This window comes from Providencia sp. AGC89 (assembly GCF_053543535.1).
The window spans coordinates 1-54,214 of sequence record NZ_JBIXLP010000091.1; the positions used below are offsets into that span (position 1 = coordinate 1).

General features: G+C 41.4%; 71 protein-coding genes (1 of these 71 cut by a window edge). 14 read left to right on the forward strand and 57 right to left on the reverse strand.

The window, feature by feature from the left end; translation table 11 throughout:
• Positions 1 to 99 precede the first annotated feature (99 nt).
• From ihfB to seqA, 7 genes are all read right to left on the reverse strand, one after another.
• Positions 100 to 387, reverse strand: coding sequence for an integration host factor subunit beta (gene ihfB / locus ACIPUA_RS19685; protein WP_042846474.1), 288 nt, complete (start codon positions 385 to 387; stop codon positions 100 to 102).
• Between the two features lie 56 nt (positions 388 to 443).
• On the reverse strand, positions 444 to 2,117 hold the full coding sequence (gene rpsA / locus ACIPUA_RS19690) for a 30S ribosomal protein S1 (RefSeq protein WP_004909559.1): 1,674 nt from the start codon (positions 2,115 to 2,117) through the stop codon (positions 444 to 446).
• A gap of 174 nt (positions 2,118 to 2,291) precedes the next feature.
• Positions 2,292 to 2,975 carry a (d)CMP kinase gene (gene cmk, locus ACIPUA_RS19695; RefSeq protein ID WP_042846475.1) on the reverse strand — a complete coding sequence of 228 codons (684 nt, stop codon included), beginning with the start codon at positions 2,973 to 2,975 and terminating at the stop codon, positions 2,292 to 2,294.
• A gap of 185 nt (positions 2,976 to 3,160) precedes the next feature.
• A complete protein-coding gene (aroA, locus tag ACIPUA_RS19700; protein ID WP_042846477.1) occupies positions 3,161 to 4,435 on the reverse strand; it encodes a 3-phosphoshikimate 1-carboxyvinyltransferase in 1,275 nt (424 codons plus the stop codon).
• A gap of 247 nt (positions 4,436 to 4,682) precedes the next feature.
• Complete coding sequence (gene serC / locus ACIPUA_RS19705) at positions 4,683 to 5,771, reverse strand: 3-phosphoserine/phosphohydroxythreonine transaminase (protein ID WP_042846478.1); 1,089 nt, start codon at positions 5,769 to 5,771, stop codon at positions 4,683 to 4,685.
• 290 nt (positions 5,772 to 6,061) lie between these two features.
• The gene (pgm, locus tag ACIPUA_RS19710; protein ID WP_042846479.1) at positions 6,062 to 7,696 is read right to left on the reverse strand and encodes a phosphoglucomutase (alpha-D-glucose-1,6-bisphosphate-dependent); all 1,635 of its coding nucleotides are present in this window, start codon (positions 7,694 to 7,696) and stop codon (positions 6,062 to 6,064) included.
• Positions 7,697 to 7,751: 55 nt separating this feature from the next.
• On the reverse strand, positions 7,752 to 8,297 hold the full coding sequence (gene seqA / locus ACIPUA_RS19715) for a replication initiation negative regulator SeqA (RefSeq protein ID WP_042846480.1): 546 nt from the start codon (positions 8,295 to 8,297) through the stop codon (positions 7,752 to 7,754).
• Positions 8,298 to 8,623: 326 nt separating this feature from the next.
• Between seqA and ybfF the strand changes: the two genes are divergently transcribed.
• The 7 genes from ybfF to ACIPUA_RS19750 all read left to right on the forward strand — a co-directional run bounded on the left by ybfF (position 8,624) and on the right by ACIPUA_RS19750 (position 15,910).
• Positions 8,624 to 9,400 (forward strand): esterase, encoded by a 777-nt coding sequence (ybfF, locus tag ACIPUA_RS19720; protein WP_042846481.1) that lies wholly within the window; start codon positions 8,624 to 8,626, stop codon positions 9,398 to 9,400.
• A gap of 243 nt (positions 9,401 to 9,643) precedes the next feature.
• Positions 9,644 to 11,749 carry a peptidase domain-containing ABC transporter gene (locus ACIPUA_RS19725; RefSeq protein WP_071547887.1) on the forward strand — a complete coding sequence of 702 codons (2,106 nt, stop codon included), beginning with the start codon at positions 9,644 to 9,646 and terminating at the stop codon, positions 11,747 to 11,749.
• A complete protein-coding gene (locus ACIPUA_RS19730; RefSeq protein ID WP_048606591.1) occupies positions 11,746 to 13,074 on the forward strand; it encodes an HlyD family type I secretion periplasmic adaptor subunit in 1,329 nt (442 codons plus the stop codon). Before ACIPUA_RS19725 ends, ACIPUA_RS19730 begins: the two co-directional genes overlap by 4 nt.
• 3 nt (positions 13,075 to 13,077) lie before the next feature.
• On the forward strand, positions 13,078 to 15,009 hold the full coding sequence (locus tag ACIPUA_RS19735; protein ID WP_279861782.1) for a type I secretion system permease/ATPase: 1,932 nt from the start codon (positions 13,078 to 13,080) through the stop codon (positions 15,007 to 15,009).
• A gap of 197 nt (positions 15,010 to 15,206) precedes the next feature.
• Positions 15,207 to 15,464: a hypothetical protein gene (locus ACIPUA_RS19740; protein WP_272669010.1), complete on the forward strand. Its 258-nt coding sequence runs from the start codon at positions 15,207 to 15,209 to the stop codon at positions 15,462 to 15,464.
• Positions 15,454 to 15,666 carry a helix-turn-helix domain-containing protein gene (locus ACIPUA_RS19745; RefSeq protein ID WP_272669011.1) on the forward strand — a complete coding sequence of 71 codons (213 nt, stop codon included), beginning with the start codon at positions 15,454 to 15,456 and terminating at the stop codon, positions 15,664 to 15,666. Before ACIPUA_RS19740 ends, ACIPUA_RS19745 begins: the two co-directional genes overlap by 11 nt.
• 70 nt (positions 15,667 to 15,736) lie before the next feature.
• Positions 15,737 to 15,910, forward strand: a complete 174-nt coding sequence (locus tag ACIPUA_RS19750) for a DNA polymerase III subunit theta (RefSeq protein WP_449060106.1) — start codon at positions 15,737 to 15,739, stop codon at positions 15,908 to 15,910.
• 10 nt (positions 15,911 to 15,920) lie between these two features.
• Here the strand turns inward: ACIPUA_RS19750 and ACIPUA_RS19755 are convergent, their stop codons facing one another.
• From ACIPUA_RS19755 to ACIPUA_RS19810, 12 genes are all read right to left on the reverse strand, one after another.
• Positions 15,921 to 18,302, reverse strand: coding sequence for a tail fiber/spike domain-containing protein (locus ACIPUA_RS19755; RefSeq protein WP_449060043.1), 2,382 nt, complete (start codon positions 18,300 to 18,302; stop codon positions 15,921 to 15,923).
• A gap of 60 nt (positions 18,303 to 18,362) precedes the next feature.
• Positions 18,363 to 20,837: a host specificity factor TipJ family phage tail protein gene (locus ACIPUA_RS19760; RefSeq protein WP_449060044.1), complete on the reverse strand. Its 2,475-nt coding sequence runs from the start codon at positions 20,835 to 20,837 to the stop codon at positions 18,363 to 18,365.
• Entirely contained in the window at positions 20,824 to 21,216 is a 393-nt protein-coding gene (locus tag ACIPUA_RS19765) for an NlpC/P60 family protein (protein ID WP_449060045.1), read from the reverse strand. The genes ACIPUA_RS19760 and ACIPUA_RS19765 overlap by 14 nt, the downstream gene beginning before the upstream one ends.
• Positions 21,216 to 21,683 carry a DUF1833 family protein gene (locus ACIPUA_RS19770; protein WP_449060107.1) on the reverse strand — a complete coding sequence of 156 codons (468 nt, stop codon included), beginning with the start codon at positions 21,681 to 21,683 and terminating at the stop codon, positions 21,216 to 21,218. The genes ACIPUA_RS19765 and ACIPUA_RS19770 overlap by 1 nt, the downstream gene beginning before the upstream one ends.
• Positions 21,680 to 22,162 carry a hypothetical protein gene (locus ACIPUA_RS19775; protein ID WP_006661951.1) on the reverse strand — a complete coding sequence of 161 codons (483 nt, stop codon included), beginning with the start codon at positions 22,160 to 22,162 and terminating at the stop codon, positions 21,680 to 21,682. The genes ACIPUA_RS19770 and ACIPUA_RS19775 overlap by 4 nt, the downstream gene beginning before the upstream one ends.
• Before the next feature lie 53 nt (positions 22,163 to 22,215).
• Positions 22,216 to 22,656 (reverse strand): hypothetical protein, encoded by a 441-nt coding sequence (locus ACIPUA_RS19780; RefSeq protein ID WP_449060046.1) that lies wholly within the window; start codon positions 22,654 to 22,656, stop codon positions 22,216 to 22,218.
• 83 nt (positions 22,657 to 22,739) lie between these two features.
• Positions 22,740 to 25,874 carry a hypothetical protein gene (locus ACIPUA_RS19785; RefSeq protein WP_369106213.1) on the reverse strand — a complete coding sequence of 1,045 codons (3,135 nt, stop codon included), beginning with the start codon at positions 25,872 to 25,874 and terminating at the stop codon, positions 22,740 to 22,742.
• Between the two features lie 76 nt (positions 25,875 to 25,950).
• Positions 25,951 to 26,343 carry a hypothetical protein gene (locus ACIPUA_RS19790; RefSeq protein ID WP_210849406.1) on the reverse strand — a complete coding sequence of 131 codons (393 nt, stop codon included), beginning with the start codon at positions 26,341 to 26,343 and terminating at the stop codon, positions 25,951 to 25,953.
• 10 nt (positions 26,344 to 26,353) lie between these two features.
• Entirely contained in the window at positions 26,354 to 26,944 is a 591-nt protein-coding gene (locus ACIPUA_RS19795; RefSeq protein WP_210849405.1) for a hypothetical protein, read from the reverse strand.
• A 62-nt stretch (positions 26,945 to 27,006) separates the two neighbouring features.
• Positions 27,007 to 27,471 carry a hypothetical protein gene (locus ACIPUA_RS19800; protein ID WP_449060047.1) on the reverse strand — a complete coding sequence of 155 codons (465 nt, stop codon included), beginning with the start codon at positions 27,469 to 27,471 and terminating at the stop codon, positions 27,007 to 27,009.
• Positions 27,464 to 27,838 (reverse strand): hypothetical protein, encoded by a 375-nt coding sequence (locus ACIPUA_RS19805; RefSeq protein ID WP_272672263.1) that lies wholly within the window; start codon positions 27,836 to 27,838, stop codon positions 27,464 to 27,466. Before ACIPUA_RS19805 ends, ACIPUA_RS19800 begins: the two co-directional genes overlap by 8 nt.
• A complete protein-coding gene (locus ACIPUA_RS19810) occupies positions 27,835 to 28,080 on the reverse strand; it encodes an Arc family DNA-binding protein (RefSeq protein WP_047256773.1) in 246 nt (81 codons plus the stop codon). Before ACIPUA_RS19810 ends, ACIPUA_RS19805 begins: the two co-directional genes overlap by 4 nt.
• 119 nt (positions 28,081 to 28,199) lie before the next feature.
• On the opposite strand from ACIPUA_RS19810, the gene ACIPUA_RS19815 reads away from it, so the two are divergent.
• Positions 28,200 to 28,352: an Arc family DNA-binding protein gene (locus ACIPUA_RS19815; RefSeq protein WP_449060108.1), complete on the forward strand. Its 153-nt coding sequence runs from the start codon at positions 28,200 to 28,202 to the stop codon at positions 28,350 to 28,352.
• 68 nt (positions 28,353 to 28,420) lie between these two features.
• Positions 28,421 to 29,422 carry a phage antirepressor N-terminal domain-containing protein gene (locus ACIPUA_RS19820; protein WP_449060048.1) on the forward strand — a complete coding sequence of 334 codons (1,002 nt, stop codon included), beginning with the start codon at positions 28,421 to 28,423 and terminating at the stop codon, positions 29,420 to 29,422.
• A gap of 44 nt (positions 29,423 to 29,466) precedes the next feature.
• Here ACIPUA_RS19820 and ACIPUA_RS19825 read toward each other — a convergent pair whose 3' ends face one another.
• The 37 genes from ACIPUA_RS19825 to ACIPUA_RS20005 form a co-directional block, all read right to left on the reverse strand.
• A complete protein-coding gene (locus ACIPUA_RS19825; RefSeq protein WP_449060049.1) occupies positions 29,467 to 29,727 on the reverse strand; it encodes a hypothetical protein in 261 nt (86 codons plus the stop codon).
• A 2-nt stretch (positions 29,728 to 29,729) separates the two neighbouring features.
• The gene (locus ACIPUA_RS19830; RefSeq protein WP_449060050.1) at positions 29,730 to 30,416 is read right to left on the reverse strand and encodes a DUF6246 family protein; all 687 of its coding nucleotides are present in this window, start codon (positions 30,414 to 30,416) and stop codon (positions 29,730 to 29,732) included.
• A 49-nt stretch (positions 30,417 to 30,465) separates the two neighbouring features.
• Entirely contained in the window at positions 30,466 to 31,206 is a 741-nt protein-coding gene (locus ACIPUA_RS19835; protein WP_105881119.1) for an Ig-like domain-containing protein, read from the reverse strand.
• A gap of 61 nt (positions 31,207 to 31,267) precedes the next feature.
• Positions 31,268 to 31,636 (reverse strand): phage tail termination protein, encoded by a 369-nt coding sequence (locus ACIPUA_RS19840; RefSeq protein WP_442960077.1) that lies wholly within the window; start codon positions 31,634 to 31,636, stop codon positions 31,268 to 31,270.
• Entirely contained in the window at positions 31,633 to 32,058 is a 426-nt protein-coding gene (locus ACIPUA_RS19845) for an HK97 gp10 family phage protein (RefSeq protein WP_210845361.1), read from the reverse strand. The genes ACIPUA_RS19840 and ACIPUA_RS19845 overlap by 4 nt, the downstream gene beginning before the upstream one ends.
• A gap of 1 nt (position 32,059) precedes the next feature.
• Entirely contained in the window at positions 32,060 to 32,428 is a 369-nt protein-coding gene (locus tag ACIPUA_RS19850; RefSeq protein WP_449060051.1) for a hypothetical protein, read from the reverse strand.
• Positions 32,425 to 32,796, reverse strand: coding sequence for a DUF7370 family protein (locus tag ACIPUA_RS19855; protein ID WP_449060052.1), 372 nt, complete (start codon positions 32,794 to 32,796; stop codon positions 32,425 to 32,427). The genes ACIPUA_RS19850 and ACIPUA_RS19855 overlap by 4 nt, the downstream gene beginning before the upstream one ends.
• Positions 32,780 to 32,989: a hypothetical protein gene (locus ACIPUA_RS19860; RefSeq protein ID WP_195698443.1), complete on the reverse strand. Its 210-nt coding sequence runs from the start codon at positions 32,987 to 32,989 to the stop codon at positions 32,780 to 32,782. The genes ACIPUA_RS19855 and ACIPUA_RS19860 overlap by 17 nt, the downstream gene beginning before the upstream one ends.
• 9 nt (positions 32,990 to 32,998) lie before the next feature.
• Entirely contained in the window at positions 32,999 to 34,075 is a 1,077-nt protein-coding gene (locus ACIPUA_RS19865) for a major capsid protein (protein ID WP_449060053.1), read from the reverse strand.
• 10 nt (positions 34,076 to 34,085) lie between these two features.
• The gene (locus tag ACIPUA_RS19870) at positions 34,086 to 34,526 is read right to left on the reverse strand and encodes a hypothetical protein (RefSeq protein ID WP_449060054.1); all 441 of its coding nucleotides are present in this window, start codon (positions 34,524 to 34,526) and stop codon (positions 34,086 to 34,088) included.
• Between the two features lie 3 nt (positions 34,527 to 34,529).
• The gene (locus ACIPUA_RS19875; protein ID WP_449060055.1) at positions 34,530 to 35,921 is read right to left on the reverse strand and encodes a DUF2213 domain-containing protein; all 1,392 of its coding nucleotides are present in this window, start codon (positions 35,919 to 35,921) and stop codon (positions 34,530 to 34,532) included.
• Positions 35,922 to 35,933: 12 nt separating this feature from the next.
• Positions 35,934 to 36,944, reverse strand: a complete 1,011-nt coding sequence (locus ACIPUA_RS19880) for a phage minor head protein (RefSeq protein WP_449060056.1) — start codon at positions 36,942 to 36,944, stop codon at positions 35,934 to 35,936.
• The gene (locus ACIPUA_RS19885) at positions 36,898 to 38,340 is read right to left on the reverse strand and encodes an anti-CBASS protein Acb1 family protein (protein ID WP_449060057.1); all 1,443 of its coding nucleotides are present in this window, start codon (positions 38,338 to 38,340) and stop codon (positions 36,898 to 36,900) included. Before ACIPUA_RS19885 ends, ACIPUA_RS19880 begins: the two co-directional genes overlap by 47 nt.
• A gap of 11 nt (positions 38,341 to 38,351) precedes the next feature.
• Positions 38,352 to 39,584, reverse strand: a complete 1,233-nt coding sequence (locus ACIPUA_RS19890) for a PBSX family phage terminase large subunit (protein WP_136135535.1) — start codon at positions 39,582 to 39,584, stop codon at positions 38,352 to 38,354.
• Complete coding sequence (locus ACIPUA_RS19895) at positions 39,565 to 40,011, reverse strand: terminase small subunit-like protein (protein ID WP_272678468.1); 447 nt, start codon at positions 40,009 to 40,011, stop codon at positions 39,565 to 39,567. Before ACIPUA_RS19895 ends, ACIPUA_RS19890 begins: the two co-directional genes overlap by 20 nt.
• 54 nt (positions 40,012 to 40,065) lie before the next feature.
• Positions 40,066 to 40,326: a DUF2560 family protein gene (locus ACIPUA_RS19900; protein ID WP_196733022.1), complete on the reverse strand. Its 261-nt coding sequence runs from the start codon at positions 40,324 to 40,326 to the stop codon at positions 40,066 to 40,068.
• A 662-nt stretch (positions 40,327 to 40,988) separates the two neighbouring features.
• Positions 40,989 to 41,213, reverse strand: coding sequence for a hypothetical protein (locus ACIPUA_RS19905; RefSeq protein WP_281111288.1), 225 nt, complete (start codon positions 41,211 to 41,213; stop codon positions 40,989 to 40,991).
• Positions 41,214 to 41,228: 15 nt separating this feature from the next.
• A complete protein-coding gene (gene lysC, locus ACIPUA_RS19910; RefSeq protein WP_449060058.1) occupies positions 41,229 to 41,492 on the reverse strand; it encodes an Rz1-like lysis system protein LysC in 264 nt (87 codons plus the stop codon).
• Positions 41,380 to 41,757: a hypothetical protein gene (locus ACIPUA_RS19915; RefSeq protein WP_449060059.1), complete on the reverse strand. Its 378-nt coding sequence runs from the start codon at positions 41,755 to 41,757 to the stop codon at positions 41,380 to 41,382. The genes lysC and ACIPUA_RS19915 overlap by 113 nt, the downstream gene beginning before the upstream one ends.
• Before the next feature lies 1 nt (position 41,758).
• Complete coding sequence (locus ACIPUA_RS19920) at positions 41,759 to 42,241, reverse strand: TIGR02594 family protein (RefSeq protein WP_449060060.1); 483 nt, start codon at positions 42,239 to 42,241, stop codon at positions 41,759 to 41,761.
• Entirely contained in the window at positions 42,234 to 42,551 is a 318-nt protein-coding gene (locus ACIPUA_RS19925; RefSeq protein ID WP_198861227.1) for a phage holin, lambda family, read from the reverse strand. The genes ACIPUA_RS19920 and ACIPUA_RS19925 overlap by 8 nt, the downstream gene beginning before the upstream one ends.
• 169 nt (positions 42,552 to 42,720) lie before the next feature.
• Entirely contained in the window at positions 42,721 to 42,957 is a 237-nt protein-coding gene (locus ACIPUA_RS19930; RefSeq protein ID WP_449060061.1) for a hypothetical protein, read from the reverse strand.
• A 342-nt stretch (positions 42,958 to 43,299) separates the two neighbouring features.
• Positions 43,300 to 43,917: a hypothetical protein gene (locus tag ACIPUA_RS19935; protein WP_449060062.1), complete on the reverse strand. Its 618-nt coding sequence runs from the start codon at positions 43,915 to 43,917 to the stop codon at positions 43,300 to 43,302.
• Positions 43,914 to 44,105, reverse strand: a complete 192-nt coding sequence (locus tag ACIPUA_RS19940; RefSeq protein ID WP_449060063.1) for a protein ninH — start codon at positions 44,103 to 44,105, stop codon at positions 43,914 to 43,916. The genes ACIPUA_RS19935 and ACIPUA_RS19940 overlap by 4 nt, the downstream gene beginning before the upstream one ends.
• Entirely contained in the window at positions 44,102 to 44,263 is a 162-nt protein-coding gene (locus tag ACIPUA_RS19945; protein WP_449060064.1) for a hypothetical protein, read from the reverse strand. The genes ACIPUA_RS19940 and ACIPUA_RS19945 overlap by 4 nt, the downstream gene beginning before the upstream one ends.
• A gap of 298 nt (positions 44,264 to 44,561) precedes the next feature.
• Positions 44,562 to 44,708, reverse strand: coding sequence for a hypothetical protein (locus tag ACIPUA_RS19950; protein ID WP_449060065.1), 147 nt, complete (start codon positions 44,706 to 44,708; stop codon positions 44,562 to 44,564).
• Positions 44,709 to 44,898: 190 nt separating this feature from the next.
• Complete coding sequence (locus ACIPUA_RS19955) at positions 44,899 to 45,372, reverse strand: recombination protein NinB (RefSeq protein WP_449060066.1); 474 nt, start codon at positions 45,370 to 45,372, stop codon at positions 44,899 to 44,901.
• Entirely contained in the window at positions 45,373 to 45,522 is a 150-nt protein-coding gene (locus ACIPUA_RS19960) for a hypothetical protein (RefSeq protein WP_449060067.1), read from the reverse strand.
• Positions 45,515 to 45,688: a Lar family restriction alleviation protein gene (locus tag ACIPUA_RS19965; protein WP_449060068.1), complete on the reverse strand. Its 174-nt coding sequence runs from the start codon at positions 45,686 to 45,688 to the stop codon at positions 45,515 to 45,517. Before ACIPUA_RS19965 ends, ACIPUA_RS19960 begins: the two co-directional genes overlap by 8 nt.
• 1 nt (position 45,689) lies before the next feature.
• Positions 45,690 to 45,914 carry a DUF551 domain-containing protein gene (locus ACIPUA_RS19970; RefSeq protein ID WP_449060069.1) on the reverse strand — a complete coding sequence of 75 codons (225 nt, stop codon included), beginning with the start codon at positions 45,912 to 45,914 and terminating at the stop codon, positions 45,690 to 45,692.
• The gene (locus ACIPUA_RS19975; RefSeq protein ID WP_449060070.1) at positions 45,914 to 46,210 is read right to left on the reverse strand and encodes a hypothetical protein; all 297 of its coding nucleotides are present in this window, start codon (positions 46,208 to 46,210) and stop codon (positions 45,914 to 45,916) included. The genes ACIPUA_RS19970 and ACIPUA_RS19975 overlap by 1 nt, the downstream gene beginning before the upstream one ends.
• A gap of 208 nt (positions 46,211 to 46,418) precedes the next feature.
• Positions 46,419 to 47,375 carry a primase-helicase zinc-binding domain-containing protein gene (locus tag ACIPUA_RS19980; RefSeq protein WP_272537496.1) on the reverse strand — a complete coding sequence of 319 codons (957 nt, stop codon included), beginning with the start codon at positions 47,373 to 47,375 and terminating at the stop codon, positions 46,419 to 46,421.
• Positions 47,338 to 48,975 (reverse strand): DEAD/DEAH box helicase, encoded by a 1,638-nt coding sequence (locus ACIPUA_RS19985; RefSeq protein ID WP_070929122.1) that lies wholly within the window; start codon positions 48,973 to 48,975, stop codon positions 47,338 to 47,340. The genes ACIPUA_RS19980 and ACIPUA_RS19985 overlap by 38 nt, the downstream gene beginning before the upstream one ends.
• Positions 48,976 to 48,977: 2 nt before the next feature.
• Complete coding sequence (locus ACIPUA_RS19990; protein WP_254679948.1) at positions 48,978 to 49,364, reverse strand: replication/maintenance protein RepL; 387 nt, start codon at positions 49,362 to 49,364, stop codon at positions 48,978 to 48,980.
• A 308-nt stretch (positions 49,365 to 49,672) separates the two neighbouring features.
• Positions 49,673 to 49,999 carry a hypothetical protein gene (locus ACIPUA_RS19995; RefSeq protein WP_272574748.1) on the reverse strand — a complete coding sequence of 109 codons (327 nt, stop codon included), beginning with the start codon at positions 49,997 to 49,999 and terminating at the stop codon, positions 49,673 to 49,675.
• Between the two features lie 119 nt (positions 50,000 to 50,118).
• Positions 50,119 to 50,439 (reverse strand): CII family transcriptional regulator, encoded by a 321-nt coding sequence (locus ACIPUA_RS20000; protein ID WP_449060071.1) that lies wholly within the window; start codon positions 50,437 to 50,439, stop codon positions 50,119 to 50,121.
• A 109-nt stretch (positions 50,440 to 50,548) separates the two neighbouring features.
• Positions 50,549 to 50,794, reverse strand: a complete 246-nt coding sequence (locus ACIPUA_RS20005) for a helix-turn-helix transcriptional regulator (RefSeq protein WP_395350302.1) — start codon at positions 50,792 to 50,794, stop codon at positions 50,549 to 50,551.
• An 83-nt stretch (positions 50,795 to 50,877) separates the two neighbouring features.
• Here ACIPUA_RS20005 and ACIPUA_RS20010 point away from each other — a divergent pair, with 83 nt between their 5' ends.
• The 4 genes from ACIPUA_RS20010 (at position 50,878) to ACIPUA_RS20025 (ending at position 53,460) form a co-directional block, all read left to right on the forward strand.
• Positions 50,878 to 51,525: a LexA family protein gene (locus ACIPUA_RS20010; RefSeq protein ID WP_070929118.1), complete on the forward strand. Its 648-nt coding sequence runs from the start codon at positions 50,878 to 50,880 to the stop codon at positions 51,523 to 51,525.
• A 274-nt stretch (positions 51,526 to 51,799) separates the two neighbouring features.
• The gene (locus ACIPUA_RS20015) at positions 51,800 to 51,934 is read left to right on the forward strand and encodes a hypothetical protein (protein ID WP_449060072.1); all 135 of its coding nucleotides are present in this window, start codon (positions 51,800 to 51,802) and stop codon (positions 51,932 to 51,934) included.
• 94 nt (positions 51,935 to 52,028) lie between these two features.
• Entirely contained in the window at positions 52,029 to 52,358 is a 330-nt protein-coding gene (locus ACIPUA_RS20020) for a type II toxin-antitoxin system RelE/ParE family toxin (protein ID WP_283026864.1), read from the forward strand.
• Positions 52,351 to 53,460, forward strand: coding sequence for a helix-turn-helix domain-containing protein (locus ACIPUA_RS20025; protein ID WP_283026863.1), 1,110 nt, complete (start codon positions 52,351 to 52,353; stop codon positions 53,458 to 53,460). The genes ACIPUA_RS20020 and ACIPUA_RS20025 overlap by 8 nt, the downstream gene beginning before the upstream one ends.
• A 46-nt stretch (positions 53,461 to 53,506) precedes the next feature.
• Here ACIPUA_RS20025 and ACIPUA_RS20030 read toward each other — a convergent pair whose 3' ends face one another.
• A complete protein-coding gene (locus tag ACIPUA_RS20030; RefSeq protein ID WP_136134472.1) occupies positions 53,507 to 53,713 on the reverse strand; it encodes a hypothetical protein in 207 nt (68 codons plus the stop codon).
• A gap of 381 nt (positions 53,714 to 54,094) precedes the next feature.
• On the opposite strand from ACIPUA_RS20030, the gene ACIPUA_RS20035 reads away from it, so the two are divergent.
• On the forward strand, positions 54,095 to 54,214 hold the 5' end (the start) of the coding sequence (locus ACIPUA_RS20035) for a hypothetical protein (protein WP_449060073.1). 156 nt of this gene lie beyond the right edge of the window; 120 of the gene's 276 nt are visible here — the first part of the coding sequence; its start codon is at positions 54,095 to 54,097; its stop codon lies beyond the right edge, outside the window.

Here is a 54,214-nt window from a genome sequence, read left to right on the forward strand (position 1 = left end):
GGGTGTTGGGTGTTGGGTGTTGGCCAGATTATAAAAAAACAGCGCTATACAATAATATGCAAGCGCTATTTTGATGTAATAATTAAGATTTATAGCCCTTTATTGGCCATAAATATTTACACGATCACGTAATTCTTTACCTGGTTTAAAATGAGGAACATATTTACCTTCTAGCTCCACTTTATCACCAGTTTTTGGGTTACGGCCAACGCGTGGTGCACGGTAGTGAAGAGAAAAACTGCCGAAACCACGAACCTCAATACGCTCACCACCGGCTAACGTATCAGCCATATGCTCAAGAATTTCCTTTACAGCTTCCTCAACGGTTTTTGCTGAAAGATGAGACTGCTGGCTAGCCAGTCTTTCAATTAATTCAGACTTGGTCATAGTACCTCCCTAAACTACCGTTACAAAGGGGCAATTCTATTACTGCCCCCACTTAATTATTCGCCTTTAGCTGCTTTGAAAGCTTCAGCCATTGCATTGTTGCCGAATGCAGTATCTTCTTGTTTGTTCACAGCTGCGACAGCGTCTTTCTCATCCGCTTCATCTTTAGCACGAACAGACAGGTTGATTACACGGTTTTTACGATCAACACCAGTGTATTTAGCTTCAACATCATCACCAACGTTCAGAACCAGAGTTGCATCTTCAACACGGTCACGTGAAGCTTCTGAAGCACGCAGGTAACCTTCAACGCCCAGAGTCAGCTCAACAGTTGCACCTTTAGCGTCAACTGCGATTACTTTACCAGTAACGATAGCGCCTTTCTTAGTAGCTGCTAAGTAGTTATTGAATGGATCTTCAGCTAACTGTTTAACACCTAAAGAGATACGCTCACGCTCTGCGTCAACTTGCAGAACAACAGCTGCGATTTCATCGCCTTTTTTGTATTCACGAACTGCTTCTTCGCCTGCAACGTTCCAGGAGATGTCAGATAAGTGAACCAGGCCATCGATGCCGCCGTCCAGACCGATGAAGATACCGAAGTCAGTGATAGACTTGATTTTACCTTCAACGCGGTCGCCTTTGTTGTGAGTTTCTGCAAATTGCTGCCATGGGTTAGATTTGCATTGTTTTAGGCCTAAAGAGATACGACGACGTTCTTCATCGATATCCAGAACCATAACTTCAACAACATCACCAACGTTAACAACTTTAGATGGGTGGATGTTTTTGTTAGTCCAATCCATTTCTGAAACGTGAACCAGACCTTCAACGCCTTCTTCGATTTCTACGAAGCAACCATAGTCAGTCAGGTTAGTAACGCGACCAGTCAGCTTAGTGCCTTCTGGGTAACGTTTAGCGATTGCGACCCAAGGATCTTCGCCCAGTTGTTTCAGACCCAGAGAAACACGAGTGCGCTCACGGTCGAATTTCAGAACTTTAACATTGATTTCATCACCAACGTTGACGATTTCGCTTGGGTGTTTAACACGTTTCCAAGCCATGTCAGTGATGTGCAGCAAGCCGTCAACACCGCCAAGATCAACGAATGCACCGTAGTCAGTAAGGTTCTTAACGATACCTTTAACTTCCATGCCTTCCTGCAGGTTTTCCAGCAGTTGATCGCGCTCAGCGCTGCTTTCAGATTCAATTACAGCACGACGAGAAACAACAACGTTGTTGCGTTTCTGATCCAGCTTGATTACTTTGAACTCAAGCTCTTTGCCTTCCAAGTGAGTAGTATCACGAACTGGGCGTACATCTACCAGTGAACCTGGTAAGAACGCACGGATGCCGTTAAGTTCAACAGTGAAACCGCCTTTAACTTTACCGTTGATAACACCAGTTACAGTTTCAGCTTCTTCGTAAGCTTTTTCCAGCATCAGCCATGCTTCATGACGTTTAGCTTTCTCACGAGACAGGATAGTTTCACCGAAACCATCTTCTACTGCATCCAGAGCTACATCGATTTCGTCGCCAACTTGGATTTCTAGCTCACCCTGAGCATTTTTGAACTGTTCTACTGGGATAGCAGATTCTGATTTAAGACCTGCGTCTACCAGTACTACGTCTTTATCGATGGCAACGACAGTACCACGAACGATAGAACCAGGACGAGTTTCAATATTCTGCAGGGATTCTTCAAAGAGTTGAGCAAAAGATTCAGTCATATTAATGATCTTCAAGAGTTTTTAATTAACGTCCACTTAGCTTCCCGCCAAATGGGGTTGTTTCACATACCCCACAACATTCCATGTCGCAAGGTTGATGCTATGCTAATAAAATAATCAACATAGCGGTAAGTGCGTATATTATCTAATTATAAGCTAAAATAAAGCCTATTATCACGATAATTGTAGAATTTTTTTTGCATAGGTGCGTGCTTTTTCAATAACTTCCTCAATTGACATACTTGTGGAATCCAGCACTAATGCATCTTTCGCAGCAATAAGGGGCGCAACTGAGCGATTGCGATCACGGTAATCGCGCTCTTCAATTTCGCTTAAAAGACGTTCAAAATTAACATCAAAGCCTTTCTCTTGCAACTGCTTCATGCGACGATGCGCTCTTTCTTGCGCAGAAGCATCAAGGAAAATTTTCACTGGGGCATCAGGGAATACAACAGTTCCCATATCTCGACCATCGGCAATTAACCCAGGGAATGTTCTAAATGCACGCTGGCGTCGTAATAGAGCTTCACGAACACGGGGAAAAGTTGCTGTTTGCGAAGCCGTATTTCCAACGGTTTCTGTTCTAATCTGATTTGAGACATCCTCACCTTCAAGGATCACTTTTAAGATATTCCCTTCAGGAACAAAGCGTACATCTAAATTAGCCGCTAAAGGAACTAGCCCATCCTCAGATTGAATATCAACATGATGATGTAATGCAGCTAACGCGAGTACACGATAAATTGCACCGGAGTCTAGAAGTTGCCATCCAAATTCATTTGCTAATGCTTGGCAAAGTGTACCTTTGCCTGCTCCGCTAGGTCCATCAACGGTGATTACAGGGGCTATCGCCACCATAAAAAGTCTCCTTTTCTGCACATAGCATCCGCTACCTGCAATTAAAATCAGTAGAGGTATTATACCAATTCATCAACTTTGTGAAATAAGCAGGTTCTGATGATTGTCAGAAAATAAGAGAATATTGATTAAATTAAGTTATTGTTGGGCTGGTACTGAACAAACATATCAGCCCAACAAAAGTATTAACTTAGGCGAGCAAGCTGCTCGAAGTAATCTGGAAACGTTTTGGCAGTGCAACCTGGGTCTAAAATAGTGACAGGGGTATCTGATAACGCCACTAATGAAAAACACATAGCAATACGATGGTCATTGTAAGTTTCAATTTCTGCGTGTTGTAATTTTTTGGGTGGAACAACACGGATATAATCATGCCCCTCTTCTACTTCAGCGCCAACTTTTCGTAGCTCAGTGGCCATCGCGTATAACCTGTCAGTTTCTTTTACACGCCAGTTATAAATATTACGAATAACTGTTTCGCCTTCAGCGAATAACGCGACAGTCCCTATTGTCATTGCTGCATCAGGGATTTCATTCATATCCATGTCAATACCGCTCAAAGTACCACGTTGACACTCAACGTAGTCATCACCCCAGCGAATCGTCGCGCCCATTTTCTCCAACACGTTGGCAAACTTAGTATCACCTTGCAAACTATTACGGCCAATACCAGTGACACGTACAATACCACCTTTAATAGCAGCAGCGGCTAAAAAGTAAGAAGCCGAAGAAGCGTCACCTTCCACTAAATATTCACCAGGTGATTGATATTGTTGCTGGCCTTTAATTACAAATTGTTGATATTGATGATTTTCAACAATAACACCAAAAGTTTTCATTAATGCTAGCGTTATATCAATATAAGGTTTAGAGACTAACTCACCAATAATGGTAATAGTCGTATCTTGCTCTGCACGAGGAGCCGCCATTAATAATGCCGTTAAAAATTGGCTAGAAACCGAACCATCGACTGAAATTTTGCCACCGACAAAACCGCCTTTTAAACGAATCGGCGGATAATTTTCTTGTTCTAAATAATCAATAACTGCCCCGCCTTCCCTCAAAGCATCCACTAAGTGCCCAATGGGACGCTCTTTCATACGGGGTTCTCCGGTCAGAATAATATTATTGTGGCTCAATGATAATGCCGCTGCCAGCGGGCGCATTGCTGTCCCTGCATTACCTAAAAATATTTCTAGTTCATCCGAATGGGATAAGTTACCGCCTAGACCTTCCACGCAACACCGTGTTTTATCATCCGATAATTGGTAACTAACCCCTAATTGGCTTAATGCATTCAGCATATGGCGAATATCATCACTGTCTAATAAATTAGTCAGTACGGTCGTCCCTTTAGCCATCGCAGCAAGTAACAGTGCACGGTTTGAGACACTTTTAGACCCTGGCAAATTAATTGTGCCATTAATTGAAGAAATTGGTTGTAATGTCAGGGATTGCATAAAAGGTGTTTTCTCCAGTGAAATTGCAAGTAAAATCAACCGAGCCCTATTTTCTTTTTAGTTAGCTACAAGAGGGCTCGATTATTAGCTGAACATCCTATCAGCCAGTTTATACTCATCATTTTTCAGGTTGCATGCGTGTTGGCCATTTTCAACGAACCGAGCTACATCGTGTACCAATGCCCCTCATCTATTTTCGTTTATCACCGACATGCAACCCAAATTATGTAGAGCTTAATAAAGAGTGTTATGCGTTATGGCGTTCAAAATCTGCCATAAAATCAACCAAAGCCTGTACACCAGCTAATGGCATAGCATTATAAATGGAGGCTCGCATTCCGCCTGCCACTTTATGACCTTTCAGTGAAAGCAGGCCTTGTTCTTTCGCTTCTTCGATAAATTTGGCATCCAATGCAGGGTTTTGCATTTGGAATGGCACATTCATCCAAGAGCGGTTTTCTACTGCCACACGGTTTATATAAAACTGGCTATCATCAATAGCATTGTAGAGTAATTGTGATTTTTCATAATTACGCTTCGCCATTTCTTGTAAGCCACCTTGTTCTTTCAACCACTTAAAGACCATACCTGATAGGTACCATGCAAATGTTGGCGGTGTGTTGAACATGGAATCATGTTTTGCTAGTAATGTATAATCAAACACTGATGGCGTCTGTGGAGAGGCTTTGCCCAGTAGGTCTTCACGAATAATGACAATTGTTAACCCAGCAGGCCCGATATTTTTTTGTGCACCCGCATAGATTATGCCAAAACGGCTGACATCAATCGGTTTTGATAAAATAGAAGATGAGTAATCAGCAACAATAATTTTGTCTTTCGGGAAATCAGGTTCTTCGTGGAGGGCTAAACCGCCAATCGTTTCATTAGGGCAATAATGGACATAAGCAGCATCGTCACTTAAAGGCCATTCACTCATTGGTTTTAGGCTCACAACGCCATCTTTTTCTTCAGCAATTTGAATGACGTTAGGTTTGCAGTATTTCGCTGCTTCTTTCGCAGCAGATTCTGACCAATAACCACTGACAATGTAATCAGCCGTCGTTTTGCCACCTAATAAGTTCATCGGGATAGTAGCAAAGTGGGCACGGGCACCGCCATGACAAAATAGAATTTTATAATTACTTGGCACATTTAATAAATCACGTAAATTTTGCTCAGCTTCTTTTGCAACTTCAACAAATTCTTTTCCGCGATGACTCACTTCCATCACTGAAACACCTAGACCTTGCCAATTACAAAATTCTTGTTCAGCACGACGCATGACTTCGACAGGCAGCATCGCTGGACCTGCACTGAAATTATAAACCTGACTCATTGACCTCACCCTATCTTCAATAATTATGATTAATAAAACTCACTCAGATGCTTCAAGTTGTACCACTCCACGCCTTTAGCTGCAACGCTTATTGTGAACTGATAGTAAAAAGTAATAGGGGAATTTTGGGTAAAATAAACAAAAGAATTTTGTTAATCTCGTCACATTATCGACAACCATAATTTTATGAAGAGATTAACAATAAATAAGGAATAATATCCCGAATCATCTTGTCGATTTTGTCTTCGGGATATTTATTGAAATGAATTTTTTATTTATAAAAAGCGGAATTAACTAATTACTTTACTAACGATCTCGATAGCTTCTTTTTCAATAAGGCGTAGATGTTCTTCGCCACGGAAACTTTCACAATAAATTTTGTATGCTTCTTCTGTCCCTGATGGCCTTGCTGCAAACCAACCGTAATCGGTCATAATTTTTAAGCCACCTATCGAGGCGCCATTACCAGGTGCTGCGGTTAAGCGCTGTGTAATTTTATCACCCGCTAGCGTATCTGCGGCTACCATTTCTGGAGATAATTTACTTAACTTAGCTTTTTCTTCGTGAGTCGCTTTCGCTTGGATACGGTTGTAAATCGGTGCACCAAATTTTTTCGCGAGGTTATTATAGCGTTGCTGAGGGTTTTCACCGGTAACTGCTGTAATTTCTGCGGCTAATAAACAAAGAATGATACCATCTTTATCCGTTGACCAAGGTGTACCATCAAATTTCAGGAACGATGCCCCAGCACTTTCTTCCCCACCAAAACCGAGTTGACCACTAAATAAACCATCAACAAACCATTTAAAACCAACCGGTACTTCTACCAATTCACGACCAATATCACTGACAACTCGGTCAATCATCGCACTAGAAACCAGCGTTTTACCGACAGCAACATCTTTCCCCCACAGAGGCCGATGCTGGAATAAATAGTCAATCGCAACAGCAAGGTAGTGATTTGGGTTCATTAACCCATCAGGGGTGACAATACCATGGCGGTCGTAATCAGGATCATTTGCAAACGCCAAATCAAACCGTTTTTTCATCCCTAATAACCCTGCCATAGCCCAACTTGATGAGCAATCCATACGGATAACACCATCATGGTCAAGTGGCATAAAACGGAAAGTTTGGTCTAGTTGATCATTTACGATTTCAATATTTAATTGATAATGCTCAGCAATTTTTTTCCAATATTCGATACCTGAGCCACCTAGTGGGTCAACACCGATTTTTAGCCCTGATTTGGCGATAGCCTCCATATCAACAACTTCGCCCAGTGCTAATACGTATGGCATAATTAAATCTTGCTGAATAACATATTCACTTGCGATCGCAGCATCAAAACTTAGGCGCTTAACCCCCTCGAGGTTATTTACCAGTATTTGATTAGCATTTTTCTCAATAACCGAAGTTAAATCTGTATCCGCAGGCCCGCCATTTGCTGGATTATATTTAATACCACCATCTTCAGGTGGATTATGGGAAGGCGTGATCACAATGCCATCAGCAATATTTTGGTGTGACTGGTTGTAACTTAAGATTGCATGGGAGATGGCTGGAGTTGGTGTGAAACCATTGTTCTCCTGAACAATTACATGAACTTGATTGGCTGCTAGCACCTCAACCACAGTAATAAATGCCGCTTCAGATAAAGCATGTGTATCTTTACCCACAAAGCAAGGGCCTGTTACCCCTTGTGTTTTGCGCAAATCAGCAATAGCTTGTGCAATTGCCAATATGTGATTTTCATTAAAATTTTTACGTAATGAGCTACCACGATGCCCAGACGTACCAAATTTAACCGCCTGAGAAGCGTCCCCTGCTTGCGGCTGCTGAGTATAATATTGAGCGGTTAATTGAGCGACATTGATCAAGTCACTTTGAAACGGAAGCTGCCCTGCACGTTCATGTATTGTCACTGGTTTTCTCCCAAAGCACTGATGCTTTGCTTTTCACATCAGTGATATTTCAGTTTTAAATGGTATTACTCACTTTTTCAATCACATTCGCAGGGAACTGCATTTCCTGCATGATGGCATCAACCATACTACGTTTGCGATTAGTATTTGTGTTCGTGATCACCCAATAAGGGGTCCCCGGAATATGACGAGGCTTAGACTGTTTACCCGCAGCAAGCAACGTTTGCTCATCGCCGGCAAAATAAATACGAGTTCGACCATGCATTAATTCTGTAGCGCTCGCAAAGCGCTTAGCATCTAAACTGTATAATGTGGACAGAATTAACATAAACCGGTCAATTGCTTTGCTTTTTTCTGCATAAGCATCGGATAACAATAATTCCCTAACAACCCTAACTGGGTTTTGTGCAACAGCAGGTGTACTCATCGCCAGTTCAGTTTTAGTTACTGGTTGTGCCTGACCGACTTCTTTTACTTGTACTGGCTGCCCGGACTTGAAATTTAACATACGGCGCAAGATATCCGATGCACTTTCACCGATATGCTGTGTATGGCTCGCAATATAGCGGTAAAGCTCTTCATCAACTTCTATCGTTTTCATTTTTTCCCAGTACTTTATTTTAACTAAAATTTGCGGTGTGATTATAAGACAGATTTAAAAAAAACAAAACAATTAAAATTTCAATAACTTAAAGTAAACACTCCTTTAAGTTTAAAGATAATTCAGTATGTTATCATACCATTACTTTACTCATTTCATCACAGTGACCAAGTTCAATTTTCTTAAATTCTTTGCATAAAAGCATTCTATTAACCCAATTATTGAATTGTTCACCCTCCGAAGAAGATTATTTGACTATTTGGATTTTATCCCTAGCCATGCCATGATAAAGCTACTTGTATCACTGATAAATTGATAAAACAAATATGACTGTGTTACTCAACCATACTATTCATAAACCTGAAAATCCAATCTCTAATAACCCTGTTGTATTAATTCATGGGCTATTCGGTGACCTGCATAACTTAGGCGTGTTAGGCCGTGATTTACAACAATATTTTGATACTATTCAAATTGATGTTCGCAATCATGGTGATTCATTTCGTGACGACCAGATGAGTTATCAACAAATGGCACAAGATGTGATTAACCTTATAAAGTCATTAGGTTATAAAAATGCCATTTTAATTGGTCACTCCATGGGGGGGAAAATAGCAATGGCAGCAACGGCTTTAGCCCCTGATTTTATCACTCAGGTAGTTGCTATTGATATCGCCCCTGTCGCTTATCAAGTTCGCCGCCATGATAAAATCTTTGCAGCTCTGGATGCAGTTACTGCGGAGCAAGCTAAAACTCGTCAAGAAGCGACAACCATTATGCGTCACCATATCAATGAAGATGGCGTTATCCAATTTCTCCTAAAATCTTTTAAGCAAGGTGAATGGAAGTTCAATTTGCCCGCACTAAAAACGAATTATGAGAAAATTATTGGTTGGGAAACCGTCCCTGCATGGAATAAGCCTGTATTATTAATTCCTGGAGGAAATTCACCTTATGTACAAGCCGAATATTCCGATGAAATCGCTCAACAATTTCCTAAGGCCAAAGCTTGGGTTGTTGCGGATACTGGTCATTGGGTACATGCCGAAAAACCGGATCATGTGTTAAGAGCAATCCACCGTTTTTTGGCTATTCCAAAATAATAAATCATCATGAACGAGATATTGAAGATGAACTTTCATTCTCAATATCTCTAATAAGATTTATTTTTTAATTATTTTTTTTCAAACTAAACAATAAGACTAACTTCAATACACAGATAATTGTAATCACTGTATTATCCAAATTTAAAAGCCCCTTCTTCATCGCCAATGTTAAATTGATTTTTTCAATATACATTTATGTTTATGCATGTAATAAAACCAAGGGAATGATTAATACAGAAAATGGAAACCGCCAAATCACAATCAACATTATATTTTATTAGTGTTATCGCCAAGTTGTCAGGGCAAATAAACCCTAAAGAACTTGAGGAAACGCTAAAGCAGTCTATTAATTATAATGAAAAACTCAAAATCATTAAAAAAAAGTATCATATTAACTGCAAGAATAAGCATCAAAAAAATAAAGATATCGCCAAAATAGTCTGTCCGGCTATTTTATATAACACCCAGGGTGAAGCCTTCTTGTTAGCTAATCGCAATCAAGAACAAGTCTTAGTACAACAAATGGGTAACCTCCCCCCTGAGATTTGGAGCATTGAAGAGCTACAACAACGATGGAGTGGTGATTGGTTGCATGTAAACCTGAAGCAAGGGCAATTTGATATATCTTGGTTTCAAGCAGAGTTTATGAAATATAAATCTATTATTTTATGGGTTTTGTTTTTTTCATTTATCTTACAAATATTAGCTTTGGTTTCTCCTATTGTTATGCAAGTTATTATGGATAAAGTATTAATTCATAATAGTTTAGTGACATTAGATGTGCTAATTTTCGGTTTAATTGTTGCTGCATTTATTGAAGTTATACTAAAAGGGTTACGTGAATATGTTTATCATCATACGGTTAATCGAATAGACATGACATTGGGTTTAAAATTAGTTAATCATTTACTACGGTTACCTATTCCCTTTTTCAAAAACCGTCAAATAGGTGCAATTGTTACCCGTGTAAAAGAATTAGAAACTATTCGCGAATTTTTAACGAGCAGCTTCTTTACATTATGTGTTGATGTATTATTTTTATTTGTATTTATTTTCGTGATGAATTTAATATCAACCACTCTAACATTAATCTTTCTATGCTCTATTCCTTTTTACCTTTTATTAGCTTGGTGGTTAACACCTAAAATTGAAGCCGCCGCTCAACAGCAATTTACTAACATCGCAATTAATACCTCTTTTCTTACCGAAAGCATCAATGGTATTGAAACAGCCAAAAGCTTATCGGTAGAACCTAATTTTACTCGCCGATGGGATGGTCAAACATCCGATATGAGCCATACTAATTTTGTATCAGGGCAAATAAGCTCACGCTCTGAACACTTAGTCATGGCTATTGAAAAAATCACCAGTGCTATCGTTTTATGGGTTGGGGCATCTGAGGTATTAGCTTTACAAATGACTATTGGCCAATTTATCGCGTTTCATATGATGGTCAGTCATGCCAATCAACCTTTAGTCAAACTCGTAAAATTATGGGGGGACTATATTCGTACAGGTGTTGCTATTGAAAAGCTATCGCAAATTATTAATCTCCCCGTTGAACAATCCAGGCAAGAAAACAAGCAGTCAATTCAAGGGAATCTATTTATAAAAGATGTCTCATTCCGCTATCAACCCAATATGCCTTATATCCTTAAAAACTTTAACTTAAATATTAAAGCAGGGGAAACCATTGGCGTTGTCGGTACTTCAGGCTCAGGGAAAAGTACTCTAGCTCGGTTACTGTTACGGCTTTATACCCCTGAAAGCGGCGCCATTTATGTTGATAACATGCCTTTGTCGGCAATTAATCTACATTCACTAAGGCAACAAATAGGTATTGTATTACAAGAAAACTTTTTATTTAGCCAATCTGTTTTTCACAATATTGCCCAAACGGCCCCCAATGCTTCGATGGATGACGTCGTTCATGCAGCGAAGATGGCCGGTGCTCATGACTTTATTTTAAAATTACCTATGGGATATGACACCGTACTGGCTGAAGGGGGGACGTCTCTTTCCGGCGGTCAACGACAGCGTATTGCCATTGCACGTACCTTACTTGCTAACCCTAAAGTCATTATTTTTGATGAAGCCACCAGCGCTTTAGATGATGAATCCCAAGCTGTTATTCAAGAGAACATGCATGTTATTGCAAAAGGAAGGACAGTTATTACCATCGCCCATCGCTTATCAACCATTCGCCACCATCAGCGAATTATTGTCATGCAACGTGGAGAAATTATAGAACAAGGCAGCCACCAGCAGCTTATTGAACAAGGTAATTTCTATAAACATTTATGGACCCTGCAACAATCCTTAAAACCGGACATGGACGTAAAATGAAACATCGATTAAAACAAAACCGCTATAACAGTTTTTTGCCTTCCCATTTGGCAATTTTAAAAACCCCCCCTTCCTATTTGGCCTTGTGGGTGGCAATATCAATTAGTTTTGGTATTTTCATTGCCGTTGCTTGGTCATTTTTTGGTAAACTAGATATTCAGGCAACTACCCAAGGTAAATTGATTGTTTCTGGGCGTACACAATTAATTCAAGCGTTTGAATTAAGTCGCTTAGAACACATTCATGTTGCAGATGGGCAAACCGTCAAACAAGGTGATCCATTACTTACGGTTAATGTGCTAGGCGTCGACCAAGATATTCTTAGCTTAAATTATCAACATAATTTCCAAATTGCCGAAACTCTCATTCATCAAGCTCTGTTATTGCAACAACCGATTGATCAATTACCTCAATTTCATCAATTAACTGAAGCTGAGCAAAAAAGTGCCCTCTCTAGTTACCAAACTCAACAAATAGAGTTTGACTCTCTCATTAATGAAATTAGTAATGAAATTCAATTAAATATTGTCAATCAGCAAGCTAGGAAAAATGAGTTAAACACGATTAACGCGCTAATCAATAATATAAAGCAACGACTTGATGCTCATCATTCATTAACGCAGAAACAGTTAATCAGCCAGAAAGAATTTTTAGAACAAGAACGAGAGCTACTTATCGCTAAAAAAGAGAAAGTTACCAAGCTCTCTGAATTATCCATTCTTGTCAGTCAGCACCATGCCTTAACTGAAAAACAAAGTAGGATAAAGGCACAGAAAAACCAAGAATGGGATGAAAAATATAAGCAAGCGGCTTTTAAACAAGCCTCCTTAGAACAAGAACTATTAAAAAATCATGAAAGAAATCAATTAGAAATCATCCGAGCTCCTGTTGATGGTACTGTTCAACAATTAGCCACTCATACTTTAGGGGGAGTACTACAACCCGCTCAGCAATTAATGGTTATAGTGCCTAATAACCATGTTCAATTAGCTGAAATTAAAATTTTAAATAAAGATATTGGCTTCATTCATGAAGGTTTAAAAGCCGAAGTCAAAGTCGATGCCTTTCCTTACACCCGTTATGGCACCATTGACGGTGAGGTTCTCTCTATTTCACGGGATAGCACGCAAGATGAAAACCTTGGCTTAGTGTTCTTAGGTCAAATAGGCCTTAATAAAAAACAACTGTTAGTTGATGGTGAACAGATTGAGCTCACTCCTGGGTTATCTATCGTGGCCGAAATAAAAACCGATAAGCGCCGAATTATTGATTACCTACTTAGCCCTATCAATGAATATACCTCGAATGCAATGAGAGAAAAATAATCGATGGAACAGATAAACAACCATGGCTTGGATGCCTTAGTTTGGGTGGCTAATTATTACCAAAAGAATGTTTCGACAGACCAACTCAGGCATTCAATTGGTATGCAAACTCTTTCGCCTACAGAGTGGGAGATCAGAGAATGTGCCAATACACTAGGCTACGAAACAGAACTCATTGCTATACCATATACACAGTTAGCAACCATCCCCCTTCCCGCGTTAATCTATACGCAAGGGTCATGGCAAATCTTGCAACAAGAAAAAGACCTCGTACTCATCAACCCTGTAAACAACGAAATCAAGTTAATTCAGGCTGATGATTTTAATAATGAAGCTGAAATCGATATTTTATTGCTTAAAGAGCAACAAGAGCCAGAGCAAAAAAGAGCTTTTGGGTTTAGCTGGTTTGTTCCTTCTATTTTGCGTCAACATGTTAAATTACGAAATATCTTTATTCTATCAGCCATTATTCAGCTTTTCGCCTTAGTTAGCCCTCTACTATTTCAAAACCTTGTAGACAAAGTTTTAGTGGGGCGAAGTTTATCCAACTTACATGTTATTGCATTGGCAATCTTCGCTATTGCCGTTGCTGAGCCAATATACGGTTTTATTCGCAATAAAATTTTTAGTCATACCAGTAGCCAAATCAGCGCCGAATTATCAGGGAAAATCTATCGGCATTTAATGGCGCTCCCCTTAAATTATTTCAAATTAAGGCCAACAGGGAAAATCATCGCAAGGATACGTGAGCTAGCGCATATACGGCAATTTCTGACTGGCTCAACTTTGATGCTATTTATTGACTTCATTTTTGTGATCCTCTTCATTGCGGTTCTATTTTCCTATAGCAGCCTAATGTCATGGATTTTACTCGGTTCGATGGGGGTTTTCTTCATTTTATGGATGATACTTGGGCCAATTATTCGTCAGCAAACTGAAAAGTCTTATCAAGCAGATGAAAATGGGCTCACGTTTCTTACCGAAACCATTACAGGAATTGAAACGGTAAAAACTACAGCAACTGAAAAATATTTTAATCAACGATGGAAAAAAATATTCAGTAAACAACTAAGACAAAGCTTTAAAGTCTCAATGCGCAGTGAAGTAGCCTCTCAGTTAATGACATTAGTGAGTAAAATTACAACTGCAATTATCTTGTGGGTTGGGGTCAAAGAAGTTTTAAACGGTGGAATATCGCCTGGGGAACTCGTCGCCTTTAATATGCTAAGTGCCCATGTTACTCAGCCCGTGCTAAGGTTTGCGCAAGTTTGGCAAGATTTTCAACACACTATAATTTCACTTCGCCGTGTTGGGGATATACTCGATAAACCAGTTGAAAATGAACGTAAAGGCATTGCGAGCACTGCCAGCATTCAAGGGAAAATTGAGTTTCAAAATATTCGTTTTCGTTATCAACCTGATATGCCAGAGGTTCTCAATAACCTGTCGCTATCCGTTAAAGCAGGGGAATTTATTGGGATAACAGGCCCTTCCGGGTCAGGGAAAAGTACTCTGACAAAATTATTGCAGCGTCTTTATGTACCACAACATGGTCAAGTTATTGTCGATGGCATGGATTTAGCTGTAGCAGATACGGTTTCATTACGCCGCCGTATGAGTGTTGTTCTGCAAGAAAGTATGCTATTCGTCGGCTCTATTGCAGATAATATTCGCTTAAGTGCCCCGCAAGCTTCGGATGAAAAAGTTATTCATGCTGCAAAATTAGCAGGCGCTTATGATTTCATAATGGAGCTGCCTGACACGTTTAATTCCCCCTTATCAGAAAAAGGCCTTAACCTATCAGGTGGGCAACGTCAAAGAATAGCTCTGGCACGTGCTTTACTAACAGAACCAGATATTTTGATATTAGATGAAGCAACTTCGGCATTGGATTACGAGTCACTGGATGTGCAAATATTGATTAACGATTTTTAGCTAGCAAAGCCGCACTACAAGCCAGCCAGCATTTTTGCGATTTGCTTATTTTTGTCTATTTTTATCCATTCATATCATTTTTGTGACACATTTTTGTCACAATAACCCCTTTATTTGTTTTCAATATAAAACCGACTAATATTGATATCCCTACACCAAATGCTCACATATCATACGACCTCATAATCGGAGGTTACATGAACAACAATCAGCTACTTTTACTTTCAATAAACTGTATCAACGAAAATAGAGAGCCATCTCACACGGAGCAGTCAAAGATTTACGTTTTCTATAGAACTAATGTAGATTACAAAGGCATTTCAATTGAAGAATTCATGCTTAATCAGAATTGGCAACTCGTTGATGAGAAAAAGATTCAAAAAGTGATGAGCTTTATTGAAACGCATCTTCATCTGTCATCGGAAAAGGCTAAAGATAGAAAACATGTCGAATAAAGCTATTGGTGAATATATTAAGCACTTGCGTATCTCACAAAATATATCAACTTCAGAAATAGCAAAGAATCTCACGATTTCCGAAGCTGAATATATAAAGTGTGAAAATGGTGAGTCATCTATCTACGTAGATGATTTGAAGAGCATTGCTGATGTGTTGTCAGTTAAAGAATCAACCTTGATAGAAAAATACATTGATTAGGCCAAATTGCTTGGCCTTTTGCTTCCCCTCTCATTTTTGTGTCACAATTTCGGCACAGCTCGTCACAGTGATTTTCCCTCCATGCTATACTCGTTTCATCATACCCGCGCAGAAAACAATCGATGTTGAAGTCGAACGACAACAACCCGAACACCTGCGCGAGTATTTCAGAGAACGTTTAGTTTATTACAGAGAATTGAGTAAGAGACTACCGAAGGGATATGAGTATAATCAAGAAAGCTAGTGATATACTGCTAGTTGTTAAAGCTCATACTAACATCAAGCCAGTAGTCTGATACATTAGACCCTGTTTTATTCTCGATATACATCAATCCACCTTTTCGATTAAATGCCGTCGATTGCTTAGCATTTATCTGTAAGTACATTGTATTCCCGGAAAAGCGGATGTTAAATCTCGCTATTGTACCAATATCCAGCCCAGTCAATGATGTAACAACTGTATCGCTAGCATCTTTAACTGTTAAAGTTGTTGCGCTTGTTAACTCAACGTAGTAACCGTTGGCTGCGGAAATGTCCGGCTTTCTGACAATCCAAATTCTCATGCCCTGAACAAACTTGGCTTTAATGCTGATGTAGCCCTCATAGGGTTCAGATACACGGTCAGGGATTCGGCTTCCGATAGTGTAATTATAAGCATCGCGATGGAAACTATCAGCACTATTCGCTATCGTAATTGGGATCATTGAATCATTTCGAATGTCAGCATTGAATGTACTGAGGCTTGATGTTTTTGACGTTTTTGTTACAGATAAAAATGGAGCATAACCTTGTATACCGCCTGAACCGCTATAATAAACACGTACAATATTAGGGCCATAATCAAGCTGAGGAACTCTCATCACATAATAGCCATCAAGCTCAGAGCCAAAGCCTGAGATATCTTTTTCATACTTCCCAGCTCCATTCAATAAAATCAGCTTCGCTGGCTTACTTTGTGGTGATGGCTTTGGAATAATGATATTCAAAGAACCGCCAATCACTTTGTTTTCAATTAGAAAGTCAAAACATGGGTTAGCAGGAGCCGTGCATCTACTTACACCCGCCACATCTTTTAAGTATTGTTGGTCGTCCAAGTTTAATGTGATTGTGTTATATTCAGTGCGGCTAGTCGCATCATAGCTGATATGACGAGCGGTTCTTATGGCGCCAATCACACCGCTGTTATCAAATGTTGTCACGCGACTATCAAATAACTTATTCAGAAATTGATGGGCCATAAATCTATGACCGGACTGGTTGGGGTGTGTAAAATCATAATCCTGTTGATTGGGTCCCGTATAATAAACATCAGCTAGCGTAGAATTTCCGTTGAATGCATAATCAATGAGTGGGGTTGCTAAATCTATCCACTCAATACCATATTTCCGCATAACTGCGTCTTTAAATGCTTCAGTGTGGTCATTGCGAGTGGCACACATTGAAGTTGTGAGCAGTGCAACATATGAACCATACCCTTTGCATTTTTGAATAAATTTATCAAACTCTGCAAGATACTGCTGAACAAGCTCTTCGCTAGTAATTCCATCATTGTGACCCATTGCTAAAAAAACAACATCTGGAACCTTATTTTTGTACGCTTTATTTTGAAAGAAACCATAATCAATATTGCGATAAGCCCAGCCGTCTATCAATTTTTTACCGCTCGATGATGCATTAAACGTCTCGACAGAGCGATTCGGATTTAGCCCTGTAGCGTGTTTAGATATATCTCTAAAAATAGCAAAATAGCCATTCTTACCCCCGTTTGCATCATGATCATAATCAGTTGATTTCAAATTACCCGCTGAGTCCGTCGGGTTTGGAACCCAGCTAGTGGCAGCCCTTCCGTCAGTGATTGAATCACCGACAACCCCAATTCTAGGATTTAAATTTTTAAGTAAAATCGAATTAACTTTAGACTTTACTGACTGGATTTGGGTTAATTTGTTAGCGAGAGCCACATCAAATACGTGCTCATTACCCCAAGGATCACGAGTCAGTATTGTCCCCTCCCCTTTAAAAATAGTAATGTCATCATCTGGAAGTAGATTGCATCGAATTGTGACCCCGTGAGGGATATAGACATTATCATTGAATGCATAAATTGCATCTCTATTATCTGTTAATCCGTTCACTTCAACATTTGGTACGTAGTAAATAGAAGTATAGCTAGAGCTAAACATACCCTTCAATAAATCCCCCCTTAAGCTCGCATCCCCCACACTAACCCATGCACCTTTACCAATACCACCTGTCGATTGAGGCGTTGAGCCTGCTGGAACTTGTTTAGGTAAGTCGCCATCCCAACGGTAATACTCCCCTGTAGTTTCATCGCGAAGAATATGATTGCGTTGAGTTAGTTCATTATTTGGTAAATCAGCACCTTGTTGAAAGCTATCAATCGTAATATAGCCAGCTGCGACAATGGCGATATTCATATCGACTTTGAATGTCTCGACTAATTCTTTGAATAACCACTCCATTCCCGCGGCTGTTAAATGGCAATTTCCAAAACGGTCAATATATTTATGTTCTAGTGATGTGGCCCAAATATCTAGCAGTCCTGAGTTAAAGAAAAGGTTTTTGATATCACTACTTGGAACTGGCTCTTGTGTTGGCTTTACATTTTGTCTCATGCTTATTTTTTCCAATAAAAAAGCCAGCTCTGTGGCTGGCTTGTTGGTTAATGATTGCTGTTATGCGTTGTAGTCTGGTTTCGCGTCGAAATATTCGGTTGCGGTTATGGTGTAGCGTTCGCCACCTAATGGGCGTTTGTCCGTGATGACCCACTTAGTCATTTCTAACTCATCTGAAGTGGCAATGATGTAACGTGATGCAACTTGTTTGTTATACCCATCGTAGAAATTGAGTTCGATATCTTCTGGCACACCTGCAATAAAACCGAACTCAGTATCTTCGCGAGGCTCCGCTTTAAACTTCTGCGTTGTGTAACCCATGCTATCAGTGAGATACACCCACATTTCCTCATCGAACTTAATCTTCTCACTGGTTTTGAATACCTCCCCGTTTCGCTCCGTGATATAACCTGCTTGCTGATTTGAGTCGTAAGCATCAGCAATAAGTACCATATCGCTAGGGTACACATTCCCACCATCTGCAAGCGTTGTCAGACTGATGCTTGTTCGTTGGTGAATAAGCCTGTTAGCTTCTAATAACGCCCTGTCCATCGCTTGATAGCGATTCCTACAGCCTTGTAAAACTATCTTGTTTGGCGTTCGCGATAGCCCTTCCGTGATACCGTTTTCATCAACTCGAAAGCGGATATAGTCTTTCTTGTTGCGAACTGGTTCGACGTACTCCAATTCAATTCCGTCATACCCACTCGGCATCGACATGTCATACGATATCTTCATGTCGTTACCTGTGATGTTTGAGCGGTTGAACGTGGCCATTGGAAATTCACTGGATTGCTCACGCGAGAATGTCAGCACAGCATTGTCGTAGTAAGCCGTCACTCGCGCGGAGTTACAGATAGTTTCGATGCGTTGACCAAGTGAGACATCCTCGTCGTCAAAGGTGTAATCGAAATAGCCCAATCGCTCGTCTGGCAAGCTATCGTAAATTCGATACAGGCCGTCAATGTCGATATTCTTCTCGCTTTCACCGGCAGTGATTATCCATGTGTGCAGCACCGCATCAGCAAAACTCCGTGATGGCCTGAGCGTATAGTCAACTTTCTTTGATACTCGGTCATACGAAATAACCATGCGCGTGGCCAATAAGTTATATTTGCGCTCTCTCGCTCCTGTTGGCGCTTCCGTTGCCCTCACTGACACATTAACTATCGTGTCATTCTCAAAAACAACATTCTCACGAACTCGGACAATGTGAGCGTTTTCGATCTTCATGATGCTTTGGTCACTACTGTTGTTGCGTCGAGTGAGTTGTACAGCGTAACGGCCACGACCTGAATTAAGCGTTACCTTGTCTGTTTTGTAATAAACTCGCGCACCGTTGTTGGCGCTTAGTGCAGTATTGAAGCTTTGACGTGTCCCCGCTATCTCCTCGTTATCAGTGTTTATCTTCCAGACTTCTACGGTTGCATTGCAGTTATCACCGCCGCCAAGTTGCGCTTGCAAGTGAATCCACATTTGGTCACCATCTACTGGAGAGAAGAACGGACCAACTGTTAAAAACTGATTGTCATACAGAATAAATTTCGTTGTGTTCACTACTGCGTTTGGTGGAAGTTGAGCTAAATCTGTCCCGCTTAGATTCGTAAAAAAGAACTCGTAATAATATATTTTGCCAATCAGCGCCCCATCATCACTCTCTTTTGCATCAATGAGTTGCGCGTCGATTTTTACATCTTTAGTGACAGAACCCTGTGGCGTGTCGTAACTAACATTCACTGTCATTGAGATAGAACGCGGCTTTGTGAGCTCATAGAAGTACTCAAACTCATCTTGCTTAACGATTTTTATCGCTGCTTCACCGCCCTTTATCTCACCAGACACAACCTCGTTTGCTGTTGCTGTTTGCTGCGGGATATCTTTACTTTCATTGGGGCCCGGCAATTCTTGTCCGTCGATGTCGGGGAATTCAAACCCTTCGTTAATCAGTGGGATAACTTCCTTGGGCTTGTATATCTTGTAACTTGCCCCCGCCATTGCCGTGAAATCAGATTCGGCAAATCGGATACTTTCCGTTTTATATTCGCCTATGCCGATGTTTAGCCACTCGGTAACGGTTTTTAGGTTGTTGTTGTACTCAAACATTGACTGCTGAATGAGGTCAGGGAACGCCCTTACTTGCCCGTGTATTTCTGGTCTTGCCTGATATGCTCGGGCAACGTTTGTTTGTCCTGTGAGTCGGTTATTCGGGCTGTCTTTGACATTCGACTCAGCAGCGGAAAATGACGGTGTTTTTGGTGCAAGAAACGAGAATACTTTCGTGACAAGGTTAAACACTGGATTCAGGATATCGCCTATAACACCCTTTGGTTGGTCAAGCACTTGAATAAAGTGAGTTGGTGTAATTTCGAAATCTAATTCGTCATCTTCTTGCAACTCACGACCGTTAACGATAATCACCACATCGGTATGCAACTGCTGATGCACTAGAAAATCGCTATAAAAAAAAGAGCCGACTGTTAAATCGACTCTTTCTTTCGGTGTTCCAGCCACTCGCTGAATTTCAACTATCGGCATATTTCATAAACTCCAATTTTGTGAATTTCTTCTCAAGCACAATGAGCCTATCCATTCTTACAGCCCCGTTTTCGCCTCGGCTATGAAATGCATTACCATCGATAATCAAGCCGATGTGTGCTGGCTGAGAGCCGCGATAGCCAATGAATATCCCATCATCTACTGGATGCTCGGTACGTTGCCAGAATTCGACTTCATTCTCATAGCAGGTTACAAAATCATGGTCCGATTCGTAGCCAGCGTCATGATGTATTTCGATGTTGAGAACATGGCGGTAATACAGAACGACAAGCGCCCAACAATCACACGCCTCAAACGTACACGCCCGATTCTTCCACGGCTTGCCAATCATCAGATTAATAAACTCTAATTTCGTCATTAGACCGTCTCCAAGCCTGTGAATTCTTCCATCGTGTAAATGCGCCCAACGTTCTTATTCAGCGGGTTATTCATCGACAGCGTGACAGTTACCGATTCCGCATCGAGTGAGCAGTCTTTCACGTACAGCGACCATTCACTTATCGGATAATCTTTGTCGGCTGAATCAAATAGCCTGAATGTAGCGATAATTGGCTTCATTCGAGTATTCGACCGCCATAGCTTGAGTTGCTGCTTAAAGTCCTGCGCGACTCGGCTAAACTTAACCGAAGCATCAATAATCGGCGTTTTGCTCTGCTGGCTTTCCGCTAGCTCAAAGTTGCACGGCTGATATTCAACGCCACCCAAGACTTTAGGCTCTATCTGCAAGCTGACTAAATGAATGTTTCCGAATGAGGGATGATAGAATTGAATTGTTTCGTAGAATGTGCGCATCGGTCGTTGCGCTCGGTACTCTCTTAACTTCATTCTCCCCCCTTGCATCGTGGTAAGCGCTCGGTGACGACTATATCGAGTAGGCCCCAATCTCTCGGTGGTATCTCTACAATTAAGTCACCAAACTCGTCATCTTCATTAAACAGCTTGCGGCAGATTACAGAGCCTGTCCAAGTTACTACGCTGCCATTAATCGACGTTTGCACTGGATAACTAACAAAGTGAAGCTCCTGTGGTTGCAGCCCAGAACCACCAAGATTAATCGGCATCCTGAACCACTTAGTGCAGTTATCCAGATAATTAGGGCTTCTCAACCATTGCTGAAAAGCCCTTTCTTCACCTAGCTGGAATATCCACTTAACATTCCAAACTGTTTTAATGTCATCCGTTAGCTTCTGGAATATCGGCGCTCCAACTTGAGGTTGATCCGTTCGAAACCCAGTGTCAAACGTCATGTTCTTATCCGCTTTTTGTGGTAACGGGAACCATTCAGGGTAGTCGATTATTTCCATGTGATATCCAATAAAAAACCCGCCTTAGCGGGTTGTTGTAAGTCATTTCTTTTTTATCTCAGATATCCAAGCGATACACCTTCAACCTCACATGCCTTAAATCTCCATAATTTATTTATGGTGCGTTCATTTGGCAGGGTTGTTTTTACTAACATATGTAGGTACGCAGGGAATTTGTCTTTATCTTCAATTTTTTTTGCTGCTTCTTCCGTGTAAAGCTGCTCTTTAATTTTTGTGAAATATTCCCTCACCCCCTGAGCGACCTCTTCACTTACAGCTGCTGCCTCCATTTGCTTTATACTTAAGTCACACCAAGCAGCGCCGCCGATAATGAAACCTGAGTATATTGTTCCATTTACCGATATAGTTGCAGGCGTAAAGCCTTCTTCGTTAGCGTCAAAGTTTTGGTTGGCTGTTGCAATTAAATCAGCTAAAAAATAATCAACAAACTCGTTGCTTCCGTCGTAGTTTTTGACTTCGTTCTCTTCTGACATATTAACTCCTTTTATGAATTTGAATAAATATTATACCAAACCGCATAGCTGTTGGCATATTCAAATCATATTAAATTACTGCATCACAAAGACCCTGTTGCCTTTCTTGGTGCATTGTGATGGGTTGATACAGCTCCGCTTATTTCACGTCCTTCCATAATGTTGCGAACGACTATATTAATAACATCTTGAGCATTGAGTCCTTTCTCTGTACTCACATCAACTGTTGCACCAGAGGCTTGTTGATAAACATTGATAATCGGAGGAAGGCTACCGCCTCCTTGTAAGTCTTTATTAGGAATTACTTTCCCACCTTCACCAGGCAAGAGATAGTTTTTCCCAGAACTTGTCTGTAAAATCTCTGGCTTACCGCCCTCACCAAAACGATAGTAACTATTTGGGTTTACTGATCCGCCATTGTAACGACCTCCACCATAGCTTCTAAAATCAGTAGGCATACCCATACCACCAATATTAGACAATGATGTAACGCTACTTGCTACGCTGGCTATATTAGGAATAGCACCCAGTCCGCCCATAAAAGTACCTAGTATTGTTCTGGTAATTAATGCCTGAACTGCCATTTGCATTAATTGCTGTATCATCGCGTTCAAGGCTGTGTTAGCCAAGTTACGCATAGCGTCACCAGCCGATTGCGTTCCAGATAACATAGCCGAAACCGCCGTTGCTGTTCCGCTGCTCAATGAATCTATCGCGGTTCCCATGAGGTTATTTAAATCATTCTGCCCCTTCCAGAGCCCCCACATTGCATCAAATCTAGACTGCTCATATTCTCTATTAGCAGCATTCATTAATGCCAATCCTTGCTCTTCAGTAAGAACTTTTTGATTAACATACTCTTGGATTAAAGCGAGTTTTTGAGCGTTCTCATTGGCTAATTGCTGAACAGGGTCTAGCTGACCTGCCATTTCTTGCGTAGGTGTTATGACTGATTTGGCGTTTTCCTCTGCAATCTTCTTAGAGTATTCCGCATTTATTTCAGCTCGACGTTTCTGATATTGTTCCTCTGTGACTAGGTTGGCTTTAAGCTGCCTATCTAGTTGTTCAATTTCATCAGATTTTAATTTTTCGGCTGTTGCAGTTGCATTTGCCGCTAGAGCTGCGCGTTTATCTGCTAGCCTTTGTTCTATATCAAATAACTCACCAGCCAAACGTTCTGCTTGAGCTTTTTGCTCTGGGCTTGCCTTGTCTCCTAATGCCTTAACTGCATCATATTGCGCTAACTTCTTAGAGCCTTCTTCGTAGCCTTTATTAAGGCGTTCGATTTCAGCTAGTTGTCGTTGAATTGCGTTAGTTGCTTGCTCCATGTCTTTTTTGGAATTTTTAAGACTAGAAGAAGATTCCTTGTTTTTGGTGTTAACTTTTCCTTGCCATTCATATTGCTGTTTAATGCCCTCAATATATTCTTTGGCAAGTTTTGGATCTAAGCCATCTTGTTTAGATAAAAATTGCTCCGCTCTGAAAACTGCTGCTGCTTCAGCTCCTTGTTGATACTCAATCTTCAATGCTTCAACGTTAGTTTTTATGCTGTCCAATTGCTGTTTTAAATTAGCTGCGCCTTGCGTTTCCATTAACTGCTTTTTAGAAGCAACAGCATCATCAATTGAGCGCCTGATATCATCAGTTATGGCAACACCTTGCTCTGCATATTTGTTTTCAAGATTGAGTTTGTACGCCAGCAACTCGGCGGCTTGAGCGCCATTAGTGAATAGCTCATTTAATATTTCTTGCTGGCTAGATAGCGAGTTATATTCAGATTTTAGTATTTTTACAGATTTAGCTGCATCACCTATTGCTACCGCGCCTGATTCTGAAGCCTTGTTAAGAATATCTTGTTGTTTTTCTAAACTTTGTATACTTCCATTATACGTGTCATGCTCCGCCATAAGTTCATCAAGTTTGTCTTTTAAGCTAGCTAGACGGCTTTCATATGTGAACGCCATTGCCCCTGCTTTTTCCATCCATTCATAAGGGCTTTCTTCCATATATCTAATGGCATTTTGCACTTCCTCAATTCTTTGAGCTACCTTCTCCAATGACTTTGTGTCTGCTTTTATTGCAATCTTAGCCTGATTAGATGCTGCTTTTGCTTGGCTTTGAGTTAATTCATCCACCTTTTGTATGGCTTCATTTACTTTATTCTTGTAATCATCTATAGAAGAATTGTTACTCATAGCTTGATATAAAGCGTAAACCCCAGCCGCTGCCAATAGCAATATTCCAGATGGCCCACCCAATAAAGCCATAACACTTCTTAGCCCATTCATAGCTACAGCCTGAGCCTTGGTTGCTGCTGTTGCTCTATTTTTTGCCGCCGTTGCAGCGTCATCTGCGGCTGCTGATGTTATTTTGGCTTCTTTTTCTAATAACTCAGCCTGAGTTAGTTCTATTGTTGCCTTTTTATGCGCTTCTTTAGCTGCCTTTACTTTATCTTCTGCGCGCCAAACTTCTTGCGCTATTGCATTTGATTGTTTCTCAATCTGGTTTTGGGTTCGCTGAACTGCGCTTCTTGCTTTTACAACCTCAGCCAGTGTCTTTTCATTGCCAATAGTTTGATGGGCTAACTCCGCTTGCTTTAACTGATATTGCTGCTCCTTTTGAAGAACTTCCATTGACTCAATGTGAGCTGTTTTTTTATCTGCTAATGCCTCGGCTACTTGTAACTCTGATTGGGCTAGTTTTATAGCTTCTTCAGCTGATTTTCTTTTCTCCTGAGTAGACAGAACTAATTGAGATGCTTCGGCTTGGTATGCCTGAGCTTGCTTTTGCATTGCTTCGGCATTCTTTACTTCTTCTGCTGTAGCATCAATTGCCGCCCTTGTATGCTTAATCAATGTCTCAGTGGCGCTACCTACATTGCCAATATACCCAGCCCCTATAGTTCCTGATACCGTGCTCAACACGCCAGTAAACTTACTATTTGTCTGCATTGCCTTTTCAGTAGCTAACGAGTTCGCTCCGATCTTTCCAGATAGTTGAGCCATATCTCGTGATAATTTGTTTAGCTCTGGCATCTTCATAGCTGTAGCCACTTGAGATGCAGTTTTATCTAGTCTATTTAAAGAGTCAGTGGCTTTGTCTGTACTTTTCTCAACGTTATCCATTACCTTGTTGACTTGCTTCTCACCGACAAGCAACTCTTTAATGTCCATGCTTACATCGTAGTGGATACCACCTGCTGATTGGCTTTCTGACATAATTATTTTCCTCTATAAAAAAGAAAGCCCCGTCAATTTGACAGGGCCTATGCATAAAATTGGTTTGTATAATCTGTTAATTCTTCACGCAATCGGAAAATGCTTGTGTGGTAGCCTTTACATTCCCTGTGCCATCAATCGCAATGGCGGCACCTCCATCTGGAGTAAATGTTTCGAGAACCCCATCATTTTGATAAATAAAGCTGACTTTATTGTCATTTTTAATTTCTTTCATTTCGTGGCTGACATAATCACCATTTTTCATACCATGAATAGTCATTATTGGCGCTTTAAATGTTAATTTTGCTTTAGTTGCATCCACAGGAAATACATAATCACTTTTACTATCTATAGATTTATTATTTAGTGAATTAGATACTTTACAAGAATACGTTCCATCAAATTTATTCTGCTCTCCTTCACACCCAGCCAGAGCTAACAATGCGGCAACTAGTAATATTCTTTTCATTGTATACCTACTAATAAAATTCAACTTTACTGGCATTCCCTTCATAAAAAGCCAGCACATCGCCATTAGGCTCAAATATATTTACTGATGAGAAGTATAAATTTCCAATCTGATTACTAGTCGATTTGATGATCTCTGAATCACCGACATCAATAACTAATATTTTCCCAGCGTCTTTGTTTGCCTTATCTTTGCTTCTAGCAATAGACAATACGGCAAATTTACCGAATTCCGATATGTCTGCACTCATCATTAAGGCAGTGCAATTCATTCTATACAGAACCTTGCCGTGTTTATCTGCAACCACAATTGCGACTATAGAGTTATCGTCTTTGTTATGCAGCGAAAACAGAAAGATACCATTTGTCGCTATAGCATAAACCTTATAGCAATGACCTTGCGGAGCATCCATTATTAGCTGTACAACATCATTTAAAACTAGAGTAATTCTGTTGTCCCACCTAGTGTTCTCTTTGTCATTTTTTGACGTACAAACAAACCACTGCTTGTTACATGATGGAACACCTGTAAGAAATTCATCGTTAAGCGAAAACAGTGATACTTTCCCATCTTTACTGGTATGAAACCGCTCAACTTTCATCCCACCCTCACCTCAGTTTTTTATCAGTCTAGTTTCTTAGTGCCGCAATTGGGAGCAAATCGTTATTTAAGAACTATGCCATTTAATGCTTCTAATATTTTGTTTACATAGGTTCCGAATATGGCTGCACCTGCGATAAGAATAACACTAACAACCGCGCTAGAAGCTTTAACTACAGTCTTGAATGTTTTAATTTCACTTTCAATATCACCTATTCTTTTGCTAAGTGTCCTGTCGGTATTATCGATTTTTTCAATTAGTGATTTATTACTTTCAGCCGACATTTTGCTTTGTGATCTTTCTAGTTCACCGATTTTCGATAACACTGACTTGTTGTCGCTTTTTATTTCTCTGATATCCAATTTTATTTCTGTAATGTCTCGCTGGATGTGAGAAACATCAGACTCTAATTTCGCAACCCTTGATTCCATATCTCCACCCCCACCACTGCCGCCATTGAACACAAGACCACTCTCACTTCCGTCAAGCGTTTCTAAATCTTTACGTATATAACGAACATTACTCATTGTTGTCATCCTTTAACTTTTCAAGGATGCCAGCCCACTTGATTACTGGGTAAGCATTGAAATACATCTCATGTCCACAATGCCGACATATAGCTCTATATTTATAGTTTACCAAACTGAATTCATTATCGCTTTCTGGAAACACGGTCTTTATTGGGATTAAATGATAAACATCCTCACCATCCCTGCCTCTTTTAGGGAAGCCCATTTTACCATTCCCACATACAAAGCATTTTACGTCATCAACGCCTTGAGACTTTAGGAAGCTATCGAAAACTTTATCCGTTACCTGTTCGAATATAGTCAGTAACTTTATCCTATTATCGCGATGCATTCGCTCTTCTTTGCTTATTTCTTCATCGCTCATGATTTACCCTCATACATCTTCTTGACGGTTTCCATGAATAGCTCTTTGAACTTATCTGATTCTAAATTGGCTAGTTCGTCTATGTTCTTCGGTTTTCTTTCTTCGTCTACAGCTTCCTGTAGGATCATTATTATTTCCGAGTTCATAGAGCGACCATTCTTAAGCGCTCTCTTTTGAATTTTTTCTTTTAAATCATCAGGTATTCTAACACCCATTGGCGTTAAGCCTCTCATGCCTTTCATTGTAGCTACCCTCTGCAATATTTAGCATCACAGTGTAGCTAAAATAACATTGACTAAATACTTTTAAGTTGATAGCTTTATAGCTACACTTTAGCTACATAAAGGGCAAAAAAATGAGGATGAGAGAAGTTTCCCCATTGGGGTTAAGAATCGACCCCGAAATCAAAGAAATCTTGAAGATTATTGCAAAGAAAGAAGGAAGGTCTCTGAATTCAGAGTTGGTTCAGAGATTAAAGCGAACGCTCATACAAGATGGTTTATTGAGTGTTTAAACAGCGAAGCCCCAACTGCGCTAACAGTCGAGGCTTCTTATTTAGTCCGAGTCTAGAGGAAACGAACTATGGGTACTATATCAACAATTAATGTCCCTTTCCACGGAGATAACCTTTATCTGGTTAATTATGAGGGTCAGCCATTCGTAGCTATGCGACCATTCATTGAAGGAATGGGATTAGATTGGGCTTCACAATATACTAAGATAAAACAAAGATTTAAAACCTGTGTTGTGAATATCACAATGCAGCTTCCATGCGATAATCAACGTCGTAGTGTTGTTTGCTTAGCCCTTAAAAAGTTAACGGGCTGGCTTCATACGATAAACATAAACAAGGTAAAACCTGAAATAAGAGAGAAAGTTGCCGCATACCAAGATAGAAGCGACGACGTACTCTATGAGTATTGGACTACTGGCGAAGTTAAGGCTAAGCCACGTAAACAGGTTAAACAAATTGCTGGTCGTATTACTTCAGAACAGCAAGAAGCAATTAAGCAGCTAGTTTTAAATCGCGGTAAAGCATTGCCCAAAGAGAAGCAAGCAAAAGCAATGATTACTATGTGGTCATCGTTAAAAAGTCACTTTGGTTGCACGTACAAAGAAATTGATAGCGACAAGTTCACAGAGGCATTATCACTGGCTGCGCGTGTTCCGCTTGAAGGTGAGTATTTACCGAAGCAAACTGAGCGATTCGTTGGCTGTCGCGTACTTCATCACTATGACGATAAAGGCGCGATTATTAAATCTGAAATCGCAGCAGACGACGAGCAATTAACTAGCCCGAAAGTATTTGCTGATTTAGCCGAAAGTCGCGGTTATGTCATGGTTAAGAAAGATTCTGTAGGTGTGAAATTTAATAAGCATAAAATAGCTCATACCCTAGAAGGTGCTGTAATTCACATTCGAGCAATGAAAGAATACTGGAATAATGGGCTTAAAGATTCACTCAAACAACTAGGATATCAACACACAGGTTCAATGACTGAGCACATGACAGACATTCTGTTTCATCTTGATTGGGCTATTCACGAAATAAAAGGCGATAACTTAGATAAGTTACCAGCTTAACCGACCAGCCCAAGGATGGGCTAGATCACAAATCCAGCATGGCGCTATTTCTTGTATTCCTTAAGCAAGACACCACTGTCGCTATAGACTTTGAATGTGTCGCCTTCTTGCATTTCGATAAAGTCACCAACATAGCGATCATCTCTATCGATAGGATGAATGAATATCACATCTCTAAATGGTGGCTTGTCGGGCACATGGCTTTTCATTTCCTCAACATAAGCAACGCTTTTAACGTGAATTATTTCATCTTTAAACTTGTATTTATGCCTAGATGGATTAGCCAAAATAATATTTAAATACATAATTACCCCTTATTCGCTTTTGCTTGTGCAATACGACGTTTTTTACGCTCGAAATAATCATCAACAGCAGTGTCATATTCTTCTTTGGTGAAGCCTTTTTCTTCTGGATACTTAGCTTTAAGCATCATCAAGAATTCTGACATTGTGAGCTTCTCGGCTTCGTCACGGTTCATTTCAAAGTGGACGCGGGATGCATTGATATATTCAACAGCATTAAACGAATCAGTGAATTCTTTATCACTTTCATTGCGTTGCAGCTTCCTGATTTTCACCTTGCCAATTACGCCATGGATCATCAACTCTCTAGCTAGCACGATAATGTCAGATATTGGCATTTTACCCATACGGTATGTTATGCCGTTTTTACCCGCACGCCACTGACCTATTAATTCGTCGCAGTCCTTATTACAACAGGCTTGCATCACAATCATTGCTGATGATAACAATTTACGAGACGCGCTTTTTTTTAAATATTTCAGCAGCCAGTTGCTATTTGAACCACCATTAAGGGAATATGCCGCTAGTAATGAAATGGCATCACTAACTACGGAACCAGATAAAGCGGTGAAAATATCAACTATTTCTGATGGGCTACCGATATTCGTCATTGCATTAAATGACGGGCTAAAAATGTACTCGTTGTTAGGTGTTTGAACAGCGAACTCGCCATATTCTATTTTCGGTGTCATAAGATACTCCTAGTATTATCAAGGGCACTCGTAAGCACCCTTTGTAATATTACGGAGCCGTTACGGTTACTTCTGACGTATCTGTCAGGCCACCATCAGCGGTAGTTGCCGTGATGGTAACTTTGCCAGCAGCGATACCAGTAACTAGGCCGTTTGGTGTAACAGTTGCCTTACCTGCATCAGAGCTTTTCCACACAATCGCTTTATTAGTTGCGTTGCTAGGTGTCACCGTTGCCGATAATTGCGTTGTCTTTCCTGCTTCAACTGATGCAGTTTTAGGAGTCACCGCAACATTCGTCACAGGGATGGCATTGTCATCTTCGATAACTTGGAAAGTAGTACCATCAGCCAGTTTTAACTCTAAGCTGTAAGTTACAATTTCTTTCACCCCGCCACCGTCACTTAACCCAGTGACGTTCATGTAGCCAATGTGATAGTAATCACCCCAGTGCAAACGCATCCACACGGTAGGCTGACGGCGTGCCTTAATCTCATCAACAACGTATTTAATAAATTGCTGAATACCAAACTCATCAGAACGGTCATGAAGACGTACTTCACCTTCAATCGAGTAAGTCGGGTCAAGGTTTGAAATCATAGTGGAAGAAATACCGCCATTATCAGCATCAGAAACCAGCGTTTCAGGCGCTAAATCCCACGTCACCGATGTTGGCAGGCCATTTAGTTTTAACTCTTCGTCAGTCGGGAACTGGTCAGGACAACCATATGCCAACTCGACAGTTTTCAATCGCCCAGTCATGATGTCTGAGCTAGTAGTACAACCTTGCATGTTGCCTCTCTTATAAATAAAAAAGGCCGCACATTGGCGACCTAGTTTGAGATTTGTTTGTTTATGATAAGCAGCGAAATGATAGTCTGAATATCGTTCGGTTTTCTGTGGTTACAATTCCTGATGGCAACCCACCCATATTAAAAACTGAGTTGAGATTACAGTCGCTAGGATTTGCCGCGACATATTTGAGTATTTCATCAGCACGAGTTAATGCGGGGATTGGGTCATCTTGTGCAGACACGAGAATAACATCGACATAATCATCGGCACTCAATTCACCTAGTCGACCAGTACCACTGGAGGGACGGATAACAATGTATTGTTGAATCTTGCTATCTGGCCTCTCCTTCCATTCAAGCCTTTGAACAATGAAGTCAGAAGTCAGGTTTCCGCGCTCCAAGTAATCGAGAAAGTCGTCAATAATCACAATGTCATCTCCCGCCTGATCGCCTCTTCAACTTCTTGTCTTCCCTCTTCGGCAGCTAATTGCAGGAACTTAGGTTTTGCGTTCGGGTCCCAATAGTTTCCGGTTAAACTACCACCGCCAAAGGATTTCCCTTCACGAGTTTTACCAAAGTGAGCCCTCGGTTGGCCTTTTAATGTGCCCGGTGCGTTATGTACATAAGCGGCATAATTAGCTGTATAAATAACCCTACCTGTCAGCAAGTAGCCATTTACTTTTAGCTCCCTATTCTGCGAGTTAATTAACGTAGATGAATCAATCGGCGTATATAGCGCAGCTCTAAGACCGATAACATTTGCACCAGCCATTACAGCACTTGCAGCTCTGCGATTAACACCTTCGACAAAGGCATGTATGTTATTAACAACTCGAACACGCTTAGCCATATCAGGTCCTTATCTCGTAGTCGAACTCTTCACCGAAAAAGCTCATATCATCTTCTTTGACTGTGATGATAATGTCAGCGCCTGCGATTCGCGGGTCAGATTTAGAAGTAGCATCACCTTTTGCAATATAGAAACCGCGCTCTGGCTTTTGGACATCAACACCGTTGCGCTTCAACTCAGTGTAAAAAACGTTATTGGTAACAAACTCTTTTCCCATATCGTCTTTCACAACTTCATTGCTAGATTGCCATGTGCAGTCAATTAGGTAAGGCGTGCCATAGGTGATTTCATCACCCCATTTCCCTCCGCCGCGAATGACAGGGTAAACAGTAGCGACATTGGTATAAACCCACGCAGCCGTATTACTCACGAGCAACCCCCTACCACACCAAAGAACCCAACCGATTTACTCGCCAGTGGTAACGTAGATAAACACCCTGCCGTGTCCCATGCCCTAAGCTGTTTCAGTAAGTAATCTGTGCCAGCAGAGTCATAAGTAAACGAGCGTGACGCCCCATTAGGAGCGCCTTGTGATGATATCTTTCGAGCGCCAGACAATGAGGCAATACGAACCAGTGCGTAAACTAGAAGTAATTTTTGCAGTGATTCATCATAGTTAGCCGCCAAGCATTCAGATTTTGCATTCACTTGATCCAGTAGCAACAACAGCACGGAATCAGGCAATGTAAACCCAAGCTCGGCTATCATTGGCTTTACGTCATCAAGTGTTATCACCATCTGATTTACCTTTACCCTTTTTTTTCTCTGGCGTGGCGACTTCGAGTTTTCGCTCTTCGATTCGCTCGACCAGACCAGCCCTTAGCCACGTTTCAGCAGTTTCTTCTGAGACTTCCAACTGAGCGCCAACCTCTTGTTTTTTGAGGTCGGCACCAGCAAAGAAGTTACTTGAAATAACCTTTACCAGTGCCATGAATCCCCCTTACGCGCCTTTAGCGTGAATAACTGAGAAGTGACCAGCGATGTCTTGCTTAACCATCAGGCCAGCAGCACCCCATGTGCGCCATACATAGTCTGAGTTGTAGAACTGACGAGGGTCAGCAACAGTACCGAATGCCTGACCGACGATAGGAGCAATAACACCAGCGCCCAGCGGAACAATAAGAACTTCGTTACCTTTCAGCTCATAGTCTTCTTTGAAGTCTTTAATGCCCGTGATTTTCTTGATTTCTTCAAGAATGGTTCGGGTTTGGTTAACATCGAAGTAGACAGATTCCCAGTTAGACAAGATTTCGCCAGATACGTACCAAGTCTGCTCGCCGTATTGCAGATTTTGCAGCTTCAGAACGTCACGCAGCTTGATAATTTCAGTACGGATTTTTTTACCATCTTGCTCAGTTGCAAAGTCGACAGTCAATGTGACCTGCGCCACCCGCTCATCACTACGTAGACCTTTAAAGGTCTTACCATCAAACACAATAAAGTTACCCGCTGCGTCGCGAAAACCGTTCCAGATAAAGTCGAGGTACTTACGACGAACAGTATCAGTAGAGTCTTTTTGAGCGTCCGCAAGCGAAGCTAATGCAGAGCCTTTCGCGAAGATAGGGTCACGGAAACCAAACTTGAAGCCCGTATCATGAATAGGAACCATTGTTCCATCAAAGTCATACGCACTTGCATCTAACAACGCACCGATTTGACCACTCATTGAGGTATGAGCAACGCCGCCGCTACCTTTGCGTGCATATTCATACACTGACTCTTCCAGTCGAACAGAGCGAGACAGCGGCATCAAGTCGTTTAACAATGTAAACTCTGTTGTAGGCTGGAATTCAGCTGTTACAGTTTGGTCATAAGCTTTGTACAAGCGCTTAATGTCGTCAACAGCATTTGCCGCATCTAATCTAGGTGCATTTTCACCACGATATCGAGCGCGTGAGATAAAGTCAGCCACCGCTTGAGCGGATGAATTACGAGCTAGTTCTAGCTCACGAAATTGAGCATTGACAGCCTCAAGGTTTCCCGTTTCGGTTGCCTTCTTAGTTGAAAAATAAAACATTCAGTTCTCCTTACTTGAACACAACACGAACCAGCTCACCCGCCGTAACGGTTAAGGCTGTATCTTCTTCGACATAAGCGAATACTGCTTCGCCTTCTGCGCCCGTTGCCAGTGTGATTTGACCATTAGCAACAATAACCGCTTGACCTTTCTTGTAAGTGCCAGCGGCGGCACGCACGTTTAGGAACAGACCTTGCATTGGCTGAATTGCAACAACCCAATCGCCCGCCTTGATTACATCGTCAACTGTCTGGCAGCGCAGATAATCAAAGTTGGCCACATACAAAATGCTCGCTTCTTTACCATCAACCGATGGCGTAAATTTAGCTGTGGTCTCATCATAGAAACCGATAACACCCGCTTTAGTGTCAGCCGCAGCCGCACCTTCACGGTGTAGCAATGGGTTAGTGAATACACCACCCGCATGAATTACACGTTTTTTATTCGCCATGTTTTACTCCGGCATATCTGAAACTGATTGAGAGGAATTGACTTGTTGGAATGAACCATTCAGGCCATGTGATACATTGCACTGTGCGTAAAGCTCTTTCAGTGGGTCGCCACTTAGCGCATTAACAGCGATGTCGGACATGCCGAATTTAGCTTTTACAGCTTCACGCATCGCATTTACTTCTTTGTCTGCGTTGGCGTTTAACTGACCTTCGAGCGTGTCAATTTTGTCTGTTAGTGGTTTAATTGCCGCATTCACTGCTGCTGTAATGGCATCTGTGTTTGTTGCGGTATCTTTTTCCTTCTCTTTTTTCTCACGCGCAGCTTTTTCTTCTGGCGTTTCCTCTTTCTTTTCTTCGGCGTTCATTTGGTTGTACGCATCAAGTAATTCAGCATCAGATTTACCTTCTGTTTCGATGCCTTTCGCCTTCAGCGCATTCGTGATGATTTCTTTCATCGGGTTAGTTTCCTTATTGGTTTTAACTTCGTACTCTGTTGGCTTGCGCACAACTTCGATAGGCTCACCAACGAGTTCGGCGTCTCCGTCATCGTTCATGAGGTATTTTTGTTGGTAGGTTTTACCTGATTTGTAGTAAATGAATTTATCGGGCCATACCATTTCGGGATAAGGCCAATCATCGCCACTGGAAGCGTTACGCAATGCCGCACGTAATGCGGAGTAGATATCTTCAAATGAGAATGAATTGTTAGCGAAAAAGAACTTAGCTTTGTTGAATAAGCCTTCTTGTGTGAAGTTTGCAGCATCAATCAGCTTTACTTCTTCAACGTCTAGTTTCTCGCCCTCGCTATTAACAAATACCCCAATCCCCTCCTCTGGCGTGCCAGCTGGCTGCTCATGCAACAATATTGCAATGTGGTCATATTGTTGATTGGTCGCTATCCATTTGTATTTTTTCCCGTTTGGTGATTTACCATTTGCTTGCAGCCTATTAAGGTTTAGTCCTGTAGATATTCCGATTGGCTCAACATCTTCGCCATTCATCATTTTATCTAACCGCTCAATAACCTCTCTGCCGCTTTCTGAACCTTCAGCGAATCGCTTATTGACATACATATCAACCAATACGCGCCCATTTTCTTTTCGTGGGTTCGCTGAATATGCCCCGATGTAATGCTCGTTAATGGCATCAACATCACGAGCGGTCACATAATTACCATTTACTTTTGGATGACCGTACGGCATAGGAACACGGTCTAGGCTCTTATAGCCTTTGTCGTTTTCGGCTGTTGGATATAACCCCTCATTTAACACGCAATCGTCATACAGCGGACACACGTTTTTGACGACGTAATGCTCGACGTTATTGATAGTTTCGATTGATATGTTTGATGAGGAATTAATAGCCGACAGCACATTGACGCGAGTGCGCTTCATGTGTTGGCCTCTTTATGAATTGCTTGTTGATTCCTGTCGTTTTTCTTCCCACTCATCACGCGACTTAATGAGCCTGTCTAGAATGCTAGGGTTATGCAGCGTGCCATCTTCATTCAGTAATACTGGCTGATTGCCACAATAGCAGTTATAGCGATTACCATTGATTGAGTAGAAATATTCCACTTCCTCAACAGTGAATATCTTCCCGCTACGTGCTGCATGGCTAGGCCTAGTGGTTGGCTTAAGTGCTGATATCCATAAGATGCCAGTTTTCAATCCCAACCTTTCGCTAGCCCATGTCGTTTCATTCCAGTTTGCCCTACGAAGTGCGCCAACTTGCTCAGTCTGCGCTACCGCCTTTGCTCTGGTCATTGATACATCTAAACGCTGACTAACTATCCTCGCTGTTTCACGTGGGTTTATGCCTCTGGCTATCGATGTGCCAATAACATTTGCTAGGTCAGTGCGTGCAGCATCAGATAAACCGCGCCAATCGCTATAAGTAGAGATAAACGCCGCTGCAACCTGATTCTGATAAGCTGGCTGTGACAGTAGATAAGTAAGTGTTGTTTGCTGTGCGTAGACTTCAGATTGAACAGCTAAGTTAGTGTAAGCATTCAACGTACCGCGCTCATACTCATCAGATACATACCCAAACGCCCACAATCGCTCGTCACCACCTTCGAGAAGGTAGTCATCAAGTATTGATTGCAGTCTTTCTAGGAATCTAGCGTACTCTGCGGGACGTTCAGCTAGGTCATATATATAAACGCCAGAGTTAACCTTAAAAATCGTGTCAGGCTCATCCTGTGCGTTTTTAGCGAGTATGTAGCTTTGAGTGGGTGATTGCGTTTTCTCTCTGCCAGTAAATGACAGCTCGAAGAGTTGCTTGAGTGCTTTCTTGAGTTCGTAATACCTATTATCAATATCACGGAACATCTTTCTAACTTGCCGCCCTGATTGTGTTGGGTCAGCCTTATTCCTTGGTATTATCGGCGACCCTATCTTTTGATTCTTCATCATCGACTAATGGGTCTCCTTTAGGGCCTGACTCTGGCGGCTCGCTGTTCTCAAATTCTGGCAACGTTGGGTACTCGCCAAGTGCCCTAATCTCGTTCTCCATTAGAACTGAGCGCCCGAATGAGCTTTGCGTCTTCATTGCAACATCAGCAGCTTTACTCATGTTATCCAACTTTTCAGATTGGCTAGGTGCGAGCAAATCTGACCAACTTACTGTTATCTCATCTTTTTGCTCAATAACGCCAAGCCTTCCAAATTGGTGGATCAGGTCAGTAATGACTTTTGCGAGAAACCCTTCACGCCTTGACTTGCAGGTTCTAGCCCAATCTTTCATGTCCTCAGTTGAAGCGCGCTCCCCTGTAATCTGACCGATAAGCACCTTAACAGGCATGTTGATTGATGCCGCAAACTCAGCTAACAATGTGCGCCACGTTGGTTCAGGGTCGGCAGCGGCAACAGAAAGCACGCTTGCCGAGCCTTCTTGCATTAATACTGAAGCATCAATGCTTTGATTTAGCCGTCTAACCTGTTCATCAAGCGCATCTGGAAGCCCTTCTATATTCGTCCCTAACGCTTCTGCTAATGCATTAAAATCAGTTTCTTTACTGAATGCGTAGTTAAGTTGTCTGCTAGCGTTTTTAAGGAATCCCTCGGCGCTACCTCCCGAAACCTTTTCGATATCAAGTAGCTTGTTATAACCTTTTCTCAGTAAAGATACACCGGATGACATTTTGCCATCAGCAGCGCCTTCGATAAGCGTTATAACTCTGTCAGGATGAATATCAATTATTCGAGATGGTGAGCCGTCACTATCATCTCCCACTGCCATTTCAGTAAACGAGTACATCGTTGGCATGGAGTAGTTTTCGCTTGCTTGGTCTTCATCCCAAGTTTTAACATCAAGCTGCGCTTCCCATGCAGGGATTAAGCGAACAATGGCCTTATCTTTCAGTTTTTTAACAATGCCAGTATCGACTGGCTCATTCCAAGGCCTGTTGTCTTTAATCTGAATAATTAAACCAGAATATCGACCTACTAAATTGCGTTTATCAGCCTCTACAACCTGCTCCCAGTGTTTTTTGAGTAGCTTATTAAGGCCTTTATCCCAATCTGTTGAGCCGTCTTGGTCTGCCTCTTCGTCACCTTCGAATATTTCAGGGTAATCAATCCAGCACCCAGATATGTATCTATCAACCGCAGCACCACCTAGCGCATTGCGATCATACGCCTTGTAAAAATCATCAAAGCTTAGATTTTCAGGCCAGCCAAACTCATTCCATATTCGAGGTCTTTTAGTGTTGCCAGTGCCTAGCGACTGAACGTAGGACATTCTAGCTCTCTGTACAGCTTTCAATGCGTTATTAACCGCTAATGATAGCCGTTGTTGATTTACTTCCATTTTCGCCCTCATTAACGTTTTCTAACTAGCATTCCGACCACTGATTTTTGTGTGATATACCCATCAAGCCCATATCTAACAGCATCCCAACAGTGGTTGTTAGCATCCAAAATAACAGGCAATACTTCACCAGTGATCCGGTCTGTTTTATATGAGTAGAGACGGGCTTCTTTTGCTGTTTCTTTACAGCGAGGATGAATGATGATTTGTTTGAAGCCGCGTAAATGTGTAATGCCATCCTCAACACTACCTTGCCACTTTTTCGCAGCTGAGATATTGAATCCTTGCCGCTTTAAATAGCTGATTGTTTCAGGTCTTGCGGAGTCGGCTTTAATAGGCCACTTACGTGCTTCTGGTATTTTGTCGTAAAATGCTGGCATATGGTCAAGCTCAACACCTACGCCATAAGCTTCATATTCGATATATAGGCAATCATTTAGAATAAACTGTCGCAGCAGCGTGTTCGGGTCTTTAGCAAAACCAAAGTCAGCGCCGAAAAGTAGACGGTCTGCTTGTTGCCATAAATCATCAGGGAATGATTGAACAACGTATTTGTTCGCCAGTACCTGTTTATCAGAGTTTTCAAGATAAGCACCTTCCCATATCCACGCATAAGTAGCGGAATCTAATCTGGCTTGGTCGTTCAGCCGTTCATCTTCTAACACCGACGGAAACCAAGGGTTATCATCGTAGTTCATCTCAACCACGACAGCGTTATCAGGTGGATTCTTTCTAAATCGCTTATCTGTCGCGCTACCGTCTCGTTCAGGGTTCCATGTCACCCATATTTCAGAGCCAGCTTCACGAACCGTAGGAGCAAGTTTCGTCCATGCTATTTCTGATACTGATTCAGCTTCATCAACCCACGCGATTAATATTCTTGCCTTAGATTTGATGCTATCTAAGTTATGCCGTAACCCTGCGAACACATAGCTAACTGAGCGGCATTTGGTGCGAATGTATTTCTCGCCTAATTCATAGAAATCATTTAACCAAGGTACAGACCTAATCGCCTGCTTAACCTCTTCCATTGATGATTCTTCTAACGAGTTCATGTATTCACGAGCACAAAGTATTACGCCAGATTGACCATTCATCGCTGCCATGTAGCCACGAATAGCCGTCATTAATGCGAATGTTCTCGTCTTTGCAGAGCCTCGCCCGCCATGTGAACAGCGATAGCGATAGTTACCTTCGAATGCTGGAATTAATTTAGGTGGTATTTCAATCCTCGCTACCGTCATTGTTACCTCCGGCAACCAGAACTATTTTTGTTGGCTGTGGCGTCATGGAGCCATCAGATGATTTAACATCAATATCCTGACTAATTTTATCGCCATACTTTTTAGGGCTCATTCTTGCCAAAGCCCACTTTCTTGTATCAATTCTTAACTTAGCCTTGGCTACTGCCGCCGACTCCTCGGAAACATCATCAGCAATATCAAATAGCTCCTCGAAAACAGCGTCAGCCCTTGATTCCATTGCTTTCGCGTACTGCTCACGAAAGTCAGCATTTTCTCTTAACCAACGCATAATTTTCGTCATGTTTGGCATGCCTTTTTTCTTGCATACCGAACGCAGACTTTCACCATCGGCGATAAGAGTGCATATATCGTCCGCCACCTCTGGTAAATAATCAGAAGGACGACCCATTTTTGTTTTAGTCGCCATATTCATATCCTCATAACAAATTAAAAAGCCCACCTTGATGAGCTTTGTGATTGGTTATTCTGCTACTTCATCGTTGAATAACGTTTTCTTAGCTTCTTGAACACGTTGATAAACAGTGTCTACTTTAGTCACTGTATCGCCGTCTCCGTTGCTATTCATGCTTGAGTTTGTGTTCCAGAGTAATGTGAATAACTCATACTCAAGTTGCACATCGTTAATTAGCTTAATGGCCTTAGCCGTCGCCGTAGTGTTATTGCCTGTTAGCTTAAGCAAGCCTAAGCGGATTTTCTCTTTTGCTGTTAGTTCAGTAGTCATGATTTACCTTGTTGTTATGTGTTTCGTTGTAATCAGCCCACGCTTAGCGATGAACTCACCTACCTTGTCGTAGTCAGGCTCAATACCAAGCGTTAGGCAAAATAATTTCAAAGTGGATATGTATGGATTGACCCACCATTTAAATTTCACTGAAATTGATAGTTGCAATGTCCCTGTTTTCATACCTTGCTACCATTAAGAGCCTTGATTTGCTCTGGTGTTATTGCGATATTACTCGTTCTTAAAAACTCCTTTCCGTATTCTGTAACAATTTTCGCCTAGATTATTTTACTTATGTTGATATTATGCGCACGCCCTTACGACATTTGGGCTATTCATAGAACTAGTAATAAACATTCCGAATTTTTATGCCTCAGCTTACAGAGGCTTTTTTTTATTCTTTCGGAATGCTTTTATCAAACTCATCTCGAAATTGTTCTGGTTTATCGAAACATTGTGCTGCCACGATAGGTATTTCTCCCGTAGATATTAAAAAGCCTCTGAGAAATCAGGGGATAGTTATTATTTGACTATATATATTGTACATTTATAAATCATCAACTAAGCTTACTATTGGTGGCAGATGCTACCGCATTTACATTTTTATCTTTATATAACTAAGCCCCTGCGTCGTTTACAGGGGCTTCATTATTTATCTTGAGTTAATCTTTCCAAGTGATAGCTTTTACCGCCCACATCTGAGCATCCATAATGCGACGAATGGCCTCATTGTGAATCATTAAGGCTTCTTCTGAAGTGGCTCTTTGCATGCTGTCCTGAATTAAATCAATTGTATCTGCTGCATTTTGCTTTACAGCATCAACAATGATATTTCCGCTAGGGTTGAAACTAACGCCAACTAACTTTTGACCTAAAGTCTGACTCATTTTAAACACTCCGTTCTAATGTGATATTGAATTATTTCTAGCCGCTTCAATCTCTCGAATGGCTTTTTTGTCTAAATTGCACTTTGCTATTGAGTTCATAGCATCAACTAGCAGTTGCGGCATATCTTTCCAGTCCATCTGCCCTGGTACATCAGGCTGAGGACAATCAGCGGTTAGGTGAGCTGGTATTGGCACTGGCTGCACGGGCACGTAAATCTCTTTCGTACTTTCGCAACTCACTAACAACATCATCGGGCACAGCAGTATTAGCGCACTCATTGTCTTTGAGCACTGTTTTGATAACAGTCTTAACTTTGACATGTTCTGAGTCCTCTAATTGCTTTGCTTTGATGTTGGCTTGTGAAATTCGGTCAAATATAGAGAGCGCCCGATACACATTAAATACAATGCGGTTACTCTCTATAATCTTTTGGTCTTTCTGGTCGCTTAGTTCTTTCTCGTGAGCTAATGCAGATAAAATCCAGAGTGAAAAAAATAGAAATGCAGCAAGCCAACCAGTGATTGGGCTAGTTATCCATTTCATATCACGACTCTTTAACTGACAATGCAGCATCGCCAATTGGCAGCGATCGATTATCTATTTCCACACCTTCTGGATAACAGTAACCCGTTACACGGTCTTTTTTGAACGCTTTGATGTTGACAGCATCGGATTGATTACCACCCAATACCAGTAATGAGCCTGATTCTGTTTTGCCAACAACGAAACCGACATGACCGCCTCCATCGCGAGAAAAAGTAACAATGCAACCGTATTTTGGCTCGGTTAATTTCACGCCATAATTCAGATATGAACGAGAAGAATCAGAACGCGTTGAACGAATACCAGAACGCTCCAACATGGCATTGACAAATCCAGCGCACCAAGGAACTTTTCTTGCAGTACCAACCAAGCCACGCAGCTTGCTATCAATCCACATCTGATCGACTGCTTTCGAGCCCTCAGTGGTATGCTCTGACACACCAATTTCTTTTCTGGCTTCAATTAGCCATTTAGGTTCAGTCATTATTCACTCCCGCCTTACCTTTAATCATTCCGCTTATTTTTGCCACTCCCCAGTAACCAATCATTACGCTAGCTAAGTAAGCAAAATCAGCACTCATACCAAAAAATGCTAGTAGATCTTTTGCAAACCAGCCGAGGAACGCACACAAGAAACCATCCAGTAGCGTTTTCCACCATCCCCCTCCGTTATACAGCCCGCGCAATATCGCAACCGTACCAGCTAGGCCAGCAAACATTCCTTGCTCTTTGTATTGAGATAGATAGTTAAATACCTGCTCCCAGAATTCAGGGGTGTCTTTCATATATTTCATACTCACCCCCTACGTTGGAGGAATTTAGTTAATAGATAGCCGCGCACAGCTCTTGTGTTAATTGATAACGAGGGTGATTGATTCTGTGGCGGCGTATACGAAGAAAGCCGCACTAGGCGACCTCTTGAAATATTGTTCTGTTGTGACTGTTGGCCAACGATACTTTGAACTACCAAATATCTTTTGGTTGTTGCTCGGTATCGATAAACCTTTGCCTATCTCTAACCTCTTTAATGCTCATGCCAAATACTTTCCGATGACTTGAGCACATCCAACAGCCGCATAACGCAGGGGTTCGGTAGCAAATACCGATAGCCTTCTTATCTGCCACACCTGCCGTGTTGTATTTACTTCTTTTGGATTTGAGGCGCTTTTCATGATGGCGTCTTATTGCTTTACTTCGCATTAATGACTCCAGATGTCAGTTGTTATGAATAACCGAATATATGAACTATCCGGAAATTCCGGAGAGTTGAAATTGTCGCTATGGGGATTCCCATAACGGAACAATATCAATACGTTAGAAACAGCAAAGCCCCACCGAAGTGAGGCTCTATTTTCTTCGACCTCTCAGCCGATGTGGTTGGAGTTCCAGTCCAAATAGACGAAGTGACCAACTAGGCGGGATCGATAACAAGCGCCGCCTCTTTTACCTTGTTATCCGCTCTTGGTTTTACTGCCGTGAGCTTATCACAAACTATACATGTAAATTTCGCAATTGCAATAGATATTAGAAAATATTTTCTATTTATTGGTAATTTACATTAATTAATTTCTCCTCTTCGCGTTTTATTGCATAAAAAAGTTCTTCTTCCAGCAAATCTAGAGCCCATTCAATACGCCTTGTGCTTTGCTGTATGCTTATCTTTTTCTTGAAGGTTAATTCACGAGCCATCTTTTGCGTGTATTTGCAGTCGCAATAACGTTTAATTGCTACGTGACGGATTGGATTGTTTAGTTTGAACGTCTTGTTAATTACTGATTCAATGAAAGCGGCATCATCTGATTCTTTGGCGAGAGCGATGAGGTCGCTTATACTTGCTTTTGGATTGAGTATTTCATGTGATTTTTTAAATAACTCATCCCCCCTGTACCCCATCTTATGTAAATCATTAACAACACCAATAATCCTTTTCCCTTCGTTTTCACTCCAATCAGAACGGAGCATGAGTCGACCAATTACACTACACTCACCACCTTCTGCATAATCATCGCCACCATAAACCTTACCCCAAGTCATCAACATATAACGAACCCATGCTCTTTTGCTTTCTAGTGCGTTCTTTCTTCCAGAACCCCACACGCGCCGTAGTTCGTTTTTACTTGAATAATGAGCGAGTAAATAAAACGGTTCATCGTTTTTCATTTAGCCCCCTTCGCATGCTTATACTTAGTCATCAGTCGACCATTTATAATCGCGTGGTCAGACCCGCATACATCACCAGAATATTTCTTGACTGTTGCCCTATTGCAATTGAGTCGCCTTGCTACTTCACTCATATTCCCGTGCGTCTTGACAAGCAACGCTGGAATGGTTGTTATCTCAGCCTTCATATATCCCCCATCTGATAAGTTATGCCGTGCTGATACCAATCAGGAAGCGTGAACTCAATGCGACCTATTACACCTTCGCTACGTAGCTCCTGAAGCCGTTTAAGCTCACCTTTCATGTGCTGGTATAAATCATCCATCTGCCACGGTTTTAACTTCACCGCCGTTCCAGCTAAACGAGCCACGCTATCAATAGTCATCTCGCTGTAAGTGATAACAGCGTGAGCATTGAATTCGTGTGGGTCTTCACCTAGTTTTCTGTGGCAGCCAGCGCAGTGAGAAAAGGCATTAAGAGGATGGTATCGAGTTGCTTTGTGTCGTCGTGATTTGAAGTGTGAGCAGTGAAGTTTTGAGGGTTCGTGTCTAAAGTATCTTCCGCAGTAGTCGCATTCGTAATCTGTTCGTTCCCTGACTAGCTGCGAAAATACAATGTCGTATTTATCGCGTTTTAGTGCCATATCAGCGTATCACCTCCGCAATTAAACCTGCCACTAAAGCAATGCAAGACCAAATCACAACAAATTTGCCGTATGTGAATAACAGGTCAAAGTTAAACATATGTTTATGAAATGTATCTTTGTACGTTGGGTGATTGTTTTTATTCATCTCCACATCCTATTAATCATTGTTCTCGGTGTTGGCCTGAGCCATTTTTGTGTTGGTAGGTTGACTGATACGTCGAAATATTGAGGATTAATATTGAGCATTTTGACTGGGGAGTAACCTTGCCGCCTATAATGCTCACAAAGTCTTTCAGCCTCTTCGTAAGTGAGAAGCCTGTGTATGTGCGGTTCTTTCATCTCTCTTGTTGCTCCTTGAGTTTCTGTTTGTCACCAATGCGTTGCGCCCACTCCAGCTCTCTCTTTGCGTCATCAGTGAATTTCACGCCATTTTGTGAGCCGAACCAGTGAGCACATTCGATAACATCCGCTATTTGTCTTACTCGCATTTTGCTAGTACGTTCACCGAAATAAACAATGCCGCCACCTAGCCCGACAGCCGAACGTTGAGCCTCACCCTTAATTTGCTTGTTAAGTACAGTGATTAAGTCTTTCCAATCCTCTTTGTCGTACCGTTGACCGTGCCACATGACCTGTTTAGACAAATCAGTAAGAGTTGCCCACATGCGGTCATTTTGTGCCTTGGTTCGTTTAGGTTCGGAGAGCTTTACTTCGAATGGCTTGGTTGAATCTATCGGTAGGTTTTGTATTGCTTCGATGGCGTTTTGCTTGATGTTTTTACTACTGAGATAGTATGTCTTTAGTGACATTTAACCTCCTGTATTTTCCTCAACTAAATTGAAATTTTTACAATTACAGTTAGGGCAAACTAAATCAATCCAGTCCTTTTTCTGTACTTTCTTAAGTTCTTCCCTCTCTGAAACTTTACGACAACGACGACACTTTAATTTATCACTCACTGTTAGCTCTCCTGTTCCATGCTTGCTCAGCTTCTTCAGCATCTGTATATCCAAACTTATTTGACGGGCAAATAGTGTTAGAACAAATAACCAAGTGACCTAAATCCTCGAAGTAGTGATATTCACCACGCCCTCCGCAAAACGGGCATTTCTTGAGTTCGTTCATGCTATTTATCCTGTGGTGGCTCTGGCTTTTCTGGCAAGTTCATCCAATGCGTTACCATGTAAACTTCACCATCCATGTCTCGCATTCCCTCGTTTTCGCCAGATTCGGCATTTTGGAACTTATGGATATCACCTTTCCACCATGCAGTAGTCCGACCATGAGAGCCGAATGTAATATATTTGCCGTCTTCCTGTGGCGTTTCATCACTTCGTTTAATCCAGCTCATCACTCACCCTCTGACATTGGTGGGAGTGGCGATGTTGACCATCCGTGATACAGCATAAATGCACAATAGTTAGCTACATCAACAGGGTCGCCTTTCTGTATATGCCTCATAAGTTGAGCTTTGCATTCCAATTCCCAATTGTTAAGCATCCACTCTTCTGAGTAGCCATATTTCTGCTCAGATTTGTGTAATTTTTCTGCCATAGCTTCAGCAAACTTAATAACAAGCTCTACTGTATTTTCACTAAGATCGGCTGGTATGTTAATTTTTCTTTCCGTTGGATTAGTTCCCTGCATTAGATGCCTCCCTCTGTTAACGTTGTTCCTTTCATCACTCAACACCTCTATCCTTTGTGACCGTAAATTATTGACATAGCGACAATTGATAACAAAAAGTTAGACCACCATGCGCCATACTCACTCGTTGCCGTCATAATCAAAATGTATGTAACGGCGATTAAAAATAACCAATCTGACATCCTAGAAGTCCTTATGATTTGGTGTGTTAGGCTGCATGCTTGCGCCATAACTCCTGTTGAAATACTTTTGCCCCATTGACTAGCATGTCGTTAAAGTCGCCTGTTCCGTCAATCCATCGGACACTGACTTTTTCAACATCGTTGTTGCTTAGAATGTTTCTATTGCCACACTCAAAGGCGGCTGCTAGCCCTGTGCCGTTGCTGTCCGTGTCTGCAAATATGATGAGATGTTTAACGCCTTTCGGTGCTCTAAACTTACGCATGAAATTGGCGTTAAGCGTCGACCATGTATTACAGCCGTAGACTTGCTGGCAGGAAAGGGCTGTTTCTATCCCCTCGGCAATCCCCAGCGTTGATGCTACTGGGGTCATTCGAATAGCGATAGAGCCAGCAAAATCTAAATAATTATCTTCCTGTAATTTGGTAAGGCGTTTATTTCCTTCAAAGTTTGCCTTTTTTTCGCCATCCAAGAACGTCCTATGCAGATAACAACCAGCACCGCGATCATCTGTTGCTATTGACCAGAGCGAGGTAAATCCGTTCTGTTGCGTGCTGCTGTATCTGATATGCTGAGACGGTAAAACGTTGATCCCCCTGCCCATCAAATAACGGTGAGCCGATGTATCTTTAAGTGGGATTAGTGAGGCGAACTTTGCGATAACTTTTGAATGAGTGGCTTTTACATCTGATTGGGTTTGCGGTACTGATTGGCCTGAATAACTGTTTCCGATTAATCGGTCTATCTCACTTGCTAAAACTCTAAAATCTTTTTGCTGGGTAAGTTCCAGTAATTTCCAGCCATCCCCAGCGCCACACGAACATATCCAAGATCCCTTTCCGTTTTTATCATCTATCCTGAATTTCCCTTTCTTGCCACATATTGGGCATTCACCTAAATAATGCTTTTTCCCTGTGATTGGCGGTAATTTGTAATACTCAAATATTTCAGGCCATCGCCCTACTACTGCTTCTACCGTCTTCACGATTACCTCCTAAACTGAGTTGCTCCCGTATGCCTTTCAGGTGTGACCTTGCAGAGTCCATTTTTTCAGACTCTGTTTTTGGCTTTACCTCTTTGGCGTTTTGCTTCTCCTGCATTTTTGCAAAGGCGATATTTTTTGACCGAATGTAATTACTAACTTCGGGTGTTATTTCCTGCGGTGAGTCATGTAAACCACGAGGCCATACACCAAATTTTTTCTTGTACGTGTGAGCACACCAACCATCTGAAATCGGCTTGCCTGATATCTCACGCTGTTTTTGATAAAACTTGATTTGTGACCACCAACTCTGTTTTTGCTCCTTGGTGAATATCTGTTCACCAGCTTTCAGCTTTTTGAGTTCGCGTGTTTCATCGACTTGAACGTTTTCACCCATCAGTGGTTTAAATCCACACTTAGGGCAAACGTAAACGCCTGCGGGCTTCATGTAATGGCACGATGGACACTCTTTAGGTTTTTTCTCAGCTTTTTCTTTCTCGCTGTAACCACTTTGAGTTTTCATTCCGTCATTTTTCTTTTGCAAATCGTCGTATTCGATATCATCAGGAAAGCCAAGTAAGTGAACTGATCCTGAGTGGTCGAATATGAGACACTTGTCTTTTCCCTTTGCTGTTCTCAATCCGCGCCCAAGACACTGAACCCACCTAATTTCTGACTTTGTTGGCCTTGCGTAGATGATGCAGCGAACATCACTATCGAACCCAGCGACAAGGACACCAACGTTGACGATGATTTTTGTTGCCCCACTCTCAAAACGGTTAATAATCAACTGCCGCTCATCGTGTGGTGTGTCTGCGGTCATCACCTCCGCATTGATCTCCGCTCGGTTAAATTCCATCGTGACGTAGTTTGCATGGCTAACATTCACGCAAAAACAAACTGTTGGCCTATCCTCACCATGTTCTAACCAAAACTTGACGATGTTCCCGACTAAATCAGAATCGCCCATGATTTTGGCTAACTGTTCCTCGTTGTAGTCATTGCCGAATGCAGATAGTTTTGATGTTTTCACACCGCTAACATCGGGATTATCTGGCGCATAAAACTCGTAAGGACTCAGATCACCAATTTCGATTAACTCTTTCATCGTCGTTGGCTTAATCAGTGTTTCGTAATATTCCCCCATCCACCCAGCAAATGGCGTTCCTGACAATCCAACCACCCGAATATCCGTATCTCGAATAATTTCGAGTATTTTTTTTCGCTTCATGTGGGCTTCATCGATGATAAGTAAATCGATATTGTCAGGAAATTTGCGACGAATCAGCGTATCTGCTGATGCAATTTGAATTAGCTTATCAGGGTCATAAAGTGGATGATCTCGCCACACATAACTGATTTCATCTGGCGGTAAACCATATTCAACAAACCGCGTTGCTGTCTGGTCTAACAACACTGTGTAAGGCGCTACAAACATAACTCGCAGCTTCCTAGAAACTAGGCCGTCTGCCATGAATGCTGCTATTGCCGTTTTACCAAATCCAACACTTGCAGAAAGCAACATCGTTCGATGCTGATTCCAGTTTCTTCTGAGCATATCCAATGCGGTGACTTGCTTAGCTTTTGGCGTTATACTGAGCATGATTAATTCCTTTTTGCGTTACGCCCGTTTGCCTCCCTCAAGGTTTTTCGGGCTATCTCCTCAAGCTTTTTTGAGTTAATGGCTTCTGCTGCATCATTAAAATCAATAACCTGAGCGCCTTTCCTGTCCATCGTGTAGTAACAGGATTTCGATATATTCCAGCTCCTTCCCCCCCAGTTAAATTCTGGATTTATTGCGTATATGCCACGCTTGAACTTGATTAAACCTGCAACCTCAAGCTCTTTGTTGGCTCTCTGAATACTTCGCGCTGTGACGTTTAACTCGCTTGCAATCTCTGCCGAAGTCGCAACAAAACGCCCATGCCGCCAGTCACAATTCTCAACGATATGTCCGTACAGCTCCGTTGCTACGGGAGACAGTCCAGCCATTCGTTTAAACAGCTCCTTGGCTTTAAAAACTCGTGACCATTTGTGCATAAAATCGTAACCTATTGATTTTTAACAAAGCGACCGAACCTGTCGCAAAAAGCGACAAACCCTGTCGTTTTGATGTTGATTAACTTCATGATTTTTAACGAATTTCTTAATTGCCCTCTCCTTGTCCTTATAGGGGTAAATTCAGAACTCGGATTTTCTTTTTTTTGGTTTTTGAATCAGATACTTATGCCTAGTGCCATGTATCGGCATTGCTACACTTTCCAAGGAACAGGCCATATTTTTGTATTGAATTCGGTGATTCAGGCGACACCTTGAGATGGTTGGTTCATCTGGCTAGTGCCTTGTTGAAAAACTCTCGGATCAGAAACATGCCCATCGAGATAGGAAGCATAGTTTTTTACAAAGTTTCTTAATCGTGTATTTGCTGCTTTTCTGCCAGCATTTATTTTTTTGTAAGATATAGGTTCGTCGTCGAAATGCTCTTGATAAACCTCAGAATATTTAACTGATACTTTTGGCCTTACTGATGGCCTTAGTCTCAATAACATTTCCCTGATCCAGTTTTCATCTTGTTCAAAATAACAACTTGGCATTAAAACATTGACGTTATACTCATAATTATCCATATACTTTTTAACTCCATGAATTTAAAGCCCATTAAAAATAAATTAATGAGCTTATCTATGAGTGATCAAATCATTTGACTAATACTGATTATTCGTCCAGTATTAATGGGTAACTACAATTAGATGTTTAAACTAATTTGAGCCTCATCGGTTGCCGCCTTTGAGGTTTTTCTTTTTGGGTATCTGACATGCTCTAGCATCTGAATTAATACCCTAGCCTCATCACCCTGAATAATCACATCTTGAATTGGCGCATCGAACCCTATTGCGTCCAGCAGTCTTGCTGCCTTCTCAACAAAGCCGTTCTCAGCTTGCCATCTAGTGATTTGGGATTCGTGTACACCGACAGCCTTAGCAACTTGCTTAGGTGTGGTTAAGATGATCCCTTTGCGAATACGAGCCTCAATTGCTCGCACGTTGCGTGAAATTGCGTAGTCCATTTGTTAAATTCCTTTTGACGTAGTTAGTCCGTTGCTCACGATCCTGTGAGTTAAGTTTTGCTCCAACGCATATTCAGAGCGGTTTAGCGATGTTAAAGAACGAGTAAATCTATGCTGCTTTAGGCGGAAAAATGTCATCGATAGTGACGTTAATCCCGTTATTGTTAAAAAAGCTAACTAGCTGTCTGCATACTTCAAGGTCTGCTTTACGTCTGCCATTTTCATAATGGCTAATGTTTCCTTTTGTGCAGCCTAGCTCTTTAGCTAAATCTGTCTGTGTAAGCCCAAGTTTTTTTCTATATCGGCTTATGTAATTCATCTGAACCTCCTTATTGTTCATTACGAGAGTATACATAAAGTATCCGTAATTTCAATATAAAAGTATACATATTGTCTGTCTACATTTATGTATACATATCGTATTATTGGGTTATGAAAATGAAATGGTATGAACTAGCCAAGTCCCTTATGAAAGATAAGGGCATTACATACGATCATCTGGCTGAGCATTTTTCAGTATCGAAAGGTGCCGTTGGGCATTGGATGACAGGAAAGAGAGAACCAGCATTTAGTGAAATAGCTGGGATACTTGCATATGTTGGCGTCAATAACCCGACCATAAATCAAGATGGCACGATTAGCATTGATGAGGAGTCGATTAGTAGAGTTGAACCAACCTATGAATACCCATTACTCTCTAAAGTACAGGCTGGATCATTTACCGAAAACAGTAATTCATATACAGAGAAAGATGCCATCGCATGGATACCAACAGCCAAGAAGGCAAGTGATAGCGCATTCTGGTTAGAGGTTGAAGGTCACTCAATGACAGCCCCGCAAGGAGGTCGTCCTAGCTTCCCTGAAGGGATGCTGATACTTGTTGACCCTGACCAGGATGTAGAATTTGGTGATTTTTGCATAGCTAGATTACACGGTGATGAGTTCACATTTAAGCGATTGATTAGAGAGTCAGGGCAAGATTATCTGGAGCCGTTAAACCCACGGTTTGACCTTATTCCAATTAATGGTAACTGCCAGATTATAGGCAAAGTGGTTAAGTCTCAGTGGCCTGACGACACGTTTTAATATGAAGAGACTGCTAGAGCTGATATCCAACTCCAACATAATGATACTGCTAATTATTATCGCGATGCTGGATATCATTCTATTGTTACTGATTGCATTTGATAGCTAATGACAAACTCAAATGAAATGGTTATGGAAGGTTATATGTCATCATAAGTTAGCGATACTGTATTTTATCGCTTTAGTGATTATTGCTTTCTTAATTGACATTGATGACAAAGACTTCTGGCAACTGTTGTCGATGATTTTTTGAGGTATGACGAGACGTTTTAATATGAAAAAATTATTAGAACTCATCAGTAAAAATAAGCTGCTGATTGTTATGTTAATAATAGCGCTAGCAGTTGGAGCAGTATTACAGTTTGCAGAAGAGCCTTTTGCTTGGATTTCGGTTTTCAATGCAGGGTGACGACACGTTTTAGGGTGTGGCTTAATCTAAATATCACCCTTTCTGTGATAAAAAAATTTACCAAATAGGTAAAGAATGATAGGATAATGGTGTCTTGGAAATTTTATTTGAAAATAGCAAAATTCAAAAAATTTGCGAGCAAAAAAAGGAAGCTGAAAAAAAATTTGGATCCTTATGTGCTCGAAAATTAAGAACAAGACTAAGTGATTTAGAATCTGCCAGTAGAGTTACTGATTTGGTTGCTGGAAGCCCTCACCCTCTAAAAGGAGATCGAGCAGGTCAGTTTGCCCTTAGTCTTCATGGTGGCTATAGACTGGTTTTTAGCCCATCCAATGACCCATGCCCAACTAAGCCGGATGGCGGCATCGATTGGGATAAAGTGACCATTGTTTGTATTGAATATATAGGGGATTATCATGACTAATCTGAGTGCAAGTTTCGCGCCGGACTGGGTCTCCCCACCTGGCGAAACCATACTTGATATTTCTGAAGAGCGCGGATGGTCTCAATCCGAGCTAGCTAAACGATTGGGGTTTAGTGAGAAACATTTAAGCTTGCTGGTAAATGGGAAAGCATCCCTTACCACAGATACAGCAGAAAAATTGGAACGCGTATTAGGTGGATCTTCGGATTTCTGGTTATCCAGAGAAGCCAATTACCAAGCCCATAAATCTAGAATTGAAGCTGCTGAGAAGCATGCTTCATGGGAACCATGGCTAGATGAAGTTCCTGTTAAGGATCTGATGGCTTGTGGGGCTATAGAGAAACTAAGAATAATCTCTAAGCATAAATTAAAAATAGTCGAGTCATGCCTGAAGTTTTTTGGCGTGGCATCTCCTGATGAATGGCGTGATATATATGGCGGAATGCAAGTATCATTCAGAAGAAGCCGAGAAGAGCAGTGCGATGTAGGTGCTATATCATCATGGCTGAGGCTAGGAGAACAGGTGTCTGAATCTATAAATGCGCCTAAGTTCAATAAGAGTAAATTTGAGAAAGCGCTAAAAGAAATACGTGGATTAACCGTCGAAAAGGCCGAAGTTTTCGGGCCTGCCATGAAGGAGCTATTGCTTGAATCTGGCGTAATTCTCGTTTTTGTTCCAGCCATACCGAGATCACATGTCAGCGGCGTTGCTAGGTGGATAAATCCTACAAAGCCATTAATTCAGCTTTCACTATATGGAAAAACGAACGATAAGTTTTGGTTTACATTCTTCCATGAGGCTGCTCATATATTACTTCACTCTGATACCAAAGAGGATAAAAAATCAATTTTCTTAGATGACCCTAACGCTACAAGATCTCAAGATAAACATGAGATAGAAGCGAACGAATGGGCAGGAAAATATTTGATACCAGAGAAGTATAATAAATATCTTCCAGATCTTAGAAATAGAGATGCCGTTACTCAGTTTGCTAAAAAGGTAGGAATTCACACAGGAATAGTTGTCGGAAGATTGCAGCACGACGAGTATATTCCAATTAACTGGATGAATGACCTAAAGCAGAGTCTAAGATTCAAATAACCTAAGTAACTCCAAATAGCCCTCCCCGCGAGGGCTTTTTTGTGCCCTATCCAATCTTACCCATACTTCTAACCACTTGAGCGGCATCACGCAAAGCGCCTTTGTGTAGTGTGTTCGTTACCTCTTTACGACATCGCTCAAGTTCATCAATAATCATTTCTTTGGTTATAGTGTCGGTATTGTCTAGCAATCTAAACACCGCGCCACCCACTTCCATTACCACTTTTACTACTTTCTCGTCATCTAAGTTCATAAGCCCCCCTTTTGGTAATGATTTTTAGACAAATTATCACTGATTTCGTTCAGGTCAGTGTGATTTCCCTCCCAAGATAAATAATTTTTGAAAATAAATTACCTGAAAATACAAATAGTTGACACCATTACGCAAACAAAGTCTACGTTTTGTATTTACAACCATCTACGAATCGTATACATTTAACTCCATCGAAGGCAAGCAACATGAAATATACGCCTTATGCTCTTTAATAATTAGGAACCAGATCTGACTAAGCGTTAGATCACCACTGAGTGGTTTTTGGGGTGATGGTCGAAAAGACAAGCAGTCGCCTTGTGGGCGAAAGACAGCTACCGGAGGCATTCGGCATCACCACCAAAGATCACTTAGGAGGGAGTTATGGCAACAATTACTGTTATTCCAAAGAAAGACAACGCGAAGAGCCGCCGGTTAGCAAAGCAAATGGCATTCTGGGACAGAAAGCGTGAGGAGTATGCAGCGAAGCCTAAAAGCCGCTCA

Excerpts from the sequence above, each read along its gene's own strand:
- ihfB (WP_042846474.1), bottom strand. The coding sequence starts at position 387 with ATGACCAAGTCTGAATTAATTGAAAGACTGGCTAGCCAGCAGTCTCAT.
- rpsA (WP_004909559.1), bottom strand. The coding sequence starts at position 2,117 with ATGACTGAATCTTTTGCTCAACTCTTTGAAGAATCCCTGCAGAATATT.
- cmk (WP_042846475.1), bottom strand. The coding sequence starts at position 2,975 with ATGGTGGCGATAGCCCCTGTAATCACCGTTGATGGACCTAGCGGAGCA.
- aroA (WP_042846477.1), bottom strand. The coding sequence starts at position 4,435 with ATGCAATCCCTGACATTACAACCAATTTCTTCAATTAATGGCACAATT.
- serC (WP_042846478.1), bottom strand. The coding sequence starts at position 5,771 with ATGAGTCAGGTTTATAATTTCAGTGCAGGTCCAGCGATGCTGCCTGTC.
- seqA (WP_042846480.1), bottom strand. The coding sequence starts at position 8,297 with ATGAAAACGATAGAAGTTGATGAAGAGCTTTACCGCTATATTGCGAGC.
- ybfF (WP_042846481.1), top strand. The coding sequence starts at position 8,624 with ATGACTGTGTTACTCAACCATACTATTCATAAACCTGAAAATCCAATC.
- ACIPUA_RS19725 (WP_071547887.1), top strand. The coding sequence starts at position 9,644 with ATGGAAACCGCCAAATCACAATCAACATTATATTTTATTAGTGTTATC.
- ACIPUA_RS19730 (WP_048606591.1), top strand. The coding sequence starts at position 11,746 with ATGAAACATCGATTAAAACAAAACCGCTATAACAGTTTTTTGCCTTCC.
- ACIPUA_RS19735 (WP_279861782.1), top strand. The coding sequence starts at position 13,078 with ATGGAACAGATAAACAACCATGGCTTGGATGCCTTAGTTTGGGTGGCT.
- ACIPUA_RS19740 (WP_272669010.1), top strand. The coding sequence starts at position 15,207 with ATGAACAACAATCAGCTACTTTTACTTTCAATAAACTGTATCAACGAA.
- ACIPUA_RS19745 (WP_272669011.1), top strand. The coding sequence starts at position 15,454 with ATGTCGAATAAAGCTATTGGTGAATATATTAAGCACTTGCGTATCTCA.
- ACIPUA_RS19755 (WP_449060043.1), bottom strand. The coding sequence starts at position 18,302 with ATGAGACAAAATGTAAAGCCAACACAAGAGCCAGTTCCAAGTAGTGAT.
- ACIPUA_RS19760 (WP_449060044.1), bottom strand. The coding sequence starts at position 20,837 with ATGCCGATAGTTGAAATTCAGCGAGTGGCTGGAACACCGAAAGAAAGA.
- ACIPUA_RS19765 (WP_449060045.1), bottom strand. The coding sequence starts at position 21,216 with ATGACGAAATTAGAGTTTATTAATCTGATGATTGGCAAGCCGTGGAAG.
- ACIPUA_RS19770 (WP_449060107.1), bottom strand. The coding sequence starts at position 21,683 with ATGAAGTTAAGAGAGTACCGAGCGCAACGACCGATGCGCACATTCTAC.
- ACIPUA_RS19775 (WP_006661951.1), bottom strand. The coding sequence starts at position 22,162 with ATGGAAATAATCGACTACCCTGAATGGTTCCCGTTACCACAAAAAGCG.
- ACIPUA_RS19780 (WP_449060046.1), bottom strand. The coding sequence starts at position 22,656 with ATGTCAGAAGAGAACGAAGTCAAAAACTACGACGGAAGCAACGAGTTT.
- ACIPUA_RS19785 (WP_369106213.1), bottom strand. The coding sequence starts at position 25,874 with ATGTCAGAAAGCCAATCAGCAGGTGGTATCCACTACGATGTAAGCATG.
- ACIPUA_RS19790 (WP_210849406.1), bottom strand. The coding sequence starts at position 26,343 with ATGAAAAGAATATTACTAGTTGCCGCATTGTTAGCTCTGGCTGGGTGT.
- ACIPUA_RS19795 (WP_210849405.1), bottom strand. The coding sequence starts at position 26,944 with ATGAAAGTTGAGCGGTTTCATACCAGTAAAGATGGGAAAGTATCACTG.
- ACIPUA_RS19800 (WP_449060047.1), bottom strand. The coding sequence starts at position 27,471 with ATGAGTAATGTTCGTTATATACGTAAAGATTTAGAAACGCTTGACGGA.
- ACIPUA_RS19805 (WP_272672263.1), bottom strand. The coding sequence starts at position 27,838 with ATGAGCGATGAAGAAATAAGCAAAGAAGAGCGAATGCATCGCGATAAT.
- ACIPUA_RS19810 (WP_047256773.1), bottom strand. The coding sequence starts at position 28,080 with ATGAAAGGCATGAGAGGCTTAACGCCAATGGGTGTTAGAATACCTGAT.
- ACIPUA_RS19815 (WP_449060108.1), top strand. The coding sequence starts at position 28,200 with ATGAGAGAAGTTTCCCCATTGGGGTTAAGAATCGACCCCGAAATCAAA.
- ACIPUA_RS19820 (WP_449060048.1), top strand. The coding sequence starts at position 28,421 with ATGGGTACTATATCAACAATTAATGTCCCTTTCCACGGAGATAACCTT.
- ACIPUA_RS19825 (WP_449060049.1), bottom strand. The coding sequence starts at position 29,727 with ATGTATTTAAATATTATTTTGGCTAATCCATCTAGGCATAAATACAAG.
- ACIPUA_RS19830 (WP_449060050.1), bottom strand. The coding sequence starts at position 30,416 with ATGACACCGAAAATAGAATATGGCGAGTTCGCTGTTCAAACACCTAAC.
- ACIPUA_RS19835 (WP_105881119.1), bottom strand. The coding sequence starts at position 31,206 with ATGCAAGGTTGTACTACTAGCTCAGACATCATGACTGGGCGATTGAAA.
- ACIPUA_RS19845 (WP_210845361.1), bottom strand. The coding sequence starts at position 32,058 with ATGGCTAAGCGTGTTCGAGTTGTTAATAACATACATGCCTTTGTCGAA.
- ACIPUA_RS19855 (WP_449060052.1), bottom strand. The coding sequence starts at position 32,796 with ATGGTGATAACACTTGATGACGTAAAGCCAATGATAGCCGAGCTTGGG.
- ACIPUA_RS19860 (WP_195698443.1), bottom strand. The coding sequence starts at position 32,989 with ATGGCACTGGTAAAGGTTATTTCAAGTAACTTCTTTGCTGGTGCCGAC.
- ACIPUA_RS19865 (WP_449060053.1), bottom strand. The coding sequence starts at position 34,075 with ATGTTTTATTTTTCAACTAAGAAGGCAACCGAAACGGGAAACCTTGAG.
- ACIPUA_RS19870 (WP_449060054.1), bottom strand. The coding sequence starts at position 34,526 with ATGGCGAATAAAAAACGTGTAATTCATGCGGGTGGTGTATTCACTAAC.
- ACIPUA_RS19875 (WP_449060055.1), bottom strand. The coding sequence starts at position 35,921 with ATGAAGCGCACTCGCGTCAATGTGCTGTCGGCTATTAATTCCTCATCA.
- ACIPUA_RS19880 (WP_449060056.1), bottom strand. The coding sequence starts at position 36,944 with ATGATGAAGAATCAAAAGATAGGGTCGCCGATAATACCAAGGAATAAG.
- ACIPUA_RS19885 (WP_449060057.1), bottom strand. The coding sequence starts at position 38,340 with ATGGAAGTAAATCAACAACGGCTATCATTAGCGGTTAATAACGCATTG.
- ACIPUA_RS19890 (WP_136135535.1), bottom strand. The coding sequence starts at position 39,584 with ATGACGGTAGCGAGGATTGAAATACCACCTAAATTAATTCCAGCATTC.
- ACIPUA_RS19895 (WP_272678468.1), bottom strand. The coding sequence starts at position 40,011 with ATGGCGACTAAAACAAAAATGGGTCGTCCTTCTGATTATTTACCAGAG.
- ACIPUA_RS19900 (WP_196733022.1), bottom strand. The coding sequence starts at position 40,326 with ATGACTACTGAACTAACAGCAAAAGAGAAAATCCGCTTAGGCTTGCTT.
- ACIPUA_RS19905 (WP_281111288.1), bottom strand. The coding sequence starts at position 41,213 with ATGAGTCAGACTTTAGGTCAAAAGTTAGTTGGCGTTAGTTTCAACCCT.
- lysC (WP_449060058.1), bottom strand. The coding sequence starts at position 41,492 with ATGAGTGCGCTAATACTGCTGTGCCCGATGATGTTGTTAGTGAGTTGC.
- ACIPUA_RS19915 (WP_449060059.1), bottom strand. The coding sequence starts at position 41,757 with ATGAAATGGATAACTAGCCCAATCACTGGTTGGCTTGCTGCATTTCTA.
- ACIPUA_RS19920 (WP_449060060.1), bottom strand. The coding sequence starts at position 42,241 with ATGACTGAACCTAAATGGCTAATTGAAGCCAGAAAAGAAATTGGTGTG.
- ACIPUA_RS19925 (WP_198861227.1), bottom strand. The coding sequence starts at position 42,551 with ATGAAATATATGAAAGACACCCCTGAATTCTGGGAGCAGGTATTTAAC.
- ACIPUA_RS19930 (WP_449060061.1), bottom strand. The coding sequence starts at position 42,957 with ATGCGAAGTAAAGCAATAAGACGCCATCATGAAAAGCGCCTCAAATCC.
- ACIPUA_RS19935 (WP_449060062.1), bottom strand. The coding sequence starts at position 43,917 with ATGAAAAACGATGAACCGTTTTATTTACTCGCTCATTATTCAAGTAAA.
- ACIPUA_RS19940 (WP_449060063.1), bottom strand. The coding sequence starts at position 44,105 with ATGAAGGCTGAGATAACAACCATTCCAGCGTTGCTTGTCAAGACGCAC.
- ACIPUA_RS19950 (WP_449060065.1), bottom strand. The coding sequence starts at position 44,708 with ATGAATAAAAACAATCACCCAACGTACAAAGATACATTTCATAAACAT.
- ACIPUA_RS19955 (WP_449060066.1), bottom strand. The coding sequence starts at position 45,372 with ATGTCACTAAAGACATACTATCTCAGTAGTAAAAACATCAAGCAAAAC.
- ACIPUA_RS19965 (WP_449060068.1), bottom strand. The coding sequence starts at position 45,688 with ATGAACGAACTCAAGAAATGCCCGTTTTGCGGAGGGCGTGGTGAATAT.
- ACIPUA_RS19970 (WP_449060069.1), bottom strand. The coding sequence starts at position 45,914 with ATGAGCTGGATTAAACGAAGTGATGAAACGCCACAGGAAGACGGCAAA.
- ACIPUA_RS19975 (WP_449060070.1), bottom strand. The coding sequence starts at position 46,210 with ATGCAGGGAACTAATCCAACGGAAAGAAAAATTAACATACCAGCCGAT.
- ACIPUA_RS19985 (WP_070929122.1), bottom strand. The coding sequence starts at position 48,975 with ATGCTCAGTATAACGCCAAAAGCTAAGCAAGTCACCGCATTGGATATG.
- ACIPUA_RS19990 (WP_254679948.1), bottom strand. The coding sequence starts at position 49,364 with ATGGCTGGACTGTCTCCCGTAGCAACGGAGCTGTACGGACATATCGTT.
- ACIPUA_RS19995 (WP_272574748.1), bottom strand. The coding sequence starts at position 49,999 with ATGGATAATTATGAGTATAACGTCAATGTTTTAATGCCAAGTTGTTAT.
- ACIPUA_RS20000 (WP_449060071.1), bottom strand. The coding sequence starts at position 50,439 with ATGGACTACGCAATTTCACGCAACGTGCGAGCAATTGAGGCTCGTATT.
- ACIPUA_RS20005 (WP_395350302.1), bottom strand. The coding sequence starts at position 50,794 with ATGTATACTCTCGTAATGAACAATAAGGAGGTTCAGATGAATTACATA.
- ACIPUA_RS20010 (WP_070929118.1), top strand. The coding sequence starts at position 50,878 with ATGAAATGGTATGAACTAGCCAAGTCCCTTATGAAAGATAAGGGCATT.
- ACIPUA_RS20015 (WP_449060072.1), top strand. The coding sequence starts at position 51,800 with ATGAAAAAATTATTAGAACTCATCAGTAAAAATAAGCTGCTGATTGTT.
- ACIPUA_RS20025 (WP_283026863.1), top strand. The coding sequence starts at position 52,351 with ATGACTAATCTGAGTGCAAGTTTCGCGCCGGACTGGGTCTCCCCACCT.
- ACIPUA_RS20030 (WP_136134472.1), bottom strand. The coding sequence starts at position 53,713 with ATGAACTTAGATGACGAGAAAGTAGTAAAAGTGGTAATGGAAGTGGGT.